This window comes from Opitutaceae bacterium TAV5, assembly GCA_000242935.3.
Lineage (GTDB): Bacteria > Verrucomicrobiota > Verrucomicrobiia > Opitutales > Opitutaceae > Geminisphaera.
Genome location: CP007053.1, coordinates 2,903,027 through 2,960,697, shown reverse-complemented (window position 1 = coordinate 2,960,697; position 57,671 = coordinate 2,903,027). Strand labels below are relative to the sequence as shown.

Below are 57,671 nucleotides of genomic sequence, written 5' to 3'. Positions count from 1 at the left end.
CAACCACAACCTCGGGCGACAAGCCTTTCAGGCCGTCATTATTTTGTATCCGCCAAAGAAGGTTTTGCGTCGTGTCGCCGCCAATACCGAAATTTGCCACATGCCCGGTATTGAAATACTTTTCCCATACCTTGGCCCCGGATGTTTCCCATTGTTCGGTAATCGAATCACCAAAGAAGATAACATCGAGTGAGCCTTGTCGGGAACGGGCGACATTGGCGGCATGTTTTTTGTGCCAGTCGGCGACAGACATCCATGGCCAGTCTTTCAGCCGGGAAACGGGTTGATCTGCCGGCTCCGCCTTGTGAAAAGGGATGTCGACATCCCGGAGGCCGTCATCGGTGACCTCGACCTTCAGGGTCTCCGGCAGCCGGCCTTCCTGAGTTACGGTCACCTGATAGCGTCCGGGAGGGAGGTTCGTGATGCGGAAGCGTCCGTCCGCACCGGTGCGGATCGCTTGCGATTCCGGCACGACCACCACGTCGGCATAACCCACGGCGCTGGTTCCCGCCCCGTCGCGGACCGTGCCGGAAATTTCGGAAGCAGAAACGGATACGCAGAAGAATACGCAGAACGCCAGGAGAAACAGTTTTCGTAATTTATTCATGGATACCGAAATCATCCAACTGTGAGTTCATAGTCTCCCGAACCGGTCTCGATTACGGTCTCTCCCTGCCCGGTGGCAGTCGCCGGGAGCACCCGGACCCCATCCACCGCGGCGAGAGGAATGCCCCGTTCCGTGATCGCGCACTCCTCTCCACACGGCACATGCACCCGCGCCGTCGCGTTGGGAGGAACGGACAGTTGCATCACCAGCCGACCGGAGTCCCGCCGCCACGCGCTGCGAATCGTACCCGGTAGGGCGCGATACTCCGCCTCCGCCCAGTCCAGACCCTCAACCGGGTGGGGCCGGATGACAAAGCGCCGGAAGCCCGGTCCCTCCGGATCGGGCCGGATGCCGGCCAGGTATTTGAACATCCAACTGCTGACCGAGCCGAGCATCGGATGGTTATGAGAATTCATCCTGGAGCCCGTGACATGCTCCCATCGTTCCCAAAGCGTAGTCGCCCCGTTCTCCAGCATGTAGCCCCAACTCGGGTAGGTGGTTTGGGTAGCGATACGGTAGGCGATGTCGGTCCGCCCGTGCTCGGAAAGCGCTTCCAGCAGGTATTTGGTGGCGAGGTTGCCCGTGCTGAGATGCCCGTCGTTCGCCTCGACGGCGCGCACGAGGCTGGCAAGCGTGCGCGGGATACGGCCGGCAGGCGCCAATCCGAGGTGAAGGGCGATCGCGTTGCACGCCTGATTGTTGGAGCCGTAGCCGCCGGCGGCTTCGTCCCAGAAACTTCGGTTGAAGGCAGACGCCACCGCAGCCGCCTGCGCCTCGCGCCTGGCCGCTTCTGCCGGATCGTCCAGCACGCGCGCCATGTCGGCCAGCAAGCGCAACTGCCAATGCAGGTGCGCGGTCGAGACAAGTGGGCCGGGGGTGCCCGAAGAGACGGCGTCGGAAACGCTGCCCGGGATGGCAAAGGCGACCGGCGGCGCCCAATCCCCCCAACTGCTGTACGCGAGAATTCCGTCCTCGCTGCGGGAGAGGAGATAATTCACCCAGCGCGCGAAACCGGCCCGGTGCTCACGAATGATCGTGTCATCGCCGTAGTGCAGCCAGACGTGCCACGCGACCAGCAGGTAGCTGGCCGACACGGGATCGGCGGGTCGCTTTCCCCACTTGAAGGGGGCGGTGTCGGTGATCCTCCCCGCCTCGTCTTGCGTGTCTGCGATGTCGGCAATCCATTTCCGATAAAAACGCGGCAGGCGGAAATGGTAGAGCGCCTGCTCGGAACGCACCGTCATGTCGTTGAGCCAGCCCAGGCGCTCGCCCCGCTGCGGGCAGTCAGTCGGCACGCCGTGGAGATTCCCGGTCTCGCTGCGGACGACCATTTGTTCGATGCGATTGAGGAGTTCGTTGCCACAGCGGAAGGCTCCGGCCGGCTCCACCGCCGAGCGAACGCGCTTGAGGGCAAGCGTGTCCGACGCGGGTTCTCCGGGCAAGCCCTCCACCTGAACGTATCTGAAACCATGATACGTGAATCGGGGTTCCCATGTTTCCCCGGCCTCTCCGCCTTTCAGGATGCAGGCATCCGTCTGCGCCGCCTTCTGGAGATTCTCCTGATTTATCGTGCCGTCCGGGCTCAAGTGCTCGGCAAAGCGCAGGGTGACGCACGTGCCCGGTTCGCCCTTCGCGCGCAGTTCCGCCCAGCCGGCCAGATTCTGCCCGGCGTCGAACACATGCACGCCGGGGGAGGGTGAAGTCAGGCGCTCCGGGTGCAGGATCTCGACGATCTTGATCGGCTCCAGCGCCTGGGCGACAAGTCGTCCGCCGGGGGGAGGAACCTCCACGGCCGTCTGCCACATGTCGTGCAGTCCGGCGCTGCCCATCGGACTGCGCACATCCTGCCAATCCCAGCCGTCCTTTTCCAGCCGGGCATCACAGGTCTCGCCATCGTAGATGCTGTTGCGCGTGATCGGGCCGCTGGAGACAAACCATTCGCCGTTTATCATGGAGTGGCCGCCTTCGGTGGCGACGAGCGTCCGGCTGCCGTCCGGGTGGGTGATCTCGATTTGCAGCAGGAGCTTGGGTTGGCCGTGCCAGCCATTGCCGACGATCACGCCGACCACGTTGACGCCCTGCCGCAGGCGGTCGCCGATGTCGTGGGTGACGTAAAGCACCCGCCTGGAATAATCGGTCCATGCGGGGTCGAGGACGTGGTCGCCGACTTTGCGGCCATTCAGCCGCAGTTCGTAGCAGCCCAGTCCGGCGATGTAGGCGCGGGCGCGAACGACGGGTTTGCCAAGGGCAAAACGGCTACGGAAATAGAGTGCCTGGCCATTCCACCCGCCGGTGTATCCGATCCAGCGGGCGGCCCAATCCGCCGGAGACAGGAGACCCATCTCCCAAGTCTGCGGCGGACACCAGGCGCCAGGCACGTCCCGCTCGTCCCATACCCGCGCCTGCCAGTGACAGCGTTGGCGGGAAGTGAGCGGCGGGCCTTCATAGGGGATGCCAAAGGAATGGTCCGAAGGGGTTTTCCCGGTGTCCCACAAATCGGGCGTCTCCAGCCGCTCCGGTGAGGAAGCCACGCGGATCTGGCAGGCGCTTTGCCGGCGGCCCCGTCGGGACGAGGCTGGCGCGTCCTCCAGAAAGCGCCAGCCGAGACGCGGGGAAAGCGTGTCGATCCCCAGAGGAGAGGCGACGTAGTCGCAATGCGGCTCGATCGCAGGCGGTGCGTGTCGGGTCATCGTGAACGGGGATTTTTGAGCTGATAGAAGAAGCCGTCTTCGGCGCCGATGAGCAGGTCGAAGATGCCGTCTCCGTTCCAGTCAACTGCGGTGGGCTTGGTCGCGTGGTGGGCGAGCCGATACTGGCTGAGTGGCCCCTCGTTTTTGAACGCCCACAAACCGTCGGCGTTTCGGCCGAGGCCGCGCAACAAGTTCGCGCTGGGGGCTCCGTTGACGATGAGATCGAGGATGCCGTCGCCGTCCCAATCGACGATGCAGAAGGTCCGGCGACCGCTGCCGCCCTTGTCCCGGAAATTCAGCCGAAGCAGGCCCGACACGCCTTCCTCGCCTTTTTTGACCCGGCCGCTCTCGTCAAACACGCTGTCGCCCTCCCCCCGGAACACCCGCTTGCCCGGAAGGAGAATCAGCGAGCCGTCCTCGGCCCGGGCACGCTCGTAAAAGGCCAGATAGCCTTCGTGGTCCATCATCACCAGATCCATGAGTCCGTCGCCGTTCCAGTCGATAGCCTGCGGCATGGTGCGCCACTGGGTGACGAGTTCGCGCCCCTGCGGATTCCACCAGTTCCAGGCGGGCTTGGGCGACGTGTGCCCCGGCGCCAGCTCAATCGGCTGGGCAGGAGCCAAGCGCGGTTCGGTGCGCGTCCCGATGTTGCGATACCAGAGAATCTTTCCCCAGATGCCGTTGGTGATGAGGTCGGGCAGCCCGTCCCCGTCCCAATCGGCGACGCAGACGATGGAGTAGCCCCAATTGGCTTCGGCCGGACCCTGGATCGAGCCGTTGTAACCGGCCTGCTCGCGGATGATCCTGCCCTGGAAAGCGGTATCCGGATGCGCGCTACGGTGGGGGCCGTTGACCGGCGCGCCGGGGACAGGTTCCTCCGCGGTCGTCAACAGGACCGGCGCCGCCCAGCGCGTCGGGTTGCCGCCGAGGTTTTTGATGAACCCGAGGTAGCCGCCGCTACAGCCGGTGATGATATCCACCAGCCCGTCGCCATCCCAGTCGTAGGCGTAGGGGGTGGAGAGTATGCCAAAGTTCACATACTCGGCGAACTGGCGGAAATAACGCGGCGGCAGGAATTGCGGCGCGCCATCCTTGTCCACCTTGCCCGTGTTTTCGAGCAGGGCCACGCGGCCGTCCTCGTCGCCGCACACGATGTCGAGGCGGCCGTCGCCGTTGAAATCGACCGCCACGGGCTTGGTCATGCACAGATCCATCCTGACGCCGAGCCGCCGCCCGGCGGCGTAGCGGGGCTCGGTGCGCGTGCCGATATTTTCATAAAAGGTGAACCCATCGAGAAATTCGCCGCAGATGATATCGAGTTTCCCGGTTCCGCGGAAGTCCCCGAGCATGGGCGAAGGCATGCCATACGTGTCGATGGGTTCCCCGCCCGCCTCGATCATCACCGGCGCGGCGTAGAGCGGAGCCTCCGTCGTGCCTGTGTTGCGCAAGAGGTAAACGTAACCGTGCAGGGGGCCGTTGGTCCACTTGCCCTTCTCGTCGAAGGCGGCGTGCCAGCCGTAAGTTTTCGTGGACCCGTGGGGGTATTTTTGGATACCCCAGTAATCGTTGCCCACGATCAGGTCCAAGGCGCCATCGCCATCGTAGTCGGCGAGCAGCCAGTGGTTTTGCCGAACCATGCCAGGCTCCAGATGAATCCGTTTGGGAGCGGGGAGCTTGACCGGCTCGGAAAAGAGGCTGCGCAGAAAATTGGGATGCATCGCGCCGACACTTGTGACCACGGGTTTCCCGGTCGCATAAGAGATCACCGGCCCGTCCACCGTTTTCCCGATTCTGACCGGCGGCTTGAAAATCGGCAGGTTCGTCCGGGGATCGATGATGCCGGTGTTCTCGGACAGCCAGGTGCCGTTGTGAGGCACGGCCGGGCACATCAGCACGAAGTCCAGGAGGCCGTCTCCATTATAGTCGACGGGCAGCGGCACGGACGGACCGACCCCAAGGTCCACAAGCAGGTCCGGATGGTTGAACGCCAGCAGCGGCAACGGTTCCGTGGATTTGGCCGCAGCGGAACCATAGAACACCTCCGGTTGCGCGGGCAGAAACGCCGGGAATGCGGCAACCAGCACAGACAAACACAAGGCGGACAGGGGGAGAAGGGGGGGACGATTCATGGATTTGAAGAGATAGCTTACCCGCAATCAGCAGAAATGGCCGGGCATGAGCAAACAAAAAATGATATCGGTATCATATTTTAAAATAACTATTCTTATTCGTTAAAAGAGAAGGATCTGATGCGCACCTCTTGTTTCTGTTGATATCAATCGCAGGCTTGCCCCATGACGGCAAGTGGTGTTTCCCGGAATGGTTTATGGCCACAATTTACGAAGTAGCGGAACTTGCCGGGGTTTCCCCCATGACGGCGGCGCGGATTCTTGCCGGCTCCAGCCGCCGCTCAAAAAACAGGGACCGGGTGCTGGATTGCGCCAAAAAACTGGGATACGTCCGCAACCAGAATGCGGCAAATCTACGCACCGGACGCTCCCGGATCATCGGGATCATGGTTCCTTTTATCGACAATCCCTTTTACACCAAATTCTTGCAGGAGATGCACAACGCCCTGGCAGCGCGCCAGTATCAGTGCCTGATCGGCTGTTCCTTCGGCGAAAGCGCCAGTATGCAGGCCACCATCAATCTGTTCGGAACCTACAATGTGGATGGACTGGTTCTGGACATAAGTGAAGGCGCGATGACCGGGGAGATCGAAAAACAGCTGAAGCAGGCCCGGCAACGGTCCCGCCCGGTCGTCATCACCGGAGCCCAGCAGCACGACATTCCCCACGACCACCTTTACCTCGATAACAAGCGGGCCATTGCCAAGGTGATCCGCCACCTTGTCAGCCGGGGACACCGCTCCATCGGCTTTCTCGGCGGGCTGGCCGACAACCTGAACATCAAGAATCGCCTTGAAGGCTTCAGCACCGCCCTGGAAAAGGCCGGACTGCCAGCGGAGCCGGCCTGGATCTCGCAAGGCAACCCTTCGCTCGACAGCGTCGCCCAGCGCGCCCACCAGCTGCTGCGCGCCAAATCGCGCCCCACGGCAATCGTCTGCACAAGCGACATGATAGCGATGGTCGCCATCAAGGCGGCGCTGGAAAACGGCCTGCGCATCCCGCAAGACATTGCCATCACAGGATTTGACGACATCGCCCAAGCCAGCCTCCTCAATCCCGGACTCACGACGGTCAGGCAACCCCTGAAGGCAATGGTATCTGATATCGTTACCCTGTTGCTCCGCCATCTGGAAGCGGAATCCGACATCCCCACCTTACAAAAACAGCAGTATGAGGCAGAACTGGTGATCCGCGAATCCACCTGATTCCTCCCCCGATTCCCGCCTCGCGCCGAAGGCGAAAGACCGGTGATCACAAAAAATCAGAAAAAACGATTTTTTGATTGATATCGGTATCATATCTTGCACGATAACTCGTGCCAATCGCTCCAGAAGTGCCCAGTTATCTTCCCGCCCAATAAACCTATGAAATCCCCTGCATCCATCCCACCCGCCCACGTAACCCTATCGTCATCAAATATATTCAGACGCGCGCGAGGTTTCACCCTGATCGAACTTCTCACCGTCATTGCGATCATCGGCATCCTTGCCTCTCTCAGTTTCTTCGGAATCCGGGCCGCGCGCATCAAAGCCAAGCATGTCACATGCGTCGGCAACCTGCGTGCCTGCGGCCAAGGCTTTGCGATGCTTCTCGCCGAGAACAAAGGCATCTACTGTGGATCAGGACCCGACGCCAACGGAAGAATCTACCGATGGATGCACCGTATTGGAGTTTACATGGACCTCCCCGGCCCCAAAACGGACCGCAATAGCCATGAAGCCGGAGTGGGATGGGTCACGACTTTCGATGATGCTTACCGGACTCCCATTTTCCACAGTCCGTTTACCGACCCCAAAGAGTACAACGTTAATGCGCTCCCCAACGAATCCATGGGCATTTATGGTGGCAATCCCAATATCCTCACCCGCAACCGCCACCGAGGTATCCCGGCCGATACAATCACTTGGCCTGGCGGCACGGTCCTGCTGGCCGAACGCTACTCCGGCGTATGGGGCAACGGATCGGCCATAGGTGCGATTCTTGACCTGACGGGAGCATACCCCGACAAGCCACTTGGCCCGGCGGCCAATGCGCAAGTCAACGGCTCAAAATCCATCTCCGGCCCCTGCAATTTCCTCTTCGCAGATTTCCATGTGAAGGCAATCAAACTGGAGACCATCGACTGGAGCGACATTAACTCCACCTCACCCACCGGCAAAATCAGATATCAACCCTAACCATTACAAACGCTTCACCAACTGTTTGAAAACGAATACAGACACAATGAAACTCACATCCCAAAACAATAAGAAAAACGGAGTGTATAATCGAACTTTCGTGAACTCAAATGCAGCCTGTTTGTTCATAGCTGCACTCGTATTGCCATTCACCGCTCAAGCGGACCCCTGGTTCAACGAAAACTTCGAGGGGTGGACCGTAAACACCGTGCTGACTCCCACGGCCCAGGCCGGGTGGACAGGTAACAATTCCGGAACCAGCGTGGTGATCAGCAATGGTGACAATCATACCCCAGGCGGTTCTCAGAGCCTATACATACATGATACTGCGGCAGCTTACACACCTTCGGCCACTTATTCCCTGGGGGAAACCGTGTCCGCCGGCAGTCTGGATTTCTGGTTTAAACACACTGCCGGAACCGTAAGCTACAGCATCGGTTTTGGTAATTTCGCCCTGGGTATCAGTGCCACCGCCCTACAGATCCGTAATGCCAGCGGGACAAACGTCCAAAGCGTTACATATACCAGTGCCAGCTTCACGCCAGGGAATTGGAACAACTTCAACATTTCATTCGATAAGGCTGCCAACAGTTTGGTTATGAGCCTTAATAGCACGGTGATCCTTTCGTTAACTGGACAGGCGCTGATTGACAGTGGAATCAACCTCGAAGCGTCGCAAATCACATTTGCCGCCGGTTGGCTGGGTGGCACCAACACTGCGGCGTATTACGATGATATTTCTTTCACCGCCATCCCGGAGCCTTCCACCTGGGGCGCCATGATCGGGCTTGGCGCGCTGGCACTGGTCGCTTGGCGCCGCCGCCGCTCCGCCTGACTTGGCAAGACGAAGGGAGACCGCGTTTCGCTGGCGCTCCTCATCTTGCACGAGTAGTGAACAAGTAGTGCGCATCCACAAAGAAGCCGCCTCCGGGAAGAGGCGGCTTTCTTGTGGACTTGGTCGTCCGGCTACCGAACAGCGCAGGCCGCCTCGGCAAAGGCTTGCTCCCCGGCAAAAGCAGGCTCGTGACGGCCAAACACAAACTCGCGCATCCAGCGGGTTGATTTCGTGGCGTCTCCCTTGGCCAGCAATGCCCCGATCTCCGCCAGCCGTTCAGTTGTCAGGCTTCGTTCGAGCGATTGCAGGAATGCGATGCTCTCGGATACCGCGCGCACGCCGTCTTCGCGATAAGGATACTGGTCCATGGAGTGCCAGCCCTCATATCCGATCTTGCGGAGCCAATAGTAGAGCTCGATGTAGTGCACGAGGTGCACACTGCCGACGATCATATCGTCGTCCCAATGACCGTAGTTGTCATTGTAGTGCATGTGAAACAGCTTGTTGCCGTAGTGGTTGAGCAGCCAGGCCGACTCGGCGACATTCTCCTCCGCCGCAAAAGCGTGCCCCACGTCGATGCACACCCCCACGTTTGGCAAGTCCGTCTCCCGGGCCATCAGCAGTGTGTCCGCCGCACGAGCATGAAACGAACGCACCCGCGGCTCCTTGACCTTGTATTCCAAGGCAAATTTCAACGCCGGCCACGCCCCGGCCAGGGAGCGGATTCCTTCCAGCATCCATTGCCGCTGGCTTCCGAAGTCGGACTGCAACGGATAATCATAACCATCCTGCCCCAGCCACAGGTTGAGTAACGGACATCCCATCAGGCTCGCAACCTCGGCCGCCCGGTGCCCCTCCTCCAGCGCGAGCTTGCGCACGTTCGCATCCCGGGAACAAAAGCTGCCCGACCCCCAGACACTCCGTGAAAAGAAGTCCGGTATGATCGAAACGCAGGCCAGACCGTGATCGCTCATCAGCGAATGCATTTCGCGGGCGTTTTCGGGGGTCACATCCCAGCCCCCGACCAGTTCCAGTCCTCCCAGCCCTTCGATCGAAGCGGCCTGCCGGATCATCTCCGCCTTCGTCGGTTGCGATTTGTAACCGGTAGGAAGGAAACGATCACAGGTGTTCCCCAGATTTCCCAGGATGACAGAATATTTATTACTTTTCATGGCTTATCGTTACAAAATCAATCACGTGTCCTGCCCGGCACCCTCCGCCACCACCCGCCCTCCGACCAGAGTCATGCCTGGGCGCCGGTCAGGCTTCACCCGCTGAATCCGCGCCAGCACCAAGGCCAGCACGATCATCACCCAAATGACCAGCGTGGACACCCAATACGCATGAATCTTGATATTCAGAACATTGGGAATGAAGCCCCACTCGACCATCGCCAGATAAACATTCAGGGCAAATGCCACCGAGAAAGCCTGCCACAGCACCTTCCGGCTTACCCTCGGCGCGAAGAACCCCAGCATGAAAAAGCAAACCGTCACTCCGCCAATCAGCCCCACGACCTTGAAGGAAAGATCCAGGAAGCTCTCCTTCTCCGCGAACAGAAATCCGTAGCCAACGGCAAACATCGCCACCATGCCCACCGCTGTCATCACCCGGGCCAGCCGCGCGTAGAACCGGTCCGACCGGTTCCTGAAAACATGGGGCTGGAGTATGTCCACCGTGGAGACGGTGGAAAATGCGTTGAGGCTGGAACTCAGGGAGCCAATCGCCGCGGAAAGCACACCGGCAATCACCAGACCGCTCAGTCCAGCCGGCAAACGTGACATGATGAAATGGGGAAACACATAGTCGGCCGGCAAACCCGCCACCTGTTCACTGGGCAGCACCGTGTAATAGGCGAACAGACAGGTCCCGATGAAAAAGAAAAACAGCCAGGTCGGCAGGCTCATCAGGGCGCATATCAAGGTCGCATGCCGGGCCTCGGCCGTGCTTTTGGCCGCGAGGTAGCGCTGCACCACATTTTGATCCGCCACATAGCCGCCCACCCAGTGGGTCAATCCGAGGATGGCCATGGTCCAAAACGTGCGCTCCGACAAGTCCCAGCGCATCGGTCCCATGCTGAATTTGTCATGTGCCTCCGCCACACGGATGATTTCGCCCAACCCTCCCGGTATGTCATAAATCATGATCGCCACCGCCACAAATCCGCCCAGATACAGGATGAACGCCTGCACCACGTCCGTCCACACCGAAGCGGACATGCCGCCCATAATGGTGTAGAGGGCGGCAATCCCTCCGGTGATCAAGATGATCCAGGCGGGGGGAATCCCCGTCATCATTTGCATGGGAATGACCAGCAAGTAGAGGATGGATCCGAGTCGAAGACACTGGGAGACCAGAAACATGATCGCCGCATACAACCGCGCGCCTTCCCCGAAGCGTTTCTGCAAATACTCGTAGGCGGTTGTCTTGGCGGTGTTGCGAAAAAAAGGAACGAAAAGCCAGATCGCCAGCACCGCAAACAGCGGATTCGCCAGGTTGGGCACCACCTGCCGCCAGTCTAAAACGAAGGCCGCCGCCGGGAAGGCCAGAAAGGTGACGGAACTGATCGAAGTCGCCAGCATGGACAGGCCGATCGCCCAGCCCGGAAGATTATTTCCCAAAAAATAGCTGTCCGTCGTTTTCGTCTTCCGGGCAAAATATGCCCCCATGAGCCCCATCACGACAAAGAACAGCAGAATAATCGATATATCAAGGGGATGCATTATTGGAAAGATATGGCTGGATGGGTAACGGAAATGAAATGAAAATCCCGAAATCATGAGGAAGCCTTGATCCGGGAAACGGAAGAAGGATCAAATTTGATACCGATATCAATAAAATTTTGACATTTTCTCTCCTCATCCAAGAACCACCGATCGTTAATCAGGAGATTCCATGCTTCTGCATGAGCACTTTTATATTGATATCGGTATCATTTATTGCCATCAGACACCATGTTCCATCTCCCCTTTTCATCGACCTGCCTGCGACCATGCCACGGAAAAATCCCATGAAACCCGACATCAACCTGCGTCTCCTCCTCCTGAACACCCTGACTGCCGTTGTGCTCCACGGCGGCTCCGCCACCTATACCTGGGCACCCGAAGGCACGGAAGCGAGTGCCACGCAAGGCGGCGCAGGCCAATGGAACGCCGCATATGCTCTCTGGTGGGACGGGACAAAAATCATTGCCGCCGGCGGCAACGGGCGAGATGGCAACCGCCTCCCCTTCGGCTCCGCCACGCAGGACGCCACGCTTAACTTCAACGGCAAAGGCGGCACCATCATCAAAACCGACATCGCCTTTTTCGGCAGCAATCCCAAACCCAACCGGACGCACACCCTGAACTTTGCCCCGGGCAGCCACTACACCCTCACCAGCCCCGATCTCGCTCCCTGGGGCGCCATCAGTTCGGGCGCCCTTGCCCATATCGTTTACAACGTCGGCAAGGGAGCGACGCTCACCCTTGGAGGCAACGGACAGCAGATCGCCCTCGTAACCGGTTCCGATGTATCCGCCGGCCCGGGACTGCTTTTCACCGGAGGAGGCGTCGTTGACCTCCGCTCCCGCACCCTTGTGCGCAACGGCTCCGCCAACAGCCGCCTGACCATCCGCGAAGGCACCACGGTCAATTTTAATGACGACACTCTTTATACCGCAATGACAGGCAACTTTGCCAAGCCCCTCCCCCCCGTGGCGACTCGCATCGCCCTCGAAGACGGCACTCTCACGGTCAATGGCGGGCGTCTCATCACAGGCTATCACGCCAAAGCCCTTGCGCTCGCCGGCCCCGACGGGCGGGGCTTTGGCATTGCGGTTGGCGCAACGCCAGACGGCGCTCCGGCGACACTCAATCTCGTTTCCGGTGAAATCACCGCGCTGGGCGACCCGCGGTCGGCCGGCGGCAACGATTCCTACGCGGGCATCGCGATCGGGTTGGGTGCGACCAACAAAGGCGGCATCGTCAATCTCAAGGGCGGCACGCTTGCCGTGACCAACATTCGCGCCAGGGTGGCGCCCGGCGGCACCGCCATCCTCAACCTTGACGGCGCGACGGTGAAAGTCAGCACCGCCGAGTCACTGGATTCCGGATACTCCTCCGCGAATGCGACACAGCTTCAGACGCGGCTTGACGGCTTTATCACTGGCTTTGAAGGAACGGAGAGCAGCCATATAGAAATTGGCGAAAACGGTGTGGTGTTCGACACCACGGGGATTGGCAACAACGCCAAAACCACGGTTGCGACCATCGCGTCCGCAATACGCGGGAAAGGTGGGTTGCTGAAAAAGGGAAACAACGGCCTGCGCCTCGTGCGTGCCAACACTTACACGGGGACTACCATCATCGAAGGAGGAGAGCTTTTCATCGACGGGAAAACGGCCTCCGTTGCCAGTAATATTACCGTTGGTTCCGGAGCCACACTGGGCGGGACAGGCCGTGTGAACGGCAAGGTGACATTGCGCGAAGGTGCAACTCTCCTGCCTGGCAATGATTTTCTGAGAGGCAATGACCTGGAATGGCATTCTGGAGCACGCATCGGGATCAACCTGACCACGGTGTTGGATAAGCCTTTTCTTCACGTCAAAAACCTGAAAAAGACCGGATCGGGCCCCTTTGAGATTTCTGTTACTGGCGCCATCTCTGGCCAGCATGTTATTTTTGATGTCACAGAGAAAAATGATTTTTCCGCCGACGACATTACGGTAACCGTAAACGACTCCCCGGCAGTTCTTCTAAAAGAGGGCAACAGGATTGTTTTTAAATTACCCTGACATCCCTTCCCGGTATTCCTTTCACAATCGAATGCTGCAATAGCATCAAGTATAACCCTGATATCCCCAAGAAAAAAACGTCCGGACAGACTCCGATTCACTCATCTTCCTCGCACGGGAGCAGGGCGGGCACGATATCATTGCCCTGTGCATTCAGTTCACGTGTCATCGGATCGATATCCTTAGGACGTATGCGAGTTCTCCCGTGCACCGTCCCCTGTCTCACCTCGCCTGCCCGGCGCGAAACAGCCGCGGTGTCAGCCCGGTGTGTTCGCGGAAGACGCGAATGAAATACGAGGGAGTGGCGAAGCCGCAGGCCCAGCCCACCTCCGCGATGTTGTAGCGCGAATCGGCCAGCAGCTCCTGCGCGGCCCGCACGCGTTCGCGGCGTATCCACGTGTTGAGCGTCACGCCCCGCTCGCGGTGAAAACGCCGCGACAGATGATCCGGCGTGCACCCGAGTCCCTTCGCCAGGGCTGCGACCGACAATGCCGGATCGGCAAGATGAGTGTGCGCGAGCTTTTCCGTCTCGACCACGAGCGCCGATCCGGCGGGCGCCGTCTGGGCGGGCCGCTGCAATTCGCCGAGCACCGTCAGCAGGAACGCCTCGACCAGCGCCTCCGTGTAGCGCTTCTGTCCGGAACGCGGCACGTTGTCGCGGGCGGCGATGTCGTCGAGGTAACGGAGCGCATCGCGCCCGCGGGTGCCGGGGACCAGAGTGGTGCCGTAACCCTGGATGCGGCGGGCCGGATCGGCACGGCCGCGATGCAGGTACAGGCCGTCGCTCCGGTGCATGCACACGAGGATGCCATAAGGCGTGCGCAGATCGCGCGGCGTCTCCGCGTGCGGCACCCCCCGCGGCATCACGCACACATCGCCCGTGCGCACGCGAAACGCTCCGCCCGGGCAGACGAAATCCGTGCCGCCGCCCGTCTGGATAAAAAATTCCGGAGTCGGATGAAAATGCGCCCCGGGCCGCGGCCGCCGCAGGTCGATCTCCGGCGCGACATGCACCCGCAAACGTCCCGCGTGCATCCGTTCCAGCGTGCGCGAGAGATCGCGCTCGAATTCGGCGCGGGGATCGGGACGGGTGGCGTGGACGGAGGCAGGCATTGATCGGAAAATTGATATAAAGTGCGGAGAAATACGATCCCTCATTCTTGGCGACGTGGGCCGGCGAGGCTTGATTGGTTCTCCGTTATCTCTCGCGGACTCATGCCGCCGGCGCAATGCCGGCGCGACCCGGGTTCGCCTTCATCCGTATCATAAAATTATCATGAGCCATTCCGCATCATCGATCCGCGTCACCGTCTGGGGCGAATATCGCCACGAAAAGAAGAACCCGAAGGTCTCCGCCATTTACCCGCAAGGCATGCACGAGGCCATCGCCGCGCCCCTGCGCAGCCAGCCCGGCATCGAGGCCCGCACCGCCACGCTCGACGAACCCGAGCACGGCCTCACGCAGGAGGTCCTCGCCTCCACCGACGTCCTCGTCTGGTGGGGCCACATGGCCCACGGCGACGTGCAGGACGAAATCGTGAAACGCGTGCAGAAGCGCGTCCTCGAAGGCATGGGGCTCATTGTCCTGCACTCCGGCCACTACTCGAAAATCTTCAAGACACTCCTCGGCACCACCTGCTCGCTCAAGTGGCGCGAGTCCACCGACAAGGAGCGCCTCTGGACCATCAACCCCGCCCACCCCATCGCCGCCGGCCTCCCCGAGCACTTCGAACTCCCCGCCGAGGAAATGTACGGAGAGCCCTTCGGGATTCCCACGCCCGACGAACTGGTGTTCATTTCCTGGTTCACCGGCGGCGAGGTTTTCCGCAGCGGCGCCACCTGGCAGCGCGGCAACGGGCGCGTCTTCTATTTCCGCCCCGGACACGAGACGTATCCGACTTACCACGACGCCAACATCCAGAAGGTCATCGCCAACGCCGTCCGCTGGGCCCGGCCCACGGTCAACATTCCCGACATCTGCCCGCGCGTCGATCCGCTGGAGCCGCTTCCCGACGATCCCGAAGCCGCCGCGCGTCCGACGGTCGGACACCGCTGAAGCATCCTCTGTGCGCGCATGCGCCCCACAGGGTCTGTGTGACCTGCGGGGCGCATGCGCATCGCCTGACCAACCACACATCCGATTTCCCAATGAGCACCACCACCAGGAAAAAAGCCGGCGCCCGAAAGCCCGCCGCCCGTACCGTCCGCCTCGCCATCATCGGCACCGGCGGCATGGCCAACCGCCACGCCGAACAGTTCGCCGCCATCCGGGGCTGCAAGCTCGTCGCCGCCGCCGATGTCGACCGCGCCCGTGTGGATGCCTTTTGTGCAAAGCACAAGATCCCCGCCGCCTTCACCGATGTCGCCGAAATGCTCGCGACGGTCGAAATCGACGCCGTCTCCATCGTCACGCCCGACGCCTTCCATGCGCCGCTCTCCATCCAGGCCCTGCAAGCCGGCAAGCATGTGCTCTGCGAAAAGCCCCTCGCGCTCAACCACGCCGACGCCAGGGCGATGGTCGCCGCCGCCCGCAAGGCCGGCGTCATCAACATGGTCAATCTCTCCTATCGCGACTGGCCCTGCATCCAGGCGGTGCATACGCTCGTCGCCACCGGGAAGCTCGGCGAGCTCCGCCACATCGAGGCCAGCTACCTGCAATCCTGGCTCGCCAGCAAGGTCTGGGGCGACTGGCGCACCACGCCCGCCTGGCTCTGGCGCCTCTCCTCGAAACACGGCAGCAAGGGCGTGCTCGGCGATGTTGGGGTGCACATTGTCGATTTCGCCACCTTCCCCGCCGGTCCCATCGCGAACGTTTACTGCAAGCTGAAAGCGTTCAGGAAGGCGCCGCGCAACCGCATCGGCGAATACACGCTCGACGCCAACGATTCCGCCGTGATGACCGTCGAGTTTGCCAACGGCGCGCTCGGCACGATCCACACCACGCGCTGGTCCGGAGGCCACGCCAACCGCCTCTACCTGAAAATCTCCGGCACGCTCGGCTCGATCGAGATCGATTCGGAGCGCACCACCGCCGGCTACCGCATCAGCACCGGCCCCGATTTCGACAAGGCGAAGTGGAAGGACGTGCAGGTCAAGCCCACGCCCAACAACTACCGCCGTTTCATCGAAAGCATCCGCAGCGGCGTGCAACAGCAACCCGACTTCGCGCGCGGCGCCGAAGTGCAAAAAGTCCTCGACGCCTGCTTCCGCTCCGACGAACTCGGCGCGCCGGTCAACGTGTAGGGGATTGAAAAGTGGCACGGGCATCCTTGCCCGTGAGGTCTGAGCAAGTGGCACGGGCTTCCAGCCCGTGAGCGTTGCCTCCCGGCAGAAGTGGCGCGGGAAGCGCGGGAGGCGCGGGCAGGGATGCTCACGCCTCACCGGAATCATGGGCTGGAAGCCCATGCCACTTTGCGGCGCTTCGCGCCGTCCACGGGCAGGGATGCCCGTGCCACTTTTTCCGCTAATCCGCCGCGCCCTACCCGACCTCGATCCGCACCGCCGCCGCCATCGCCCGCGCGCGATCCCGCGCCTCCTCCGGCGTGTCGCCGCTCGCCACCGCGACCGCCAGCCGGCGATGTCCGCGGCATTCCGGTTTTCCGAAAATCCGTATCTGGCTTTCCGGTACAGCCAGCGCCTCGGCCACGCCGGAGACCACCGGCACGCCATCGCCGTAACCGAGCAAAGCCACGCTGTGCGCCGGCCGCAGCAACCGGATCGGCGGCACCGGCAGCCCGAGGATCGCCCGCGCATGCAGCGCAAATTCCGTCAGCGCCTGGCTCCCGATCGTCACCAGCCCCGTATCATGCGGACGCGGGCTCACCTCGCTGAAAATCACCTCGTCGCCGCGCACAAAACACTCCACGCCAAACAATCCGTAACCGCCCAGATTGCCCACCACGGTTTTGGCGATGCGCTGCGCCTCCGCCCACGCCGCCTCCGACATCGGGCAAGGCTGCCAGCTCTCGCGGTAGTCGCCGTCGATCTGCACATGCCCGACCGGCAGGCAGCACTGGATGCCGTTGGCCGCTGACACCGTGAGCACGGTGATCTCGTAGTCGAACGTCACAAACCCCTCCACGATGCAGCGTCCCGCGCCGGCCCGGGCGCCTTCCTGCGCGTATTTCCACGCGGCCGGCAGATCGGCGGCGGTCTTGACGACGCTCTGTCCGTGTCCGCTCGAAGACATCAGCGGTTTCAGCACACAGGGAAACCCGAGCGTCTCTCCCGCCGCCAGCGCCTCGGCCTCGGTGCCGACAAACCGGTAGGGCGAGGTCGGCAGTTTCAGTTCCTCGGCGACGAGCCGCCGGATGCCCTCGCGGTTCATGGTCAGCCGCGCCGCGCGTGCCGTCGGCACGACGCGTTGCCCGGCGGCTTCCAGTTCCACGAGCACATCGGTGGCGATGGCTTCGATTTCGGGCACGACCAGATCGGGTTTCTCTTCGGCAACCACGCGCCGCAACGCTGCCCCGTCGGTCATGGAAAACACATGATGCCGGTGCGCGACCTGCATCGCGGGTGCCCCCGCATAGCGGTCGCACGCGATGACCTCGCAGCCGAGCCGCTGGAGTTCGATGACGACCTCCTTGCCGAGCTCGCCCGACCCGAGCAACAGGACGCGCGTGGCGCGTGGTGAGGACGGAGGAGCAAAAGTGCCGGGCGTGAACATGGCTTACGAAAAACAGGATTTTTTCATGCCTGCAATGCCACAACACCTTCCCGGAAAGGTGTGACTCGGGAACAGGAGTAACCCCTGTGCGTCAATCCGTCGCAAACGCAGCGGTTGTCGTCATATACGCCCGGGCCAGGTCGTCGATCGGGTTGTCGCCCGGGATAAACTCGTGGCCGACGAATCCCGCGTATCCCGTTTCCCGGATGGCCTGGAAAATGGCAGGATAGTTGAGCTCTTGCGGGGAGCCCGGGCCGCCGTCGATCGGACCGCGGCCCGGGTTGCCGGCGGTGTGGTAGTGGGCGAACCAGCGATGGTCGCGACGGATCGTGCGGATAATGTCTCCCTCCATGATCTGCATGTGGTAGATGTCGTAGAGCAGTTTCACCGCCGGCGAATCCACGCGTTCGCAGAGCGACACGCCCCAGGCGGTGCGGTCGCACTGGTAGCCAGCGTGATCGACGCGGCTGTTGAGCAACTCGACGGCGAGCGTCACACCGGCCTGCTCCGCTTCGGGCGCGATGCGGGCGAGGGTTTCGGCGGCAATGGCGAGGCCGTCGGCATCTCCAGGGTGATTCGTATCGAGATTTTCGTTACCGGCTCCGGCCCGGTTGCCGCTGAAACAGATCAGGACCGGAATGCGCCACTCGACCGCTTTCGCGATGCTGGCGCGGAGTTCATCGAGAATGCGCGGCGCGTTCTCGCAGCGGTTGAGGCCGTTCCCGATTGTGCCGTGTCCGCCGGCGGTGGCGATCACCAGGCCGTGGTCGCGGGCGCGCGGCCAGAGGGATTCGTCGATGAGTTCCACACCCGCGTAGCCGATCCGGGCCGCGCCTGCGAGCAGGGTCTCCGGTTCGACTCCACGGTTGGCGAACGACCACCAGGTGAAGGATTGTTTCAGGGGAGAGGTGTTCATGGAGAATCAGCAGGAGCGGCGGCATTTTCTGCCGCTGCGACGACGCGAAGCGTCGCCGGTCTGGATGGAGGATGGAGGTCGGTCGGATGGTCGGTCGGCGAGGCAACCGGCGAGGCGCTGACGCGCCTCGTCGCAGCGGCAGGAATGCCGCCGCTCCGTCAGGCCGACCAGTCGAAGAGGATGCCCATCGTGCGGGTCCGGTCGTTGATGGCGAGTTCGTAGGCGTCCTTGCATTGCGCCGGAGCGAAGTGATGCGTGTTGAGGCCGGCGAGCAGGAAACGGCCGCCGCGCACGAACTCGAAAAAGCAGGCCGCTGCCAGGGGGTTGTTCCAGGCGGGAGAATTGCGCGCGTCGTGCGCGCCGACGAGCGTGAGGCCGCGCGTGATGACGTCGCCGGTGAGCGTCTGGCTGCCAGGGCTGCCCGTGTCGCCGAGAAGGACAACCGTGCCTTCGGTTGCGACGAGTTCGAAGGCGGATTTGAGGACGGCGGCGTTGCCCGTCGATTCGATCACAATGCGCGGACGGACACCGCCGGTGATTTTTTCGATGGCGGCGAGCGCTTCGCTGGCAGGGGCGTGCACCAGGATGGCTCCGGCTGCCGCCGCCATCTGCAAACGGGTTTCGGCCATGTCCACGCAGATCACGCGGTCCGCGCCGCTGGCCAGCGCCCAGCGGCAAGTCATCTGGCCGATGGGGCCGGCGCCAATGACCGCCACCGTATCGCCGAGCGTGATGCGGGCGGCGCGCACACCGTGGCCGGTGATCTTGGCGAGAGCGAACCACACGGCTTCGTCGGGCGCCACGCCGTCGGGCACACGGAAACAGTCGTCGGCCTTGCGCACGCTATGGGACGCATGGCCGGTGCGCGAGGCGACGCGATCGCCGGGCTTCAGCGCGCTGACTCCGCTTCCTGCCCGGAGCACCGTTCCGACAGAAGCGTAGCCGGGATAGAACGGATAGCGCACCCAGTTATCCCAGTGAGTGCCGGGATCGAATTTTCGGGCATAGACGATGGTCTCGGTGCCGGTGCTGAGAAGCGAGCACGTGGTCCGGACGAGGACTTCATCCGCTGCGGGTTCGGCAGGAGAAAAGGGCTCGGCGATGACTTCCGATCCGCGAGGAAACACCAGCCTGAGGCCGGCTGGCGAGGTTGTTGGCGAGGTAGCTTTCATGCCGGGACAATGTGCCGCCGATGTCGAGCGGGGGCGAGTGGAGGTATCGGTGTTTGTTTGTGAATTTCGGCTTTTCAGGCTCAGCGTGGCCGGGCATGACAACGCGCATGAAAGGCAACATGCAGCCGGCCTCCGCATGGAAGGCGTTGCAGGAAAAGCTCGTGGCGGGCGCCGTGCTCCGGCACACGGCGGGGCTCCGCCATCCGGTGGCAGCCGGCTACTATTGCCCGCTGCATGAGCACGAGAGCATCGAGATCGTCTTTCACCCGACAGGGCGGGGCGTCACCCGGACCGGCAACGCGGCTGCCGGGAAAACCGGAGGCGATGATCTGCGCGCACTGGCATTCGACGCGGGCGACGTGATCGTGTACGCGCCCCGCACGCTCCACGACCAGCGGATGGAAGCCGGCGGCGAGGATCACTGCGTGCAACTCCGGGCGCCGGCCGGCCACCGCCTGACCGGCGCGCTGCACATCGGGCGCGTGGAGGATGCGGTATTGCGCAGCGAGATGGAGTTGCTCGCGCACGGGATGCATGCGCCGACACCGGGCCGCGCGGCGCTTCTCAACCTGCGGGCGACGGCGGTGCTGTTGCAGTTGCTCGAACTGGCGCACGGGCGCCACGCGCGGGAGGCGGCCGGAACGCGGCAGGGCGAGCGCCACGTGCGGGCCGCCGAGCGGTATGTGCAGGAACACTACGCGAGGATCGGCTCGGTCCTCGAAATCGCGGCGGGCGCGGGCCTCGGCGGCGATCATCTGCGGCACCTTTTCCGGCGGCTGCGCGGACGCACGCTGGTCAGCTACCTGAACGAGGTCCGCGTGGCGCGGGCGCGGACGCTTCTGGCGCATTCGCCGCTGACGTTGAAAGAAATCGCGGCGCTGTGTGGCTGGCGCGACGAGTATTATTTCTCGGCGGTGTTCCGCCGGTCCTGCGGCATGGCTCCCGGCCGTTACCGCGAGGAGCGCCATGCGGCGCGCCGGTAATGCCGGGCCAGCGCCTGGCCGTTCACCCCGCCGCCTGCCATACGCCAAAAAGAAAAGCCGCCACCATGCCCAGTGCGCAGGCGAGACGGACGACCGTCGAGACCAGAAACCCCACGGCCGCACCCGCTCCGGAAAGCATTGTGGTGCGCAGGTCTTTTTTCGCGACCAGTTTTTCCGCCACCATCGCGCCGAGCACCGTGCCGAGCAGCAGGACGGGCAGGGAAAAAAACATGCCGACCAGCGCGCCGCCGGTCGCTCCCGCCGCGCCCCACTTCGAGCCGCCAAACCATTTTGTGCCGATGATCACGCTCACAAAATCCCCGATCACCGACACCAGCCAGATCAACGCGATGACACCGATCCACCACCAGCCCGGAGCCGAGGCCGGCAGCAAAATCTGGTGCAGGCCCATCGCGATGAGGATCAGCGTGGTGCCCGGCAGCACCGGGATCACCACGCCCGCCACGCCGACCAGCGTAAGCACGCCCGTCAGCAGCCAGACGAGGACGGGATAAGTCGCGTGCCAGATTTCGGACATGATGAGGGAAACGGAGGGAGAAAAGGTTGACCACCCATGCACTCGAACAGGCACGGATGGATGCGGAGAAAGCGGTCAAAAGATCCGGAAACTGCACCCGTGACGGGAAGTCCGGCTTCGAAGCTGGTCCGCCCGGCCTTTTTCACGGGTGTCCATGGGCGTGCATGGGAGACAAAGGCCTTCGGGCCGGTTCAGTGCGCCGGTTTGTCGCCAGCGGCCATGTTGCGTTCGACGGCGTCGTAGATCTGCCGCGACACCGCGAGGTCGCCGGTCGCTCCGACGCGGATCTTGATCATTGTCTGGCGGCTGTTCACCTCGTTGATGGCAATGGTCACCTTCTGGTCCTTGCGCGTGCGGGCGACGAGTTCGGCATCGTAGGTGTTGAGTTTCTTGCTGACCGCGTACAGATCGAGCTCCTTGATGGCGGCCTCGGCGGCGGCGGCGGCGGCGGGCGCGGTGCCGTTGAGCAACATGCTGAATTCGCCGTACTGGTAGACGGCCTGCATGCTGCCGGATTCCCGGCTGCTCACATCGACGGTCTTGCAACCGGTCACGAGAGCGGAGACGGCAAGCGTGGCAGAAAGGACAAGAGGAATTTTCATGGTAATGCGGAAGAAGGGTGAACGTATTGTCAGCCCCGCAGGATGGGGGTTCCTGCCTGCCGATCAAATAAATGTTCCAAATGTTCCAGCCCCCTTCCCCCCTCCCCCCGGAACACGGGCAGGGATGCCCGTGCCACTTTGCCGCGCCTGCGTAACATCGCCGAAGACTTCCCGGAACCTCCCTGCCCTCCCGCTGTCGCGGATCGTCTGCAAAATCTCACCGCAGGCTTCACTTCCGCGGCTGTCCGTGTGAGTTTTCCGGGCCATGTCCGAAACTGCCTCTGCCATTGTTGTTGAAAATCTCGTGAAAACCTATGCCGGCGTCACGGCCGTCAACCGGGTTTCATTCAACGTGGCGCGCGGCGAGATCGTCGGGTTTCTCGGTCCCAACGGCGCGGGCAAGTCCACCACCATGCGCATCCTCACCGGCTACCTGCCGGCCACGGCAGGACGTGTCGAGGTGTGCGGCGTGCCCGTGGCCACCCGCCCCGGAGACGTGAAACGCCTCATCGGCTACATGCCGGAAAATAATCCGCTGCCCGAGGACATGCGCGTTTCCGAGTACCTGCACTACCGCGGCCGCCTCAAGGAAGTGTCGCGCCGCAAGCTGGGTCCCCGCATCGACGAGGTGCTCGAGCTGTGCGATCTCAAACGCGTGCGGCACCGCATCCTGGGAAAACTCTCGAAAGGTTTCCGCCAGCGCGTGGGCATCGCCGAAGCCGTCCTTGCCGAACCGCCCGTCATCATCATGGACGAGCCCACCATCGGTCTCGACCCGCACCAGATTCTCATCGTGCGCGACCTCATCGCCAGCCTCCGCGGACGCATGACGGTGATCATTTCCTCCCACATCCTGCCCGAGATCGAGATGACGTGCGATCGTGTGCTCATCATCAACGGCGGCCGCCTCGTCGCCACCGGCACGCCCGCCGAACTGCGGCGCGATCTGATCGGCGGGGCGCATTACGACGTCGAGTTTGCCGGCGAGCCGGCCGATGTCTCGCGCGTGCTCGCCGGGATCGACTCCGGCCTCGCGCTCGCCCTGCCCAGCGCGGCCGCGCCCGACGGATTTTACCGGGGGCGGATCAGTTTCACGCTACCCGCTGCTGCCACCGCCGCCGCCCCCGAGGCAACCCGCCCGGGCGAGGATGCCACGCCGGCTGCCGCCCCGTCCGGTGACGGAGCCCTCGCCGCGCCACTCTCCCCGCCACCCGCCGGCCCGCCGGCTTCATCAACGCACGCCGGCACCACGCCGCCATTCCCCGACCTCGGCGAGCGCATCCTCGCCGCTCTCGTCCACGAGCCCGCCCTGCGCGTGCGCTTGCTCGCGCCCGGCCGGGCGACACTCGAGGACGTATTCCTCGCCGCCACCCGCCGCACCTGGGAAATCAGCGACGACGCCCAGCAGGTATTGCGCCGCTGACTCGCCCCGTCGCCGGCTTCACACTCCGATCCTTTCACACTCCGCTTTCCGCATTTTCCGATGAAACACTTCTTTACCATTTTCGGCCACGAACTCCGGATGTTGCTTGTCAGCCCCGGCACCTACATCGCCGCCGTGCTGTTTCTCATGCTCATGGGCTTCATCTTCGCCGGCATCCTGGAAAACTACAGCGTCACCATGCAGGAGGTCTCGCCCGCCTCGGTGTTTTTCCAGCTTTTCTGGATTCCTGTGCTCTTCATGGTGCCGCTGCTGACCATGAAGTGCCTGGCCGAAGAGCGCCGGCTGGGAACGCTGGAAACCCTGCTCACCACGCCCGTCACCACGGGCGAAGTCGTGTTTGCCAAATATGCGGCGGCCTGGCTGCTCTACACCGGCCTGTGGGTTTCGACCGGAGGGTTTTTCTGGATACTGCACCGCTTCGCCCGCGCGTCGCATTTCATCGACTACGGTTCGCTGGCCGGCGGGTATATCTATGTGGCGATTTCGGGAATGCTGTTTGTGGCAATCGGCGTTCTGGCGAGTTCGCTCTTCCGCAGCCAGGCGGTGGCCGCCATCGTCGCTTTCGCGATCCTGTTCGCGGTCATCGTCGGCCTGCGTTACGCGGCCGGGCTCGAGCTGCTCAAACCCGAAGCGATGGCCCCGGTCCGCCAGATCATCGATTACGCGCAAATCTTCCAGCATCAGGAAGATTTCACCCGCGGCGTCGTCGAGACGCGGCAGATCCTCTTCTATCTCAGCGGCACCGCCCTCGCCCTCATCCTCAGCGTCCTCGGCGTCGAGGCCCGCCAGTTGCACTCATAAAACGCTACCCGGTCTTTCAGCTTTTTCCGCCATTCCGCCATGTCCCTTTCCTTCCGCACCGCCCGCTGGCTCCGCACCATCAACCTCCTGCTCCAGGCGGTTCTCGTGCTCACGCTGGTCGGCGGCCTCAACTACCTCGCGATCAACCACGGCTGGCGCTTCGATCTCACGCAAAACCGCCGCCACTCGCTCTCTCCCGAAACCCTCGCCTACATCCGGACGCTGCCCGCGCCGGTGACGGTCGTCGTCACCCTCGCGCCCGATGCCGACAACGATGAAGTCACCCAGGCTTACCGGGACGTCACCCACCTCCTCCGCGACTACACCGAAGCCACCAAGGCCAGCGAACACCACATCACCGTCGAGTTTCTCGACATCTACAAGCAGCGCCGCGACGCCGAGACCTGGGGGATCGAACAACCCAACATCATCCTGGTTTCCTCGGGCACCAAACGCCACACCATCGTCCTCAACGATCTCTACCGGATCGAAAACAGCGAAAAAAAAGGCTTCCTCGGCGAACAGACCCTCACCTCCGCGATCCTCGATGTCACCAACCCGGAAAAGAAAAAAATCTATTTCCTCGAAGGCCACGGCGAGATGCGGCTCGACGATGTGGATCCGATCCGCGGCATCTCGCTCCTCAAGGACGAACTCGTTGCCCGCAATCTCGTGCTCGAAACGCTCGATCTCAACAACAACCCCCGGATACCGCAGGATGCCGCTCTGGTCGTGATCGCCGCCCCCCAGGGCAGCTACGACAAGAACGAACAGGAAATCCTCCGCCAGTATCTCTCCAACCGCGCCGGCCGCCTCCTCGTCCTGCTCACCCCCGGCTACGCGCACGGGCTGGAAATGCTCTTTTACGACTGGGGCATGTTTGTGGACAACGTCCTCGTCATCGATCCCGCCGGTATCGGCCAGAGCGATACAGGCGATCTCATCCTCAGCCCCGCCAAATCCGAGCATCCGATCACCCGCTTCATTTCCGAGAACCGTATCGCCGTGCGTTTCGGCCCCTCCCGCCAGGTGCGCCCCCTCGGCGGCGACCTCGATCCGGCGCTCAACGTCGTGCCGCTCCTCGCCACCACCAGGCAGGCCTGGGGCGAACGTGACTATCGCAACCTCCAGACGCCGCCGCGTTACGATCCCGAGGCCGATCTCGCCGGCCCCCTCGCCGTCGGCACCGCCTCCGAGCGGACCACCGCCAGGGCCAACCTCGCCCTCAGCATCCGCGGCGGTCGCGTCGTCGCCTACGGCGGCGCCGACTGGGTGGCCAACGGACGCCTTGCCGCCGGCGGCAACCTCTCGCTCATCCTCTCGTCGATCAACTGGCTGATCGACCGCGACGCACAACTCAGCATCCCGGCGCGCCCCATCCAGCGCTACCAGCTCACGCTCAGCAAGGAGCGGATCACGCAGCTCCGCTACGCGCTCGTCTTTGGCCTGCCCGGATTCGCCGCCATCCTCGGTTTCATCGTTTACTGGACCCGCCGACGCTGACGCGCCGCCTTTTCCATTTCAGTTTTCAGCATTTCGGCATTTCAGCCTTTTTCTTCAATGCGCACCAAAGTCACTCTCATCCTCGTCCTCCTCAACGTCGCCCTCTTCGCCTTCATCTTCTTTTTCGAACGCGACTGGCGCGCCGAGCGCGTTGCCCTCCAGGTGCGCAAGCGCGTCCTCGGCCCCGAATCCGCCAGCATCGACAGCCTCACCCTGACCGGCAACAAGGGCTCCATCAAACTCGAGCGCATCGTCGAACGCAGCGGCGACCTCTGGATGCTCACCGAACCCATGCGCTGGCCGGCCAATACCTTCGCCGTCTCCCGCATCATCACCCAGCTGCAACTCCTCGAACACGAAACCAGCTTCTCCGTCTCCGACGCCGAGGAGAATGGCCAGAAGCTCTCCGATTACGGACTCGAAACCCCCGCCCTGACCATCCTCTGGTCCGCCCCCGCCGCCACGCCCGGCGCGCCCGCGCTCGGCGGCACCCTCGAGATCGGCTCCGATACCGCCGTCGGCAACCGCCTCTACATCCGCACCGGCGACCGCATCCACGTCGTCAGCCGCGCCCTTGCCGACAGCCTCGTGCTCACGCTCCAGGAAATCCGCTCCGACGCCGTCTTCAGCATTCCCGTTTTCGAAGTCCGTTCGCTCAATCTCCAGACCAGCGCCTCCGCCCCCCGCCTCCGGCTCCGTCGCGAACAGGCCCGCTGGATGTTCGAGGCCCCCATCGTGGCCCGTGCCTCCAAGCCCGCCACCGAACTCGCCATCAACGACCTCAACGCCCTCCGCGTCCACCGCTTCTTCGACGCCGGCGCTCCCTTGCCTCCCGACCGCACCGGCCTCGGCCCCGGCGCCATCCGCATCACCCTCGAAGGCAACAACCGCCGCGAAACGCTCCTCCTCGGCAACCCGGTCACGCCCCCCTCCTCCGCCGCTGCGGCCGCGCCCGCCGGCGCCGAAAATATCGTCGAACGTTACGCCCGGCTCGAAGACCGCGAAGGCATCCTCTTTTCCACCCTCGTTCCCGGCAAACTCGCCGATACCCTCAGGGAAGCGCAGACCGCGCTCCGCGACAAAAACATCCTCGATCTCGACACCAGCGCGATCGCCTCCGTCACCATTGCCTCTCCCCAGTCCGAGATCACCCTGCAACATCTCGAGGATGCCGCGCCCGATGCCGGCTGGCAGGTGCTCAGCCGCGAAGGCGACATGGCGCCCCGCACCGTGACGGCCGACGGAGCCCGCGTCGCCCGCCTCGTGCAGGAACTCTCGCTGCTCAAGGTCGAGAAACCCGAACAATTCGTGAACGACGCTCCCTCCCGCGCCGACATCGAGACCTACGGCTTCAATCTCCCCGAGCGCACCGTCACCCTCGCCTGCAAACCCTCCTCCGCGCAACCGGCCACCAGCATCAAGCTCGAACTCGGCCATGGAGTCGGGGACAAGCGCGCCCTCTATGCGCGCGTCGCCGGCCAGCCCTTCATCTACGAAATCACGCCCGAAATCCTCAACACCCTCTCCACCAACCCGCTCGATTACCGCGAACGCACCCTGCAAATCCTCCCCCCCGATACCCCCGTCGCCCGCCTCGCCCTCCGCACCGCCGATGGCGCCACCACGCTCTACGAACACACCCTCGCATCCGGCGAGACATGGGAAAAAGCCCTCGCCTCCGAACCCGGCCCCCGCCGCGACGCTCTCGCCGCCCTTCTCGCGCAAATTCCCCGCATCCAGGCCAAAACCATCACCCATGATTCGTTCCCCGATCGCGTCAACGTCAACGGACGCGAACGTCCCTGGGCCTGGAAAATCGAGCTCACGCCCGCCAGCCCTGCCGGCAACGCGCCTGCGCCGGGCATCGTCACGCTCTTCATCGCCGAACGTTCGGGTGGCACCACCTGGCTCCTCGGTTCGCCCAACCAGGATCTCAACCTGGTTTTCGAGGCCCCGCAGCCCCTGATCGACGCCCTCTGGGCGCTCCTCTACGCGGATCGCGATCCCGGTCCGCAAAAACCCGCCGGGCCCGACGCCAAACCCGACGCCAAAAACACCGGAGAACCCGGGCCGTCCCAACCCGCCGCCCCGGCCGATGCCCCCGCGTCGCCAAAACCCGCCGAACCTGCGGCCCCGGCCACCCCGCCGGCCCCGGCGACATCGGCCCAGCCTCCGGAACCGGCTGCCCCGGCCGCACCAGTTGCCCCGGCAAATCCCGCGCCCGCACCGGCTCCCGCATCCTGACCGACAAGGCTGCCTCCCTCGTCCGGCAGCAAGAACCTCGCCGCCTCCCGCGGTCACACCCCGCTCTTCCGGAAACTCCCCGGCGGCTGCCCGGTCTTTTCGTGGAACACGCGCCCGAAATACCCCGGCTCGCGAAACCCGCAGCGCATGGCGATTTCCTTGAGCGGCAATTCCGTCCCCCGCAGCAACCGCGCCGCCTCCCGGATCCGGCGCCCGAGCAGCCACTCGCCCGGCGGGGCGCCAAACTGCGCCGTGAACAACCGCGTGAAGTGAAACCGCGACATCCCCGCGGCCCGCGCCATCTCCTCCACCCCCGGCCCCGGCGCTTCCGCAAGATGCTCCTCCGCATACCGCCGCGCCCGCTCCAGCGCCGCCGCGTGGGGCGCGTGTGATTCCCGCGCCGGCGCCAGCGCCAGCATCGCCATCAGCCACCGGTAACTCCAGGCCGACGCCTCGAACGCCGACGTCACCTGCCCTTCCAGCGCCGCCGTCACAAACTCCGCCCCCAGCCGCACCGGCTCCGCATCCGGGGCGATCTCCGCCAGCGGCCCGTGCGCCTGCTCCACGCGCGGCCACAGCCGCATCACCTCCAGCCCATGCAGGCACAGATAAAAAAACTCCCATGATGCGCCCGCCGCTGCCGGCAGCCAGTAACGGTTGTCCGCCGGAAAATGCAGCAACATGGCCGTGCCCGGCGTCACCTCGCACTCGCGATCTCCCGCCCGCAAACGCCCGCGACCGGCAAGCGTGTACTGGAACAGTACGAACTCCGACCGCCCCCGCTTCAACCCGTGCCAGTCATACGCCGGCGACGTCTCCGTCATGTGACCCAGACCGCTCGCCATCGCATGCAGCGGCGCCGTCCGCGCCGGGAAAAAAAGCGGACAGGCCCCGACCGGAATCTTTCGGGAAAGTCGTCCCGACACGTTTTTCGACAAAAGCACAAAACTGCAAAAAATCGCACATTCATCCCGTAGCAACCGGGAAAAGACTTCGCTACTATCGAGCACGATCCCGCAAATCCTGTGATTCCCTGACAACCGGGGTTTCGGGAGAACCGGTATCCTGCCAACGCTTCAAAACCTTCTGATTTTTACACAAAGATCGCAAAGACCACAAAGAATTGTCTGTCAGGCTCTTCGCGCCCTTCGCGATCTTTGTGTAAAACCCGAAACATCCGGGGAACCGGCATCCTCCGTTCCGCCTGTCACGAACCGCGCTCCACGAACCGCATTCCACATCCCGCATTTCCCATGATCCGCATCGCCTTCATCGGAGCCGGCTCCATCGGCTTCACCCGCAAACTCGTCGCCGACCTGCTCGCCGTGCCGGAGTTTTCCGGCATCGAACTCGCCTTCACCGACATCAACCGGCGCAACCTCGACAGGGTGGCGCGCATCTGCCGCGCCGACATCGCCGCCAACGGTCTCGGCAAGACGGTGAAACTCGTCGCCACCACCGACCGCCGTGCCGCGCTCCGCGGCGCGAAGTACGTTTTCTGCGTCGTGCGCATCGGCGGGCTCGAAGCCTTCGCCACCGACATCGACATCCCGCTCCGCTACGGCATTGACCAGTGCGTGGGCGACACGCTCTGCGCCGGTGGCATCATGTACGGCCAGCGCGGCATCGCCGCCCTGCTCGATTTCTGCAAGGACATCCGCGAAGTCGCCGCGCCCGGCTGCATCCTCTTCAACTACGCCAACCCCATGGCCATGCTCACCTGGGCGGCCAACACGCACGGCGGCGTCCGCTGCATCGGCCTTTGCCACGGCGTGCAGCACGGCCACACGCAGATCGCCGACGTGCTCGGAGCGAAATCGCGCAGCGAGGTGGACATCGTCTGCGCCGGCATCAATCACCAGACCTGGTATGTGAAAATCCGTTACGCCGGACGCGAGATCGGCGGCGGGGAACTGCTCGCCGCCTTCGAGCGGCACCCGCGCTATTCCCGCACGGAAAAAGTACGCATCGACATGCTCCGCCGCTTCGGCGTTTACAGCACCGAATCCAACGGACACCTCAGCGAATACGTGCCGTGGTACCGCAAGCGCCCCGCCGAAATCCGGAAATGGATCGACCTCGGCGAATGGATACACGGCGAGACCGGCGGTTACCTCCGCGTGTGCACCGAGGGCCGTCACTGGTTCGAGGAAGAATTCGGCCGCGGCCGGAAAATCGCGCCGCTCGCCTACGCTCCGGAAAACCGTTCCGACGAACACGGCTCGCGCATCGTGGAGGCGCTCGAAACCGGCCGCATCTATCGCGGGCATTTCAACACGATCAACCGCGGCGTCATCCCAAACCTGCCCGACGACTGTGTGATCGAGGCCCCCGGCTATGTGGATCGCAACGGCATCAGCATGCCTGTCGTCGGCGACCTGCCGCCCGGCTGCGCGGCGGTGTGCCATGTCTCGGTCAACGTGCAGCGCCTCGCGGTCGCGGCGGCGGTTTCCGGCGACGACGCGCTGCTGCGCCAAGCGTTCATGCTCGATCCGCTGACCGGCGCGGTCTGCAATCCGCCGGAGATCTGGCAACTCGTGGATGACATGCTGGTGGCGGGCGAGAAGTGGCTGCCGCAATACGGCCCCACCATTGCCGCCGCGAAACACCGCCTCGCCACCGGACCCCGCCTGCGAGCCCGTCCCGGAAAGCCGGCCGCCGCGAAAAAAACCCGCACCCTCTCCGAACTCCGAAAGGCCCGCGCCAACCCGCGCGCCGGACATTGATGTCCATTTTACCGGATCACCGTTTCCCTCGACCGGATCGAGCCAAACAGGCCGGTCGACGGTTTCGCCAGGCTCAAACGCTCCCCGGCCCTCTCGGCATGAAGCTGTCGCCATCCTGCCAGTCGCCATCGACGACGATCATCTGCGGCCGTCGGGGAACACCAAAATCGGCCCGCTCGACATGGCTCGTCACGAGGTCGACCGCCGCGCGGCCCGCTGCTTCCAGATCCTGCACCACCCCGCTCTGCCGGGAGCCGGGCAGGCTGTCCAGGCAGACCAGCGACAGGTCACGCGGCACCGATACGGACAAGTCGCGCAGCAACGTTCCGAAAAGCCCGTGGTCTCCGGCCAGCGGCACCATGATGGCATCGGGTCTCTTCGCCTGCAGCCATGGTCCGAGACTCTCCCTGTCCCAGTGCGACCGCGTCAACGGCGCGACAAAATGTTTCGGATCGTTGTGCCGCTCGGCCAGAAACGCGGCCAAGGAGAGGTGATTGACGCGATTGTCCACCTGCGATGTCGTGGCCAGGCCGATACGTCGGTGTCCGGTCGCGCGCAACCGCTCCATGGCCAGGCGGATGACTGCGTAGTAGTTGATGGAGACACGGTGCAGGTTGGGCGAACTCACGGTGTGGCCGATCTCGACGGCGGCGAAACCCGAAAAGTCGAAATCCAGTCCACGCGGCGGCCCGAACAACGGACATACGACAATGCCCCGGATGCCCCGGCTGATCAGGATTTGCCGGAGCCGGGCAGGCGACATCCCCGGCTCTTCCAGCCAGAACCGTTCCAGCCTGTAGCCGCGGAGGTCGGCGTGGACCTGCATCGCATCGTGCAGGACCACGTAATTGGGCGACAGTTTCCACTCGTCCGGCGCCCTCCCCGCCGTAAGGAAAGCCAGCGTGGAGCCGTAACCGGAAGGCCGCCTGCGCTTGCGTTCGGCGACGAGTGCGGAAACCAGGGGATTGGGGCGGTAGCCAAGCCTGTCGGCCAGCGCGCGGATACGCTCGCACGTCACGCGCGGGATGCTCGGATGATTGCGTAGCGCCAGCGAAACCGTGGACGGGTGCACACCGGCTTTCTTCGCTACGTCGCTCATGGTGGCGGGTCGGGGTGTCGGCATCACTCAATGATGTGAGCGACGAAGCCGTTTCCAGCCAGAAAAATTCCCGCCAGACGTTTTTCATGCGCCCGAAACTCACCCTCGTCAGCCGGCCCGCTCATCTGTTCGCCGGCCTCTTCACACTCGCTGCAGCCGTCGGCTTCCAGCAGGCTTCCGGAGCTGCGACTCTGGTCAGCTATACGTTCAGCGACGGCACCGGCGCCGCCACCATAGCGCCGGGCGAAGCCGTGCATGCGGAAGCCGCCGTCTGGAGTGCCAGCGGCGGTTTCAGCTCCGGCAGCGGCACCGCGTATGTCACTTCCAACAATACGCCGGATGCGTTTGACGCCGGCTTTTACCTCAGTGTGACCATCAGCGCGGAATCCGGCCACGTGCTGAATCTCGACTCCGTCTCGTTCGATCTCGGCGGGAACGCCACCTCTACCGGAATCAGCAATCTCCTCTCCGCCGAGGTGCGCAGTGATCGGGAAACATCTCCCTTCTCCACCAGCCTCGTTCTGGAAGGCGGCGGCACGGTGGCCTCCCATACCGTTGCCAACACCGACTCGGTATCCAGGTTCACCTCATTTACGGTGGATCTGTCCGGAATAGCCTTCCAGGGGCAATCGGGCGTCACGCTGAATTTCTATCTCTACGACACGGCCAACATCGGTGCGCATTACGTGCGTCTGGATAACATCGTTATCAACGGAAGCTCCGTTGCCGTCCCCGAAGCAGGCGCCACCGCGCTGCTGCTTGCCGGTGCGGCAACGCTTGCGCTGCTCGTGCGTGCAAGCAGAAAGTGAACGTGGTGTTATTGCGCCACTGCCCGTCTCACTTCCGGCTTTCCCTTCCCGCATCGCCCCGGCGTTTCGCCTCCCGCTCAATTTCTTTCCTTCCCCCATGAAAACAGAAGCATCCGCTCCGCCAAGGCGGGCCTTTACCCTGGTAGAGTTGCTGGCGGTCATCGCGATCATCGGCGTACTCGCCGCGATCATTCTTCCTGTTCTCGGATCGGTGCGGAGCAAGGCGACAGCCGTGCGCTGCTCCGGTCAGGTCCGCCAACTCGGTGTCGCCCTCCAGATGTACCTCCAGGAGCACAAGGGCATCATGCCGCCGACCGACAATGCGGCCTGGAAATTTGAAAACCACACGGCGCAGGGCATACGCATGCTGCGTCAATACTACCGCCCGGGCCCTGCTTTCGTCTGGAAGCCGGACGGCACCTTCATCAGGGACGAAACGGACATCTGCCCCTCGGTTGCGCAAAACGGCCTCACCACAAATCCCGTGAACGGCGGACCCGATTACGGCATGGCCAGCCAGGCAACCGGCAAGAACGCCCACACCCACTACGAGCAACCCTCGCGCACACCTGTCATCTGGGATTCCTGGAACGCGGCCTGGACCAATGATTCCGGCGCCAAAAAGACCTTGCCGCTGCGCCATTCCGGGGCGCTGAACTGCGTGTTTCTCGATGGTCACGTGGAACGGATAAAAGGCTCCGACAAGCGTCTCTGGTCGGGCTGGTGGTACTCTGCCGCCGTCAACAGCCGCCCCAACGACGCCTGGCTCGGCTCCGGGTGGGCTCTCGGATCGACGATCATTCCATGACAGCAATCCTCCTCTCTGCGTCCCTGCGGAAAATGCGCCCCGCTTTTTCCGTACTCCTTGGTGGTCTTGCCCTGAAGTTCGCAGCATTCACACCCGCGTTTTCCCAAACCGGTGTCGAGGCTGGCCCCGAAGCCCTCGTCTCCACTCCGGCCGATGACGTTGCACTGATCCCTGCCGACAAGGCCGGCGGGCTCCCGCTTGTCCAGCGCATGCGCATCCAGGTCCTCAGTGGCGGGGTTCGCGGAGTCGGCATGCTGGCCGAGTATGCCAAAGGCGGGCCAGACCGGATCATCGTTGCCCGCAAAACCGTCATCCCGGACGCGCAGCCCTGGGAACCCGCCGCCCACATGCGCATCTTCAATCCCGACGGCAATCTCGTCGCCATCGAAAGTTTCTCCGGCCAGCAAACCGGCGTGGCGATTCATGAAATCCGTCTGCCAACAGACGCACCCGCCAGCGCCGGCATCTGGCGTGTATCCTTCACCGGAGGACGCCAGGGAGACATGGTGGAATTCCGCCTGCCGGCAACCGACACCTGGGGCGTACGCGGCGAGATGGCTCTCGGCGTCACAAAAACCACACCGCGCAGCGCCTTCCTCTGGTTGCCCGACAGCGCTGTCACGCTGCTGGTTGGCATCGAAGCCGGCGATCCCGCAGGGCTCGAACTCCGGGACGGCGCCGGGCGACTCGTCGCCACTCCCGCTCCGGACCCCGTAAAACGCCCCGCCCGCCTTCTTTGGGAAAAACCGTCCCCTGACACGATCTGCCAAGTAAAAATTCCGGAAACCTTTACCGCCGCCGGAGCACTCGTCATCGAAGGCGCCCCCGGCCTCCTCTGTCCGGATCCGGAAGCCGCCCGGCGACTCCGCGGCGGCGCCATCAAAAGCCACGGACTCTGGACCGCCGGCCCCCTGCAAGCCCGCGCCCGCGACTGGATGGTGCGCAACGTCCACAAAATCCATCCCGACATCGTTACTGCCTGGCACATGCCCGACCGCATTCCGGCTACGCTCGCCGCCAGCGACCGTGAACTGGCCCGACAAGCCCTCGCCTTCGGCAAATACTACGCTCCCCTCAACAACCTGGAGCACATGCTCCGCCTGCAAAACGAAAACCTCGATCCTGCCAGCCCTTTCTTCGGGTGGACATGGACCTCTCCGGCCGCCCGCCTCACACCCAACTGGACCCACTTCCTTCCCACCGACAAGGCCTCCGTCCGCATCCCCTCCGCCCTAGCTGCCGCCTGGGCCTTCCGTTCCCCGCTCAATCCCGCGGGTGGCACGGACGAGTTGCTCACCCGAGCCACCTTTTCCGCCCTCTCCAACATCGTCAGCCTGCAAGGCGACGACCTCGTCCGCGAACGCACCCTCATCGAGACCCGCTACCCGATGACGCACGTGTTCTTCGTCTACATGGAGCTCGCCGAAACCCTGCAGCTCCTCAAAACGAATCCCGGATTGCCCTCCGACGCGGAGGCCCTGTGGCGTGAAGCTGTCATGGCCGTGGGCGACAAACTTGCCGACTTCCGCGCCTACATGTCCAACCAGTGGCTTCACATCATTCTTGCCCACCTCCAGGTTTACCACGTTACCCGCGAACCCCGCTTTCTCGGCTACTTCGAGCACCAGATGCGCGCCTTCCTTGCCGCCGGTCGCGATGCGCCGGATTCAAAATTCGGACAACATCCCGCCGGATTTTATCTGGAAAATTACGGGCCGGACGGAAACTACGACGCCGTCAATGCCGCCTACATGGCCGCCTGCTATCATATCTACCGCGAACTCCCCGCGGCCTCGCCCGAGATCGTTTCGACCATGCGGGAGGCGATCGGTAAAAATCTTCGCCTGCGAAGTTTTTTCTGGTTGCCCCAGCCCGGTGGCGGCGTCGTCTCGCCAGGTTCGGTCAACACACGCAAAACCATCCCTTTCGCCCATGCCATCTGGGGCACCGATCACATCACCAGGGCCGAATTCCCTCTCGCCGCCGCCCGCGCCGCTCTCTCGCGCCAGCCCCGGCAGGGTGTCGGCAACGATGCCACCAACGCCAGCTATATCGCCAACAACCCCGACTGGATTCGCAAGGTCGTGGAGCAGGGGCTCGCTCGCGGCTATGGTGCGTGGAAATTCAACTACGGAAATCTCTTTCCCCATCTCTTCAAGGCGTATGACCTTCCGCAAACTGCCGCTCCCGCCCGCCTGCCCTTCGAGGAGAGCGACCGGATCTGGCAATTGCCCGGCTTGCGTGCCTGGAAAGGAAGCGATCTTTATGGCGTCGTCTTTTACGATGTCGAAGGCGCAACCCGTCGCCTCGACAACTTTATGGGCGGCGGCCCCACCGTTCTCTGGACACGGGAACTCGGCTCCTTCATCAATGGCGGCGCTCCCTTCGCTCCCTCGGCCACCGCCCGGATCACTCGCCCCGAGGATCTCCTCTTCAGTTGCATCTACGGCCGCGATGCATCCGGGCGGTTCTTCCACACCGGCAAGGAACGTTCCACCTCCACTGATCCCGGCACCGGCGCGGCAGCAGCCGGCGCCACTGTTACCTTCGCCATCAATGCAAAACTCGACAATCCTTTCGGCAATCTCGTCTGGCAGTATTCGCAAACCGGCGACATCCTGACGATCATCATCCGCCTTCGCGCAGTCGAACCCATCCGCGAAGTATTCCTCAACCTCCCGCTCGTCGCCCGTGACGGAGCCACCCTCGAAACGTCCGCCTCCAACCGCATCCTTTTCCGCCCCAAGGACCCCGCAGGCAAAAGTGTGATCATCGAATGGCCAGCGAACCACTCCGGCCAGCTCGCTTCCTCCAGGCATCAATCAATCCAGCGCCTCGTCATTGCCCTCCCCGGAGACGGCGGCGAACTCCCCGTAAAAATCACCACGGCACGATGAACCCTCGTCTGCCCCTGTTTTTCATCCCGCTTCTCCTCTTCGCTCTCTCCGCCGCCAAGGGCGACGATGCCCACCCGTTCCCGGTCGCCCGGCTCCGTCACGGCGATATCGACCTCACGGTCACGCTTCCCGAAGCCGCTCATGGCTACTACCGCTCCACCCGCTTCGACTGGTCCGGCATGATGCTCTCCGCGAGATGGCGCGGCCTCGAACTCCTCGGCGCCCACCTCGATTCGCACGACCCGCATTCCCCCGACAGCGCTGCCGGCACCGCCGAAGAATTTGTGTCTGACGAAACCGGCGACACCACCTCCCTCAAAATCGGCGTCGGCCTCATCCGCCAGAACGAACACGCCTCCGTTCTCGCCGATGCCGGCCACTGGACCTGGCGACAATTCACCACAGCCCTCACGTTCCATTGGCAAAGCCCGGCCTCATCCGACGGCACATCCTGCACCCTCGAAAAACACATCACCATTCCGGTTACAGGGGATGCTTTCATCATCCGCCGCCATCTCACCAACACCGGCGCCCGCCTGTTGTCCGGCCACCACTACGGCCATAACTTCATCTCCATCGGCCGCGTCCCCGTCGGCACCGACTACCTCCTCCTGCTCCCGCCCCGCCTGCCTCTCACCCGCATCATGGGCGCCGATCCGCTCCTGCTTGCGCGTGGACGCCTCCGCCTGGCCCGGGAACTTGCCGAAGACGACAAGCTCACCTTCAGCGTCGATTGCCTGCAACCCGCCGACGCCTTTGTCCGGGTTATCCACCGACGCTTCGGTACCGGGATAACGATCGCGAACGACACTCCCGCCGTTCGCTTCGCATTCTATGCCACCCGCCGGGTCTTCTGCCCCGAACTCTTCACCCGCTACGACATCGCTCCCGGCGACACTTTTACCTGGACCACGACATGGACTCTCCATCCCGAACCCGATCTCCCATGAAAACAAACACAGCTCGCCTGCCGCTCCTGTCTCCCGTCCGTTATGGCATTGCCGTCTGCGCCTTCCTCGCTTCCGCGATCCTCGCAATCGCCGTCACCGCCGCCGATACTGCCCCTCAGGAACTCCTCCTCAGTGACTTCGAAATCCCTCACGCACAACGCCAGTGGTTGCGTCCCTCCAATCCCCGAAAGAGCCCTCTCGAATACGTTTCCATTCCCGAACGGGTGAAACAGGGGAAAACCTCCGGAAGATGGAGCGACCTGCCCGTGAACAAACACCTGCAACTGGCCGATGTCCCCGTCGACTGGTCCGCTTACGAGGCGCTTGTTTTCTGGCTGTATTCGGAGACGAACAACGGACAACAGCTCAGCATCGTACTCACCTCCCCCCGGAGCACCGACATCCCGGACGACCGGAGCAGTTACTACCGCCATACGTTCACGGTTGACTGGACCGGCTGGCGGCAGGTTGTCGTCCCCTTCACCCGGTTCGCCCCGAACAAATCCCCCGGAGGCTGGAGCCGCATCACGCGTTTCGTAATCTACGCCGATGGCTGGAAAGGCTCCGCCTTGCCGGACACGGTTCTGTACTTCGACGACATGAAACTCGTCGCGCGCTGAGCGTAGGAATCACGATATCCTCGCCCTCGCGTTCTCCGTTCCTGATTTGATTTGTCGCTCGCCGCAATATGCCTCCCGGCCTGCACCAGGCATGAATACCAACGAGCTGGCCGGTTCATAACGAAGCCAGCCGTCGTCCGATCATGACGCGGCTATCTTCCCGCAATCGGGAAAGACGGGGAACATGCCGGTTTTACCCTGCTGTCACCGCGCATGCCGCACACTCCCGCACGTCATGGAGCGCGCGGAAAAAGCGGGAGAATTCCACCTGGAAGGGCGTGGTGTCATCGCACAGTGACACGGCGGCGAGTACGCCCGCCGCCTCACCCGTAATGGTGGCGTTGCCCGTTACCCGATAGCTCGCATGCGCGTGAAAATCGCCACTGATACAGCGTCCCGCCATGAGCAGGTTGTCACGATCGCGGGCAATCAGCGCGCGCAGCGGGATATCGTAGGGCTGCGGGTGCTTCCCGAGTCCGTCGCAACCATAACCGCCACCGTCGCTCCGGCGCACGCTGTGAACATCGAAACCGAAGGTCGCGCGGGCAACGGCGTCGGGATGCGTCTTCCCTTCCGCAATGTCATCGGCGACAATCCGGTAACGGCCGTGCAGACGACGCCCCTCGCGCACCCCGATATGGGCGGCACTCTCGACGAGCACGAGGTTTTCCCACCCGGGACCGAAGCGGCGCATGGCAGCGACTGCCTGATGGAGCTCGCGGCGGCCCTGGAGCGTGGCGGCGGTGAGGTCGGTCGATCTCAGTCCCGACATTTCATAGGCATGGTGCACCATGAGCGCTCCCAGTCCGTTGGGCAGAGGAAAGATCGTGGGTTTCGCGTAGGAAGGCTGAAAGCCCGCGCTCGTCAGCATTTCGCGCAACCGGTCCTTGGTTTCGGCAAGAAACGGTCCCCACGGGTGATCCCCGTGCAGGCAGGCGAAAGGAACATTGGCGATGATCGCCATCAGGGTCATGGGCTGGGTAAGTCCGTCGGAATCACGCCCGAAATCGAACCCGCAACCCGCAAACGCCCCCAGATCGCCGTCGCCGGTGCAATCGACAAAACGCGCGGCCTCCAGGGCAAAGCGTCCCTCTTTCGACTCGAAGACCGCATGGGTGACACGCCTCTCTTCAACCCTCGCGGCGACCAGCCGGGTATAGAGCCGCACGTGGACGCCATCCAGTTCGCAAAGCTCTTCCAGAAGAAGCTTCATCGCCTCGACGTCATATAGATCATGCAATTGTGCGAGCGCGCCGCGTTCGCGCAAACGCTCTCGGATTTCGCGGGTGATACCGGGCTTGTTCCCGGCATCGAGAATATAGGTCAGGAGCCCGGCGGTCCATACACCACCGAGACAGCCGCCGTTTTCGACAATGCAGGTGCGCGCTCCGGCTCGCGCCGCCGAAAGCGCCGCGGCGATACCGGCGGGACCGCTTCCGCAGACCAGCACATCGAAGGAATCCTGGACCGGAATACTTCTTTCCGGCTCGGTTATCTCAGGCAGCAAGGGCGAACAGGCAAGCGATGGCCGGCCGGTGACGGAATTATCGGAACAGCGGTTCATTTATTCCCCCGGACGCTATCCTGCGCCTGCGCGAACGACAGCGGAATGCCACTCACATCAATGAGTACCCCGACGTATTCATTTTCGGTGAACCGGCATGTGGGTACGATGCAAAGCATCGCCGGTTTGAGGCGAGTCCCCTCGCCCGACAGGCAGGGATGCCTGCCGCTACTTTTTCACAGCACCGGAGTTTCCTCTTCGTAAAGATTCCGTTCACCGGGAAGTATTGCGACCAACCCGTCCGGGTCAGTGCCTCACAACGTGCCGATATCGATGGATGCAGACATCCGGGAAACGACTTCCGTTGGCACAGCCAAGGCTGTCCCGTGGCGTACTCCGCGCGGCATGGCGACACCTTCCACATCCTCCCATGTAACAAAATCACGCGTCCGGACAGCTCCATAACGGCCTTCACGATAGACGTCGTAGTAAACCCACAAGTACCCGTCTTTCTCCAGCGGAGCCGGTCCTTCGACCCATGAGGGTGAAATCGGACCGGAAGGCGCGGACCACGGGCCGAAGGGAGACGGTCCGGACACCCATTGCAGGTATTTGCGGGGTTCGGGATGACGCGTTTCGTCTTTGTAAATCAGATACCAGAAATCGCCCCGCCGCACCAGCGATCCATCGATCACCGGATAACCAGGATCGAACATCAGTTGCGCGGGTGACAGCGTGACAAAGTCACGGGTGCGGCAAGCGTAGAGGCGATGGTTGTAGCCGTCTTCGCAACTGCCTGCCGTGGTTTCAAATCGTCCCTCCACCGTGGATGACCAGAGAATCACGAACTCGCCGCAGGACTCGTCGAAAGCCAGTTCGGGAGCCCAGCAGTTCCGGCACCCCGGCTCGTTGGCCATGACATGGAGCGCACGTTGTGCGGACCAGTGGATGAGATCGCGCGAGGACGCATAACCGATGGTTTGCCCGTCCCACGATGTCGTCCAGACCAGATGGAATACTCCATCCGGTCCGGCAAACAGATGCGGATCGCGCATCAACTTTGATTCGCCGACCTGTGGCCTCAGGAAAACATGATCGTTCCCCAGCGGAGCCCAGGAACGGCCGTCCCGGCTTGCAGCAAGCCGGAGACCCTCCTGCCCCTTGCCGGTAAAATATGAAAAAAGAAAACAGGACGAGCTACCCATATGTTTAGCTGATGCAAGAGGAAGGGGAGACTATACCCCTGTCATTGGTCAAATACGACGACGGGCCAATCCTCCGTTGCCTTGCCGCGACCAAGACCGGGGGCGATGGAGATGTAACTTTCACGTGTCGTGCCATCGTTGTCGTTGACCAGAAGGTTGAAATTGAAGCCGTGTCGGGCGGTTTCCCTGTCCAGTCCAATGATGTCGAGCGGGATTTCTGCTTCGTAGATCGTTTGTTTTACCGGTTCATCACGTCGCGTTTTGAGTGAGATTTTTTCGGATACAGAATGGACGGAGCGACCGCGGGGTGCCTGCCAGATGTGGACTTCGGAGCGACCGGAGGCAAGATGAGTGAGCCCTATTTCCCAGTTGGGTTCCTGGCCGGGAATTTTGAATCCAAACTGAATGTTGTCTCCGTTCCAGACTTCCGGACCCGAATAAGGCTGAACATGGATATCGTCCGTCACGACCGCCTTCAGCAACAAGCGCCCGTCTTTTTCGCTCAACCAGATTTTCGCGCCAAGATCCTCCGGACCTTTCCAGAAAAGATGAGCGGATGAAGGTTCGTTGACGACGAGCGACGTTACCTGGCTTACGTTGTTGAGAACAAAGTTGGGTTCTTTGGAAAAATTCCCGTTCGGGATGCGCGTGGCTGTTCTGACTTTGTAGTCAAATGTTCCCTGCCAGAGTTGCCCTGCGCGGAGGTTGAGTTGCACGATGTCCCTCTCATCAGACCTGGAGGAAACAGGAGAGGAGGCATCCGCCGACACATCAAAAACGATATCCCGGCTTTGGCCCGGACGAAGGGTGACTGTCTTCTGTGCAGGAGTGATCCTGATTCCGGACGGGGCGGAGAAATTCAGGTCAAAGGTGAGTTCGCGTTGACCAGGATTGTTGAGCGTGAGAGCAAAATCACGCTTCGTTCCGGGTAGAATTGTGAATTCTCCCCTGGTTCCAAACAGTTCGCCGATGATGGACGGTTCGCCGGTCTGGTTCGTAATGCGAAGTGTCGATGGACGCCGTGTAACGGGCAAAATCAATGTGCCGTTTGCAATTTCGACAGGGGTTTCGTTGCCCCAAAGATCAATGATGAAGGCTTTGCCCGTAACACCGTTGATGATGACAGGACGGATATCGCCCGCAGCCGGGTCGCCGTTCCAGTTGGCCAGCAGATAGTCTCCTGATTTTCCCCGGAACAGGTACCCGTGCTGACCCGTGCCCGGATCAACACTACGGATGAATTCGCCCTCCCGGTAGTAGCGCGCCAGCATGTTGTAGGTCACGTAAGCGGGTTTGGGATAAAAGTCTTTGGTGATGAGCCCGAAGTTGTGCTCGTTGTTCTTCGGGTCGAAGCCCTTGTTGCGGAGGTTATACCAGTTGTAGCCGATGGCTCCGTGCGCCCAACTGTAGAGGAATTTCCGGAACAGGGTTTCGGCCTGACCGATTTCTCCGGCATGGACGGTCGAGATGGCGGTTTCGTTGGCCCACCATGGTTTGGTGTCGCCCAGCGAAGTGCGCATTTCGGCCAGGTTTCCGAGATTGATCACATAGCGGTGGAAAGGGCCGTGTCCGTGAAATGCAAAAATGTCGTAAAAATCTTTCCCGTTGCGGACGGATTTTTCCATGAATCTCGGATCGGAAGTTGCGGATGGATCCAGCCTGAAGGTCGTGAAGCCGCCGGATTGTACCTGAATGCCCGGATCAACTTTTTTCGTTTCCTTGTAGGCGATTTCCATCAACCGGACATATTCCTCCGGAGTGAAATTGGCGAAGGAGAGCAAATCGGGCTCGTTCCATGTCTCAACAAAACGAATACGACCTTTATATCGTTCGACGAACGTCCGGACAAACTCCGCCCAGTATCCATAATCAGGGCGCGGACGTCCGCGATTGACAGGCTTGGCCGGCTTCCAGTCGGCAGCGGTCGCCCATTGGGGAAGTGGGCCAGGATAGGTAGGAGCGAGCTCGATGCCATATTTCGCGAAGACCTCCAGAAAGAAATCGAAACTGTCGAATCTCCACTGGTCTTTGGCCGGTTGCATTTTCCGCCAGTCGATACCATCCCGGATAACCTTGATGCCGGCCCAGGCAGCTGCCATGGCCATCAAGTCCTGCTCCTCGCGCGGATACCATTGCGGGTGTTCGCTTATCCCGAACAGGAATCCTCTGGCCTGTCCGGGAACCGGACCGGCAGGCGGCATGTAGCAATAACTCAGCGTGTTCTCCGCGAGCATTCCCTGATCGTCCGTCAACTTGAAACGGAGTTTGTAAACACCATACCTGGAAGGGTGCGGAAGGGGGACGACGGTTTCCTCCCGTGGGCGAAGTGACAGCTCCTGGATGTGAGGTTCGTCGGCATCGTCGCTTCCGGCAAAGGCGATGGCGTAGTGGAAACTGACACGGGTGCTTTCCGTACCGGGATTGGAGATGCGGATACCGAGCAGATCTTCCTCGCCGGGTTTGACCACGTGGAGTGGATTTCCCGTCTCAAGGCCGGCGCTCACCGGACCACTGACAACCTCCATCGCCACTTTGCCGATGCCCAATGTGCCGGTCGATTTCCGGTCCTTGTAGCCGATCGAAATGCCCGAGACTTTTACCGGCAGATCGATTCTTTTGTTGGCCGGTTTTCCCCCCCAGCTCCCGGAGGGAGGTTGGTTGATATCCATTTCGAACACGATTTTCCCCCAACCCGTGGTTCCGTCCGGGATGTCCTGCCTGAACTGAAAGATTTCCCCGTCGCGGTCTTCCAGGCGTATCGTAAGCAGGGTGGCCCGGTTATCGTCCGGTACGTGAACATCAATGATCATGCGAGCCCGGATGAAGTCAGGAACCTCCGGCTTTTGCCTGAACCCAAATTCGCACCAGGCCTTTTGCGTACCATCCCATTCCACCTTTAACGCGGGCCGCTCCCCGAGTCGGGTGATCTGGCCGCTCTGGCCGTGATCCTTGAATCGAAAACCGATGACCGTGCTTTCATCAGCAAGATCGACGATTGGTTGCACCGCCCCGATACAGCAAGCGGTCGTAATTCCCAGCAGCAGGGAGCCTGCCCGGGCAGCATGGCGAGCAAGGTGGACGGGAAACAGGCGTGCCAAAGACAAATGCCTGTTGTATCCGGAAGACAGATTCAAAAAAAATTTCATAAAAGGACCGGGGAGAAAATCCCGTTTTGAGATGGCAGAAAAAAAACTACATCTTCCTCCGGGAAGGCAGCCAGGGGAGCAGGAGCGAGTACTGGCCGGATGTCAGCGTTCGTATCCGAGCCAGAAGGTTATACGCGGAGGATCTGCACGTATTTCCTCGGTAATGGTTAAGGCGGCAGCATGGCCATCGAGATAGACGACGTTGGCCTTTTCGTTGTGACGACCATTCAGGGAGCCGGGATGGAGATTGCTTGTCGCGCTTGTGCCTCTGCCGAGATCGCCAAAAAGCAGGGTTCGTGACTGCATTTCGAAACGGGACAGAAGAACGATCTTTCCGCTCTGCGCACTTGTCTCGACCACGTAGTCGGGACCAAAACAATAATTCACACCGTAACTCCGGCGAGGAGTCAGCTTGTCGGAATACACTTTGGGACATTCAAAGATAGTCCCTTTAAGATCCGGCGGAGGATCGCCACTAATTTGAGGAAGGCGGCTGTCTGACCGGCCTGTGTATTTCCAGAGTCCTCTTGGGAAATTATAGTCGGCGGGCATGAGTTTCCCCTTGTTGTCCTCCGCATAAAGGCGCGCCGCGAGTCCCATCTGACGCAGGTTGCTGAGGCATTGTGCGGAACGAGCAGAATCCCGGACTTTGCCAACCGTGGGAATAATAATAGCGGCCAGGATACCGATGATGGCGATGACGGTCAGAAGCTCGATGAGCGTGAAGGCATGGCCCGACAGGCGATGCGGTACGATGTTGGTTTGGGGACGGGGATTCATGGCGACGGATTATTGGTTGATGGTAACGGGCTGTTGACCAGATGGAACGTCGATCTGGCGCAGCCCTGAACGGGTATGCCAGACGAGAACGGAACCTGCTTCGGCTCCGGCAAGAGTGATGGCGGTGCCGTCAGATGAAATTTCGAATCGTGAGACAAAAGAGGGGGGCAGGTATTTTTCGGGATTGCCAATGAGTGCCCATCCTCGAACGACGGGCGACATGATAACAAAGGCGTCGGTGAGCGGCGCGAGCGTGAAGGCAACTTCCGCGTCGTTGGACGTGAGAAGGCGGACGGTGCGGGTGAGCGTGTCGTAGAGGAGGACTTGCCGACCCGGTGTGGCGCGGGCGTCCCGCCCGCTTCCGAAATGGGGCACGGGTGTCCCGCCCGTGATTTCCAAACCAGCGGGCGGGACTCCCGCGCCACTTGAAGCGAGCATGGCGTCACGGTGCTGGAGGTCATCCATATGCCATGCGCCACGCACCGTTTTTTCGGGATGAGTGAGATTCCAGGCGGCCAGCGCGGCGCAGTCGTGCGGGAGGGGCGCGATGACACGGTATGCCTCATCATCTTCGTACGGATCAATGAATACGCTCTCCGGCAGGGGAACCGCGGGCGCCAGCGGACGCAGGATGCGGCCGTCGGCAAGATGGAGCGGAGCGATGAGCTCCTTGGCAAAATGATCGGGATGATCCGAGAGATAAACGGGACCGCCGGAAATCGCCTTGCTGCGGGCCATGAGTGCGCCGGCCACCCGGTCGCTGCTGTGAAACATGTCGTGGTCGCCCCAAACGGTCTGGCCCATCCAGAGCATGTTGCCGAAGGAATTGTGCAGGTGGTGCTTCGCGCGCCAGGCATCTTCTTTCTTGTAGTCCTCGCTGCATCGCATCACCTGCGACACGGGCTGGTGAAGAATGTACAGGTTGTTGTGTGCCATGCAGCCGATGATCGCCTTGAAGTGGCCGGCGACAGTTTTTTCGAGCGCATGGCGGCAGCTGGCGGCAGCGGCGACGGCGTTTTGCACGCCTGGAGAATCGGCGTAAAAACGGAGGTTGGCGGCCTGGTTGTCCACCTTGATGAAGTCGAAGCCGGCTTCGTGAACCGGTTTCGTGAACGCTTCATAAAATGCTTCGGCATCACCGGGCTTTTCGCCAGGAAGCCGGGCCGAGCCGGGATCATCCGGATCGAGAGCGATGAGATGGCGGTCGATGTCCGCACCGAGTTGGTGATCGGGTGCGATGCCACCCCAGTAGCCATTGTAGTTGAGCCAGAGTCCAAGCCAGCGCAGACGTGGATCGGCGTCGGCTACGGCGCGGACGGGAGCCCAGCCATGCGGGAATTTTTCAGGGTGAGGCCGGGCGCTGTGCAACTGGCGGGCCTGCATGGTGGCAGAAACCTGACCGGGACCGCCATCCGCGCCTTCCTGGGTCTGCATGAGCGGATCGGTGGCGCGGCTGCCATCGTCGATATGGCCATCGTCGATCAGCGCCCAGCGAACCGGAACCGGCGAGGCGGCCAGGGAACGCAAGGCGCCGGTGATGATGCCTTCGTTGATGTCGAGCTTGTATTCCTCAAACGAACACCATCCGAGGTATTCGAAAACTTCCGGGTATTCCTTTTCGTGGCGCAGGCGTCCGGCGGCACGCATCAGGGGATGCGACAAGGCCAGCTTCCACGCGCGGGCGGTGGCGGCATAAGGCGTGGCAGCACACGCGGAGACCAGCAGGGGAATGTCTCCGGTGAAGGCTGTGTGGTGGGAGCCGAAATGCGCGACATCGATTTGCAATTCCGCATCCGGATCGCCACGGAGCCACGCAGCGGTCCTCATTCCGACCAGAGGAAGCAGGGCGAGAAACGATCCATCGGTGAGCCCGAAAATGGCAAACATGCCTCCACGTTTTGCCTGGCGGAGCTCTGTACGGTTGCGGAGGGGCAACGGATGGCATTGGTTGTAGCCTTCGGGCCAAAGGTCGAGCGCAGGATTGATCGCGTGACGCTGGAATGGCGCGTAGTAACAACAACGCTTCCAGTCTGGCAGGCGCACCGGGCGCGAATACAGAAGCCCGGGCGCGTCCGGACGAGTATGTTGCAATGAAATTGTGGATACACCTTCGTTTGCCGCATCGAGCGGATCACCAGACGCGTTCGCCTTCCGGCCGGGAGTCCGGTGCGTGGTCTGTGACTCAACCGGGGCGAGGGGCGTGAGAGTGATCATCGAGAGAAGGTGAACCGTTCGCTGGTGACGGGAGACGGGGGATCGGATTTCTTCGCCAATTAACGACGACGGCAAGAGTGACGCCAGAACGCGCCAGCCACGAGGACGGCCACTCCGGCAATGATGGCAATCGTAGCCGGCTCGGGAATCTCGCTGGTGCTGAGCGTGAGCGTCGGTTTGAGGGCGTCCGCCACGCCGGCTTCCGAGGAATGGAAGTTGAATCCCGGATAGTCCGTGCCGCCATAGGCGGCATCCACAGCAAGCATGAGAGTAATCTTCTTGCTGTTCGCCTGCGTGGCTCCCGTGCCGTAAAGATCGCCGGAGTTGCCAATTGCCCAGTTCAGATAATTGGACAATCCGAGGCCGCTCAGGGTGACAGTGGTGTTTCCGCTCACACTGGTCGAGTCGATGGTGATCGATCCCAAAAGTGTTACACCGGTTGTCCAGAAACCGGTACTGTTGCTCGTATTGTTCTTCGGAGCATTATTCCAGGTGACCGATGCTTCGCTAAAAGGTGCGGTGTTATCGGTTGTTCCATACACGTTGATTGTAACCGAACCGTTGGCGTTTCCGATCAGGAATGAGGAATTCGTCAGCGTGAGTGAAAACGTGGAAGACGCATCGAATGCCACAGAGGAATCGATCCCGGACAGATCGAAGCCGAGATAGATTTTCCGGGCGTTGGACACGCCGCGACCGGCAAGCGCAAGACTCGTGGAATTGCCGTAATTCGTAGTCTGATTTCCGCCGTGGATAAAAGTGTCCTGACTGGCGACAAGGGTTTGCGGATCCGCCGCCAGCAAAGGGGCCGAGGTGAATGCCGCGACGAGGAGTGCCAGTGCGCCGACGCTGGCGACACGCAGAACAGGGAGTCCGGGTGAGAACTTGATATTCATGGTTGGGTGTGGATCGGGTTTTTGGATGTACCAGACCCCTTCCGGTCAAGAGATCGGGGATCTGGATGTGGAAACGTTTCCCCATAATGCATCTTTGGTCAATTGTAAAAACGTTTCCTCTTTTTAACTTTATCTATAAAAATATGTTAAGTAACCATAAAATTACATTGAAAGCATGCTCCCTTTCAGAATCACACTTGTCATCCTGTGCCGCGGTTGGCGTCATGCAGACCGTGGCTCCCGATAACGACACGACTCCAGCACTCACTTCGTCAGGCAGCATCGTCGGCTCCGGACAGGGCCGGAGACGCAGGGACTCTTCTTCCCGGAAATCACAGCAGGCGATCGGCGGCACAGCCACCGCCGACGCCCGCCCGCCGGGCATCCGGGAACTGGCCGCGCGCCTGGGGCTGGGCATCAGCACCGTGTCGCGCGCGATGAACAATCGCGACCGCGTCGACGCCAGGACACGCCAACGCGTGATGGCGATGGCGCGCAAGATCGGCTATGTGCCCGATGCCACGGCGCGCCGCCTCAAATCGCATCCGCGCCTGCGCGTCGAGATCTTCTTCTCTCCGTATCCGGACCCCCATCACAATATCAACCCGGCCGCGCTGGCCACCATCGGGGCGCTGCACCGGCGGGCGGAGGCGCGAGGGATTTTTTTGACCATGCGCGAGTTTTCCGAGCCGGGATCGGCCGCAGGAGCGACGATGGCGGCGGACCTGGCCGCGCACGTGGCGGAACAGGTCTCCGATGTGATCATAACGTATGGACATTTTCATGACGATACGCTCGCCGTGCTGCGCGACGGATCGGTCCCCGCCGTCTGCCTGCAAAGCCTGCCCGGCGGTCCGCGCCAGATCGGCGTGACAGTGGACACGAAGACGGCTGCGTATCGGGCCGTAAAATACCTGGCGGCGCTCGGACATGTGCGTTTCGCGCTGATCGCGGGAGGATGGGAATCCCTGCACCATCGCGGATACATCGAGGGCTTCGCCGAAGCAGTGAACGAGTTCAGACTGATCTCTCCGGATGCGTGGCGAGTGGCTTTGTCTGCGGCGAATATTAACGAAGAGGGCGCGATCCGCGCGCTTGCTCCGCTATTGGCGCTTCCGGCGGAGGAACGTCCGACGGCCCTGGTGTTCGGCTCCGACTGGCTGGCGATGGGCGGGTTGCGCGCGGCGCAAGCGGCGGGACTTGCGGTGCCCGGCGGGGTGAGTCTGATCGGTTTTGACAACGTACCCGCGGCAGCGGAGCTCATGCCCGCATTGACGACATTCGACGTCCATCACGACACCATGGCGGACGCTGTACTCGATGCCGCCACCGAGTTGATGGAGAACCCCCATGCGCCGGAAACCCCCGCTCAAGCTGTCCGCATGGTCCACGCCGATCTCGTCAAGCGATTCTCGTGCGCGGTGTGGGGACGGTGATACCCAAAGCGGACCGCTTTTCGCCACATGAAGCACCGGAACCGGTTCATCCGGCGGATCGGCCTGTCCGTAACCGGTTCTCCGCCAGACGGGGTTCAGCCATCATACCATGTTTCGTATGCCCGCATGATATCCTCTTCATTCATATCCTCGTTTGCGAAAAGACATTCTGCGGACGAGTCGCGGAATCCCGCTTATGACCCGGCGAGCAAGGTTGACCTGACGGCTTGCGTTGGCTCCACTTCCGGTCTGCTCGCAGACCGGAAGGGTGGCAGAGTGGTCTATCGCGACTGTCTTGAAAACAGTTGAACCGCAAGGTTCCGGGGGTTCGAATCCCTCCCCTTCCGCCATTATTTCCGCGCGAGTTTCGCGGCGACTTCGGCGGTGTGCTTGCCCTGGTAGCGGGCGATGGCGCGTTCGTTTTCGGTCGGTTGCCGGCTGCCATCCGCCCCCGCCAGCGTCGTGGAACCGTAAGGGGTACCGCCGGTGATCTCCTTCATGTTGGTCAACTCCTGCGCCGCATACGGCACACCGACCACCACCATGCCCTGGTGAAAGAGAAACGTCTGCATGCTGATCAGCGTCGTCTCCTGTCCGCCGTGCTGGGTGCCGGTCGAGGCAAAAACGCCGCCCGCCTTGCCGACGAGCGCCCCCTTGACCCAGTGGCCGCCGGTCGCGTCGAAGAACGCCTGCAATTGTGCCGTTGCGCTGCCGAAGCGCGTGCCCGTGCCGAAGATCAGTCCGTCAGCTTCGGCGATCGTTTTCGGATCGGCAACCGGGATGTGGGCGAACGCCTTTTTGGCTTCGAGCGCTCCCATCTTTTCGAGAACGGAATCGGGCAGGGTTTCGGCGACCTGCAACACCTCGGCCTCGACGCCGGGCACAGAACGCGCGCCCTCGGCGATGGCTTCAGCGAGTTGATAAACGTGGCCATAGAGGCTGTGGAAGATAACCTTGATTTTAACGCTCATGATGACGGGTCCTCGATTCGGATTCGGTTGATAACGGTATCAATATGGCCGCAGCGGTTGCGACGACAAGCCCCACGATACCACGTCTGTGGACCGCACGCATAATGCAAAGTCGCGGCTGCCGTCATGCGTTTATCGCATAAGGCCCGCTGCCGGTCGTCCCGCGCCGCGCTCCTTCCGTGCCGGTCAGAACCGGATTTGCAACGCCGCCGGATCGGCGTCCTCCGGCAGTTCCCGATAACGGACAACGTCGCCGGAAACCGTTACGGTGATGCCGGCTCCCGTCACCTCGAAACGTCCGTCCGCCTCTGTCGTCCATGCCGCCAGCACGAGGCGATTGTCCCCGGGGCGCCGGAAAACAAGCGCCCAGGCGGATGTATCCGCGGATGAAAGACGTTTCACGAATTTCGGAGCCGCCCCGAGTGCTTTCGTCATTTCCGCATAGGCGTGGAAAGCCGGCTTGGGTGACCAGTCCCAGCGGACGAGACCGAAGTTGTGTTCGCGTTCGCCGCGTTTCTGTCCGTCGTCGTGGAGATCATAGGTAAAGATTCTTTCGACGCCGGATTCAGGCGTGCCAAGGTAGCTCAGGTACATGCGGGGGATAAGCGTGGCCTGCTCTTCCTCGGTCAGGCCGCCGCCAAGGGAAACAGCGCTGGCAAGGACCGCGCCTTTCCAGTCGTGGTAGGTGTGAAGGGCAATGGCCGCGACGTCGGGAACGGGTTCGCCCCTGGAGTTGCGGATGCCAAGCAGCGGGATGAAGGTGTCGCCAGGCTGCAGGCGGTCGGCGCTGAAAAAGCGGTTGACGTAGATTCCGGATACAGGAGGGACGCCTGCGGCAAGGGCGGCGTCGGGGACATAAACGTTCTCCGTCTGGGCCGGGATGCCTTTTCGGTTCCAGTGCGCGGCAAAGGCCATGCGAAACAAAGGATAAGTTTCGCCGACGGCGTCGCGGCGTTGCCAGATGCCGTTGGCGTCCTGCGTGTGGAGGACATACATCGGCGGGTGGCCGATGAGCACCAGGAGGCCGCCGCGCTTGACCCAGTCCTGAAGGCGGGGAAGCAGCGGCGCGTCGATGTGAAGGCCGTTTTCAATGACGAGAACGGGGCAGTCGTCGGCCGAGAGCGTGGAGAGTTGCCCGAACGGAACGAGGCGCAGGGTAACGCCGGGAAGCCAGCGGCGGGTAGTGTCGATTTCGTCGTGTTGGGCGGGGGTGATGCGGGGCGAGAGTGCGAGTCCGGCGGTAAGCGGCGCTCCGGGCGCGGGGGCGCGCCCGATACGGGCAAGGGCGTCACGGATGGATTTTTCGAGGAAACGAGGCTGTTGCGCGAGGAGAGGAGACTGGAAGGTGCTGCCGCCGCTTTCGAGGAGCCACACCGGGATGTGCGATTCGTTGTGTTCGGCCATGAGGGCACGGAATTCGCGCAGGGTGCGACGCACAAGGGGGCTGGCATCGGGGCCGGGCCCGTAGCGATGGACTCCGATGACATCGTAGTTTCCCGCAGCGCCGGCGAGATACATGTCGCGCAGATATCCGGTATTCCAATACTCAAGTCCGCCGGTGATGATTTTGGCATCAGGATCGATGCGACGGATTTCGTCGTGGGCGATTTTGAGGATTTTTGTGTACTGGACAGCGTCGGGTTTGGGGAACCAGAATCCGCCGTCCTGTTCGTTCCAGATGACCCAATGACGCACGCGGTCGTGGTAGCGGCCGACCATGGCGCGCACGTAGATGCGCCAGGCTTCGGGATGTTCGTGGATGGGCACGATATCTCCATGACCTTTATTGCGGAGATCGCTGTCGTAAGCGGTCAGGATGCCAACCGTGCCGACGCCGGCCCGCCCGAGACGGTCCACGAGCACGTCGAATCTGGAGAAGTCGCGCTCCCCTCCCCGCGTCAGAATCCGGGGAAAGGAAAAATCCTCGCGCAGCCAGGTCATCCCGGCCTCGCCCACCCGTTCGACCAGCGTGTCGAGGTGATCCCATTCGGTGTTGCGCAAGGGGTGCGAGGAAATCCCCCACGGGCTTTCTCCGTCCGGCGGCGCGGTTTGGACCTCCGCCGGTGTATTCGCAGCGCCCGTCCCCGCCTTCGCCAGGGTGAAATCGATCCGGAAGGCGGAGTCGGCGGCGGCGTCTTTCTTAAGATAGTTCCAACGGGCGCGTCCCCATTTGTGGGCGACCGGCTTTTCCGAGGCGAACTCCACGCGATACCGGATCACCGCCGCCGGAGCAGGCAGGATCACCTCGCTGGTGCGCGCCGGCGGGGCGACAAAACGCGTGCTGTTGAGCGAACGCAATTCGATCCACGGTCCCTTGTCGTCGGCCTGCCAATACACCGTGATCGCGGCCCAGTTGCCCGGCTCCGGTTCGAGGCGGAGGATGTCCCGCACGCTCATGCGCATCACGCGCGAGGAGGTCCGGCCGAAGTCGAATTTGTATTCGAGCACGGCTGTTTTTACTCCGGGCCGGACGTTGACCGTACGGATGCCGTTGGCGGTGTCGTTGCCCACGCTGAAACCGGAGACGTGTTCGGCGTCACCGAAGAAGGTGCCGGCGGCTCTGGCGCGTTCTCCCGCAGATTCGGGGATCAGGGAATCCCAGCCTGCGGTGTAGGTGTGGCGTCCTGCGTTGATATCCTGTTCTTCCACGGGCGGCAGGCCGGCGCGGGTTGTCAGCGGAACGAAGGCGAGCAGGAAAAAGAGTAGCGTGTGCGGTTTCATGCGCTTGAAGGTTCAGGGAGAGGTACGTTGCTGGATCAGTCGTTTATCCAGGGATTGGAAATGGAGAGCACGCGGTGGCCGGTGGCGTCGGGGGAAGATTCATTGTAGAAAATCGCGGAGCCGTCGGGGCTGAAAACGGGATGCGGATGGAGATGGCAGTCGTGGCGGAGGCGGCTGCGGGCGAGAAAATGGCGGCGGCCTGTGGCGGTGTCGATGAGGAGGATGTCGCTGATGCTGGCGGCGTTTTCCCAGCCGCGTCCGGGGGCATCGTGCGGGCCGGTGGTGTCGATGACGAGCCAGCGTCCGCAGTGGCTGGGGGAGACGTGCCAGTCGCGGTTGCCTTCGCTGATGAGGCGGGCCGGGCGGGCATCGTTAAAAATCTGATACACACCTCTGGGTTCCCGCGGGCTTTCGCCGTAGGCGACGGCGTAGGTGCAGGGGGAATGGAAGGCCCAGCGTTCGTGTCCGATGGCGAGGCCGGCGGCGGCATTGTCGAAAAGAGGACGTCCGCGCGGAGCGTGTTGCGCATGCCAGGCCCAGACGCGGGCGGCAACCTGGAGAGCGGGACCCTCGTGGCACAAGCCGATCCAGGTTTCGTCGGCGGGGCAGAGATGAAAATGATTGGCGGGCCAGTCGAAGCGTGCGAGAGGACGGGGGGGAGGGTGGAGGATGGAGCAGGTGAGGCGTGCGGGCGGAGGGAGGGAGATTTCAATGAGGTCGATGGAGGCGTGGCCGTTGATGCCGGTACGCTGGCCGAGGATAACGCGGGTGCCGTCGGCGGTGATAGAGGGAAGCGGGATGAGGGTCGCGGCGGTGGAGGGGCGGTAGACGGGAACGGGGGCGGAACCGGGATATCCGAGATCGATGATGTGTAGCGTATTTTTTGTGACAACAGCGAGGCGATTGACGTGGCGAGCGATGTCGAACCAAAGCATGTCGCCAGGGCAGAGCGCGCGTGGCCAAGTGGAGATGTGACGTTCGGCGCCCGTGACGAGATCGTGTTTCCAGAGGCTGTACTCGTTCGTATCGCGTTGTCCGAACACGAGGCTGCGTCCGCCGTCCGCAAAGCCATTGGCATGCGGATAGGTCAAATAACGGCGTTGTGCGAAAGCGCACAGAGTCCGTGGCTGCGGTTGTCGTTTCACCGCAGGGTGGAGTTCGGCGATCATCGGAAAAGGGTGAGGCGGCACGAGCCGGGAGCGGAAGGGCGGTTCGTCAGGGGATGAGCATGTCTTCGGTCAGGGCCTCCGGTTTCGCGAGAGTCACATGACCGTCAGCCCAGAGAACGTGGCCTTTGCCTCCAAAGGGAGCGTCCATGCGATCCGCCATCGTGCCGAGGGCTCCGCTGCCCATGCTCCATTTGCCATCATCGGCGAAGGAATCGAACATCATGATAATGCGCGACGGCGCACTGAGACTTGAGATCGGAACGGGTTTTTTAGGGGCTCCGCCGGGTCCCCCCTCGTGCACCATCACCCAATAATTCACGCGGTAGGGATACCCGTAGGCGCTGCTCGTGGGGATGCTGGTATCGCGCTGATTGAGCGGACTGACGGTGATCTTGTTGATCGCCTTCCAGTCTTTCACCGCGATGTTCATGTAGCTGCCCAGGGGAGTTTCGTACACTTCGGGCTGGGTGCTGTATTTGCGGCCATACCAGTACCAGTCAAGGGAAGCGCTCACGGCTTTCCCTTTGGCAGGCATGTAGCGGTCCTTGTTGTCGCCGGCCCAGAGCATGACGCCGGCGTGGATCTGCCGGAGGTTGCTGACGACAGTGGCGGCCCGCGCGCTCTGGCGAACGCGCCCGACCGTCGGGATGAGGATGGCCGCGAGGATGCCGATGATTGCAATGACGGTGAGCAGCTCGATCAGGGTGAAACCCTGCCGGGCCAACGGGAGGCGGGTGAGAGGGGATGTTTTCATGGGAGATAATCGGGGGGGACGGGAGGCGTTCCCGAAAAGAACATTCCGGGTACAACGATGACGGGGAGCAGGTCAATGGCGCAGGCGGCGCCACATCACGACGCACAGACCGATAACGCCGGCCAAGGCCGCCACAGAGGCGGAAGGCTCGGGAATCGCAACGGCCGTGAATTCGAGATTGTCGATGCGCAGGCTGGCGCTGCTGGAAATGTTGGGGATATACCAGATCAGCTTCACGAACGACTGGTTGTTGATGGCCGTCACCGATGAAAAATCCGCTGTCCATGTGTAGAAGCGATTGTCGCCCGTCGGGAAAGTCAGCGGCACGTTGATCGCTGTCGGATTCGCGTCGTCCACACGATGGATAATGGAGGTGAACGCAGTCGGGATGCTCGATCCGGCCGAACGAATATCAAATTTCACCTTCAGGTCTTTCAGTCCGGTCATGTTCAGGATGACGTAAAAGAAATTACCGGTGCCATTGCCCCAGCCGATCGAATGGCCGGGAGTCGCGGCGCCGCCGCTGCCCGACCATGTGTTTTCCTCCGGATCGGTATAGGCGGCGCTGCCGCCCGTCTCGGACAGCTTGCCGCCGGAATAGACCACCTCGGGAGCGGAGGCAAAACCATCGTTGCCGGAGGCGGCCAATGTAAACGCGCCGTTACCATCCTGCGCAGTGTCGAAAGTGTAGAACAGGTAGGCTGCGCGCGCGGCGGGGACGGTTGCAAAGACGCTGCCAAGGGCGAGCGTTGCGGCGAAGGCAAGAGGCTTGAGGATTCGGGTTTTCATGGCGGTGACGTGATGACGCTGACGGGTTTGGCTATCGGGTGCAGACAAGCTGCAGGAGGGATCGGGAAGGCTCAACGGCGGCGGACTGCGACACGTCGCATTCTTGTCGCATTGCATGGCGGGAGCGGTATCGTTGTTCGTGTTGCACACCGCCATGAAAACGCCCCCGTCAACCGTATCCACCTTGTCGTCACATACGAATCCGCCGACGGTGCGAGAACTGGCCGCGGAACTGGGCCTGCACCATGCGACGGTGGCGCGGGCTCTCGGCAACCAGCCCAACGTATCGGCGACGACACGGGAACGCGTGCTCGCCGCGGCCGGCCGGAGCGGTTATCGCGCCAACGCGCTTGTCAACGCCCTCATGGCGCAGGTCCGCCAGCGCCACCGGCTCAAACCGACCGGCGAAGTGGTGGCGTTCCTGACCGGTTTCGACGACGAGCATGCGTGGCGGCGCTTCCCCTCGGTCTGCAACCAGTTCGAGGGCGCGAGCGAACGCGCGGCGGAGCTCGGCTTTAACCTGCAACCCGTGTGGCTCGGCCACCACGGCGAACAGGCGCGGCAGATGGCGCGCGTGCTCCATGCCCGCGGCGTGCGCGGCTCGCTGCTCGCCTCCGGCGTGTCGGGCGACGACGGCCCGCTCGCGCTCGACTGGCAAAACCACGCGTCCGTGGCGATCGGATACGGCTTCCGGCAGGTGCCGCTCCACCGCGCCGTTCACGACAGCGTCAACCTCATCGCCACCTGCTACGCCCGGCTGCGTGCCGCCGGTTGCCGCCGCATCGGCCTGGCGATCGCGGAGCGTTATGGCGCGCGCGGGCGCTACCTCTGGGTCACCGGCTACCTTGGCGCGCAGTGGCGGCACGGCGACGCCGTCCTGCCACCGTTTCTCTTCGATGACGATGCCGACACCACGGCCAGCGCGGCGGCTTTTTCCCGGTGGCTCGCGGAGCATGATCCCGACGCCGTCATCGGCCTCTGGCCCGACCGGCCGCTTGCCTGGCTGCGCGCGCAGCGCATCCGCGTGCCGGACCGGGTGAGCTACGCGACGCTCGATCTCGGCGAACACGCCGGGCAACTCGCCGGCATGGAGCAGGACAACCACACCATCGGCGTGGCCGCCATGGACCTGCTCGCCAGCCAGCTTTTCCGCAATGACATCGGTATCCCGAAAATCCCTACCGTGACGCTCGTCGAGGGCATCTGGCGCGACGGACCGACGGCGCGGATGCCGGCAATCACCCGCGCAGCGACACCACCGCGCCGGGCGGCACGTCCACGAGGCGGCCGTCGACGCTGAGCGTCACGGGAATCGCGCCCGGGTTCTGAGCCAGCGTGCGGTCGGCCGAGAGCACCAGCCGCTGGCGCGCGGCCTCGTAGTCTAAAAGCTCGATGTTGGTGCAGTACCACACGTCAGGCTTGCCCGAGAGCGGCTTGTAGAGGCGCTCCAGTCCGGCCCAGTCGTCGCGGTCGTCGAATTCGTAGGCGTGGCCCCACACATAAAACACGCCGGTCGCGCGCGGATTGGCGTGCCATTTGGCGAAACGTTCCGGCACGGTGCCGTCCTGGTTCACCGCATACTGGTGGGCGGTCGCCGGCCATGCCAGCGGCTCGGCAGGCGGAAAACATTTTTCGGCATTCTCAGTCGTGCGGCTGTACACCATGCCGAGCGAACGCAGCACGTCGATCACGCGCCGGTTGTAGTTTCCGAAAGGGTACGCCATGCCGCGCACCGGATAGCCGACGAGCGCTTCCAGCGCGCGCCGGTCCTCGATCACTTCCTGTGCGATCTGCAACGGGTCGAGCCGGTCGAGCCACGGATGCGTCACCGTATGCACGGCGACCTCGTGGCCCCGGTACAGCTCCGCGACTTCCGAAGCGTCAAGGTACGTGCGCACGCCCTTGGCCGGGTTTTCGACCGCGGGCTTGCCGGTGTGTTGAAGTTTGCCCGAGTTGAGATTGAACGTGCCCTTCAATCCCCACTCGTTGAAGGCGGCCACCACACGGCGATCGAACGTGTGCCCGTCGTCGAAGCTGGTCGTGACGGCGATGCGTTTTCCCTTCGGGAACGCGCAGATTTCAACACGTGCCGG

44 protein-coding genes and 1 tRNA gene (2 of these 45 running past the window's edge) are annotated in these 57,671 nt (G+C 62.5%); 20 read left to right on the top strand and 25 right to left on the bottom strand.

Features of this window, described 5'->3' with window-relative positions:
* The 3 genes in view from OPIT5_12895 to OPIT5_12885 are tightly spaced (at most 11 nt apart) and all read right to left on the bottom strand, a layout consistent with a single transcriptional unit that may run on beyond the window.
* Positions 1–607, bottom strand: the 5' portion of a protein-coding gene (locus tag OPIT5_12895; GenBank protein AHF90971.1) for a GDSL family lipase. Its footprint begins 398 nt before the window's first position; the window shows 607 of its 1,005 coding nt (coding positions 1–607); its start codon is at positions 605–607; its stop codon lies beyond the left edge, outside the window.
* Between the two features lie 11 nt (positions 608–618).
* Positions 619–3,297 (bottom strand): alpha-L-rhamnosidase, encoded by a 2,679-nt coding sequence (locus OPIT5_12890; GenBank protein ID AHF90970.1) that lies wholly within the window; start codon positions 3,295–3,297, stop codon positions 619–621.
* Positions 3,294–5,426 carry a hypothetical protein gene (locus OPIT5_12885; protein ID AHF90969.1) on the bottom strand — a complete coding sequence of 711 codons (2,133 nt, stop codon included), beginning with the start codon at positions 5,424–5,426 and terminating at the stop codon, positions 3,294–3,296. The genes OPIT5_12890 and OPIT5_12885 overlap by 4 nt, the downstream gene beginning before the upstream one ends.
* Positions 5,427–5,668: 242 nt before the next feature.
* Here OPIT5_12885 and OPIT5_12880 point away from each other — a divergent pair, with 242 nt between their 5' ends.
* The 3 genes from OPIT5_12880 to OPIT5_12870 all read left to right on the top strand — a co-directional run bounded on the left by OPIT5_12880 (position 5,669) and on the right by OPIT5_12870 (position 8,438).
* Complete coding sequence (locus OPIT5_12880; protein AHF94348.1) at positions 5,669–6,631, top strand: hypothetical protein; 963 nt, start codon at positions 5,669–5,671, stop codon at positions 6,629–6,631.
* Between the two features lie 159 nt (positions 6,632–6,790).
* Positions 6,791–7,603, top strand: coding sequence for a hypothetical protein (locus tag OPIT5_12875; GenBank protein AHF94347.1), 813 nt, complete (start codon positions 6,791–6,793; stop codon positions 7,601–7,603).
* A gap of 121 nt (positions 7,604–7,724) precedes the next feature.
* Positions 7,725–8,438 carry a hypothetical protein gene (locus tag OPIT5_12870; GenBank protein AHF94346.1) on the top strand — a complete coding sequence of 238 codons (714 nt, stop codon included), beginning with the start codon at positions 7,725–7,727 and terminating at the stop codon, positions 8,436–8,438.
* A gap of 131 nt (positions 8,439–8,569) precedes the next feature.
* On the opposite strand, the gene OPIT5_12865 is transcribed toward OPIT5_12870, so the two are convergent.
* Positions 8,570–9,610, bottom strand: coding sequence for a xylose isomerase (locus OPIT5_12865; protein ID AHF90968.1), 1,041 nt, complete (start codon positions 9,608–9,610; stop codon positions 8,570–8,572).
* Positions 9,611–9,631: 21 nt separating this feature from the next.
* The gene (locus OPIT5_12860; protein AHF90967.1) at positions 9,632–11,161 is read right to left on the bottom strand and encodes a sodium:solute symporter; all 1,530 of its coding nucleotides are present in this window, start codon (positions 11,159–11,161) and stop codon (positions 9,632–9,634) included.
* Positions 11,162–11,448: 287 nt separating this feature from the next.
* Here OPIT5_12860 and OPIT5_12855 point away from each other — a divergent pair, with 287 nt between their 5' ends.
* Entirely contained in the window at positions 11,449–13,212 is a 1,764-nt protein-coding gene (locus OPIT5_12855; protein AHF94345.1) for a hypothetical protein, read from the top strand.
* 222 nt (positions 13,213–13,434) lie between these two features.
* On the opposite strand, the gene OPIT5_12850 is transcribed toward OPIT5_12855, so the two are convergent.
* A complete protein-coding gene (locus OPIT5_12850) occupies positions 13,435–14,325 on the bottom strand; it encodes an AraC family transcriptional regulator (protein AHF90966.1) in 891 nt (296 codons plus the stop codon).
* A 160-nt stretch (positions 14,326–14,485) separates the two neighbouring features.
* Between OPIT5_12850 and OPIT5_12845 the strand changes: the two genes are divergently transcribed.
* Positions 14,486–15,268: a trehalose utilization protein gene (locus OPIT5_12845; GenBank protein ID AHF90965.1), complete on the top strand. Its 783-nt coding sequence runs from the start codon at positions 14,486–14,488 to the stop codon at positions 15,266–15,268.
* A 92-nt stretch (positions 15,269–15,360) separates the two neighbouring features.
* Positions 15,361–16,455: an oxidoreductase gene (locus OPIT5_12840; protein ID AHF90964.1), complete on the top strand. Its 1,095-nt coding sequence runs from the start codon at positions 15,361–15,363 to the stop codon at positions 16,453–16,455.
* A gap of 235 nt (positions 16,456–16,690) precedes the next feature.
* Here the strand turns inward: OPIT5_12840 and purT are convergent, their stop codons facing one another.
* From purT to OPIT5_12825, 3 genes are all read right to left on the bottom strand, one after another.
* The gene (gene purT / locus OPIT5_12835; GenBank protein AHF90963.1) at positions 16,691–17,881 is read right to left on the bottom strand and encodes a phosphoribosylglycinamide formyltransferase; all 1,191 of its coding nucleotides are present in this window, start codon (positions 17,879–17,881) and stop codon (positions 16,691–16,693) included.
* Positions 17,882–17,972: 91 nt separating this feature from the next.
* Positions 17,973–18,797: a xylose isomerase gene (locus OPIT5_12830; GenBank protein AHF90962.1), complete on the bottom strand. Its 825-nt coding sequence runs from the start codon at positions 18,795–18,797 to the stop codon at positions 17,973–17,975.
* Positions 18,798–18,955: 158 nt separating this feature from the next.
* Entirely contained in the window at positions 18,956–19,969 is a 1,014-nt protein-coding gene (locus OPIT5_12825; GenBank protein ID AHF90961.1) for a threonine dehydrogenase, read from the bottom strand.
* Between the two features lie 95 nt (positions 19,970–20,064).
* Here OPIT5_12825 and OPIT5_12820 point away from each other — a divergent pair, with 95 nt between their 5' ends.
* Positions 20,065–20,952, top strand: coding sequence for an AraC family transcriptional regulator (locus OPIT5_12820; protein AHF90960.1), 888 nt, complete (start codon positions 20,065–20,067; stop codon positions 20,950–20,952).
* A 22-nt stretch (positions 20,953–20,974) separates the two neighbouring features.
* On the opposite strand, the gene OPIT5_12815 is transcribed toward OPIT5_12820, so the two are convergent.
* Positions 20,975–21,493, bottom strand: coding sequence for a hypothetical protein (locus tag OPIT5_12815; GenBank protein ID AHF90959.1), 519 nt, complete (start codon positions 21,491–21,493; stop codon positions 20,975–20,977).
* Between the two features lie 188 nt (positions 21,494–21,681).
* Complete coding sequence (locus OPIT5_12810) at positions 21,682–22,098, bottom strand: hypothetical protein (protein ID AHF90958.1); 417 nt, start codon at positions 22,096–22,098, stop codon at positions 21,682–21,684.
* Between the two features lie 259 nt (positions 22,099–22,357).
* Here OPIT5_12810 and OPIT5_12805 point away from each other — a divergent pair, with 259 nt between their 5' ends.
* From OPIT5_12805 to OPIT5_12790, 4 genes are read left to right on the top strand one after another with little or no spacing between them, the layout of a single operon-like run.
* On the top strand, positions 22,358–23,515 hold the full coding sequence (locus tag OPIT5_12805) for an ABC transporter (GenBank protein ID AHF90957.1): 1,158 nt from the start codon (positions 22,358–22,360) through the stop codon (positions 23,513–23,515).
* 60 nt (positions 23,516–23,575) lie between these two features.
* On the top strand, positions 23,576–24,337 hold the full coding sequence (locus OPIT5_12800; protein AHF90956.1) for a hypothetical protein: 762 nt from the start codon (positions 23,576–23,578) through the stop codon (positions 24,335–24,337).
* A gap of 39 nt (positions 24,338–24,376) precedes the next feature.
* Positions 24,377–25,840, top strand: coding sequence for an ABC transporter (locus OPIT5_12795; protein ID AHF90955.1), 1,464 nt, complete (start codon positions 24,377–24,379; stop codon positions 25,838–25,840).
* 57 nt (positions 25,841–25,897) lie between these two features.
* On the top strand, positions 25,898–28,084 hold the full coding sequence (locus tag OPIT5_12790; protein AHF90954.1) for a hypothetical protein: 2,187 nt from the start codon (positions 25,898–25,900) through the stop codon (positions 28,082–28,084).
* A 53-nt stretch (positions 28,085–28,137) separates the two neighbouring features.
* On the opposite strand, the gene OPIT5_12785 is transcribed toward OPIT5_12790, so the two are convergent.
* The gene (locus OPIT5_12785) at positions 28,138–28,929 is read right to left on the bottom strand and encodes an AraC family transcriptional regulator (protein AHF90953.1); all 792 of its coding nucleotides are present in this window, start codon (positions 28,927–28,929) and stop codon (positions 28,138–28,140) included.
* Between the two features lie 408 nt (positions 28,930–29,337).
* On the opposite strand from OPIT5_12785, the gene OPIT5_12780 reads away from it, so the two are divergent.
* A complete protein-coding gene (locus OPIT5_12780) occupies positions 29,338–30,810 on the top strand; it encodes an alpha-galactosidase (protein ID AHF90952.1) in 1,473 nt (490 codons plus the stop codon).
* Positions 30,811–30,883: 73 nt separating this feature from the next.
* Here the strand turns inward: OPIT5_12780 and OPIT5_12775 are convergent, their stop codons facing one another.
* Positions 30,884–31,909, bottom strand: coding sequence for a LacI family transcriptional regulator (locus OPIT5_12775; GenBank protein AHF90951.1), 1,026 nt, complete (start codon positions 31,907–31,909; stop codon positions 30,884–30,886).
* Between the two features lie 14 nt (positions 31,910–31,923).
* Here OPIT5_12775 and OPIT5_12770 point away from each other — a divergent pair, with 14 nt between their 5' ends.
* The 5 genes from OPIT5_12770 (at position 31,924) to OPIT5_12750 (ending at position 37,993) form a co-directional block, all read left to right on the top strand.
* Positions 31,924–32,718 carry a hypothetical protein gene (locus OPIT5_12770; GenBank protein AHF94344.1) on the top strand — a complete coding sequence of 265 codons (795 nt, stop codon included), beginning with the start codon at positions 31,924–31,926 and terminating at the stop codon, positions 32,716–32,718.
* Between the two features lie 97 nt (positions 32,719–32,815).
* Positions 32,816–33,526: an N-terminal cleavage protein gene (locus tag OPIT5_12765; protein ID AHF90950.1), complete on the top strand. Its 711-nt coding sequence runs from the start codon at positions 32,816–32,818 to the stop codon at positions 33,524–33,526.
* Between the two features lie 164 nt (positions 33,527–33,690).
* Complete coding sequence (locus tag OPIT5_12760; protein ID AHF90949.1) at positions 33,691–36,423, top strand: hypothetical protein; 2,733 nt, start codon at positions 33,691–33,693, stop codon at positions 36,421–36,423.
* Entirely contained in the window at positions 36,420–37,373 is a 954-nt protein-coding gene (locus tag OPIT5_12755) for a hypothetical protein (GenBank protein ID AHF94343.1), read from the top strand. Before OPIT5_12760 ends, OPIT5_12755 begins: the two co-directional genes overlap by 4 nt.
* A gap of 47 nt (positions 37,374–37,420) precedes the next feature.
* Entirely contained in the window at positions 37,421–37,993 is a 573-nt protein-coding gene (locus OPIT5_12750) for a sugar-binding protein (protein ID AHF90948.1), read from the top strand.
* A 193-nt stretch (positions 37,994–38,186) separates the two neighbouring features.
* Here the strand turns inward: OPIT5_12750 and OPIT5_12745 are convergent, their stop codons facing one another.
* The 6 genes from OPIT5_12745 to OPIT5_12720 form a co-directional block, all read right to left on the bottom strand.
* Positions 38,187–39,557: a glucose-inhibited division protein A gene (locus OPIT5_12745; protein ID AHF90947.1), complete on the bottom strand. Its 1,371-nt coding sequence runs from the start codon at positions 39,555–39,557 to the stop codon at positions 38,187–38,189.
* Positions 39,558–39,811: 254 nt separating this feature from the next.
* Positions 39,812–40,702 (bottom strand): beta-galactosidase, encoded by an 891-nt coding sequence (locus OPIT5_12740; GenBank protein ID AHF90946.1) that lies wholly within the window; start codon positions 40,700–40,702, stop codon positions 39,812–39,814.
* 41 nt (positions 40,703–40,743) lie between these two features.
* Complete coding sequence (locus tag OPIT5_12735) at positions 40,744–43,848, bottom strand: hypothetical protein (protein ID AHF94342.1); 3,105 nt, start codon at positions 43,846–43,848, stop codon at positions 40,744–40,746.
* Positions 43,849–43,950: 102 nt separating this feature from the next.
* Positions 43,951–44,628 carry an N-terminal cleavage protein gene (locus OPIT5_12730; GenBank protein AHF90945.1) on the bottom strand — a complete coding sequence of 226 codons (678 nt, stop codon included), beginning with the start codon at positions 44,626–44,628 and terminating at the stop codon, positions 43,951–43,953.
* Between the two features lie 9 nt (positions 44,629–44,637).
* Positions 44,638–46,842, bottom strand: a complete 2,205-nt coding sequence (locus OPIT5_12725) for a raffinose synthase (GenBank protein AHF90944.1) — start codon at positions 46,840–46,842, stop codon at positions 44,638–44,640.
* Positions 46,843–46,901: 59 nt separating this feature from the next.
* Complete coding sequence (locus OPIT5_12720) at positions 46,902–47,738, bottom strand: hypothetical protein (GenBank protein ID AHF94341.1); 837 nt, start codon at positions 47,736–47,738, stop codon at positions 46,902–46,904.
* Between the two features lie 224 nt (positions 47,739–47,962).
* Between OPIT5_12720 and OPIT5_12715 the strand changes: the two genes are divergently transcribed.
* The gene (locus OPIT5_12715) at positions 47,963–49,174 is read left to right on the top strand and encodes a LacI family transcriptional regulator (protein AHF90943.1); all 1,212 of its coding nucleotides are present in this window, start codon (positions 47,963–47,965) and stop codon (positions 49,172–49,174) included.
* 262 nt (positions 49,175–49,436) lie between these two features.
* Positions 49,437–49,524: transfer RNA gene (locus OPIT5_12710), tRNA-Ser, on the top strand.
* On the opposite strand, the gene OPIT5_12705 is transcribed toward OPIT5_12710, so the two are convergent.
* The 5 genes from OPIT5_12705 to OPIT5_12685 all read right to left on the bottom strand — a co-directional run bounded on the left by OPIT5_12705 (position 49,525) and on the right by OPIT5_12685 (position 55,578).
* Positions 49,525–50,145 carry an NAD(P)H quinone oxidoreductase gene (locus OPIT5_12705; protein AHF90942.1) on the bottom strand — a complete coding sequence of 207 codons (621 nt, stop codon included), beginning with the start codon at positions 50,143–50,145 and terminating at the stop codon, positions 49,525–49,527. It lies immediately after the preceding tRNA gene.
* A 186-nt stretch (positions 50,146–50,331) separates the two neighbouring features.
* Positions 50,332–52,866: a hypothetical protein gene (locus OPIT5_12700; protein ID AHF90941.1), complete on the bottom strand. Its 2,535-nt coding sequence runs from the start codon at positions 52,864–52,866 to the stop codon at positions 50,332–50,334.
* Positions 52,867–52,901: 35 nt separating this feature from the next.
* Positions 52,902–54,035 carry a hypothetical protein gene (locus tag OPIT5_12695; protein ID AHF90940.1) on the bottom strand — a complete coding sequence of 378 codons (1,134 nt, stop codon included), beginning with the start codon at positions 54,033–54,035 and terminating at the stop codon, positions 52,902–52,904.
* Between the two features lie 46 nt (positions 54,036–54,081).
* Positions 54,082–54,789: an N-terminal cleavage protein gene (locus tag OPIT5_12690; GenBank protein AHF90939.1), complete on the bottom strand. Its 708-nt coding sequence runs from the start codon at positions 54,787–54,789 to the stop codon at positions 54,082–54,084.
* Between the two features lie 72 nt (positions 54,790–54,861).
* On the bottom strand, positions 54,862–55,578 hold the full coding sequence (locus OPIT5_12685) for a hypothetical protein (GenBank protein ID AHF90938.1): 717 nt from the start codon (positions 55,576–55,578) through the stop codon (positions 54,862–54,864).
* A gap of 154 nt (positions 55,579–55,732) precedes the next feature.
* On the opposite strand from OPIT5_12685, the gene OPIT5_12680 reads away from it, so the two are divergent.
* Entirely contained in the window at positions 55,733–56,878 is a 1,146-nt protein-coding gene (locus OPIT5_12680; GenBank protein ID AHF90937.1) for a transcriptional regulator, read from the top strand.
* On the opposite strand, the gene OPIT5_12675 is transcribed toward OPIT5_12680, so the two are convergent.
* Positions 56,817–57,671 carry the 3' portion of a polysaccharide deacetylase gene (locus OPIT5_12675; GenBank protein AHF90936.1) on the bottom strand. 33 nt of this gene lie beyond the right edge of the window, so only the last 855 of its 888 coding nucleotides appear in the window; its start codon lies beyond the right edge, outside the window — the gene reads right to left on this strand; its stop codon occupies positions 56,817–56,819. The genes OPIT5_12680 and OPIT5_12675 overlap by 62 nt on opposite strands.

Coding starts and splice junctions, on each gene's coding strand:
- OPIT5_12795 (AHF90955.1), top strand. CDS start 24,377: ATGTCCCTTTCCTTCCGCACCGCCCGCTGGCTCCGCACCATCAACCTC.
- OPIT5_12850 (AHF90966.1), bottom strand. CDS start 14,325: ATGCCTGCCTCCGTCCACGCCACCCGTCCCGATCCCCGCGCCGAATTC.
- OPIT5_12875 (AHF94347.1), top strand. CDS start 6,791: ATGAAATCCCCTGCATCCATCCCACCCGCCCACGTAACCCTATCGTCA.
- OPIT5_12765 (AHF90950.1), top strand. CDS start 32,816: ATGAAAACAGAAGCATCCGCTCCGCCAAGGCGGGCCTTTACCCTGGTA.
- OPIT5_12800 (AHF90956.1), top strand. CDS start 23,576: ATGAAACACTTCTTTACCATTTTCGGCCACGAACTCCGGATGTTGCTT.
- OPIT5_12805 (AHF90957.1), top strand. CDS start 22,358: ATGTCCGAAACTGCCTCTGCCATTGTTGTTGAAAATCTCGTGAAAACC.
- OPIT5_12715 (AHF90943.1), top strand. CDS start 47,963: ATGCAGACCGTGGCTCCCGATAACGACACGACTCCAGCACTCACTTCG.
- OPIT5_12755 (AHF94343.1), top strand. CDS start 36,420: ATGAACCCTCGTCTGCCCCTGTTTTTCATCCCGCTTCTCCTCTTCGCT.
- OPIT5_12840 (AHF90964.1), top strand. CDS start 15,361: ATGAGCACCACCACCAGGAAAAAAGCCGGCGCCCGAAAGCCCGCCGCC.
- OPIT5_12830 (AHF90962.1), bottom strand. CDS start 18,797: ATGAACACCTCTCCCCTGAAACAATCCTTCACCTGGTGGTCGTTCGCC.
- OPIT5_12720 (AHF94341.1), bottom strand. CDS start 47,738: ATGAATATCAAGTTCTCACCCGGACTCCCTGTTCTGCGTGTCGCCAGC.
- OPIT5_12690 (AHF90939.1), bottom strand. CDS start 54,789: ATGAAAACATCCCCTCTCACCCGCCTCCCGTTGGCCCGGCAGGGTTTC.
- OPIT5_12820 (AHF90960.1), top strand. CDS start 20,065: ATGACAACGCGCATGAAAGGCAACATGCAGCCGGCCTCCGCATGGAAG.
- OPIT5_12745 (AHF90947.1), bottom strand. CDS start 39,557: ATGAACCGCTGTTCCGATAATTCCGTCACCGGCCGGCCATCGCTTGCC.
- OPIT5_12695 (AHF90940.1), bottom strand. CDS start 54,035: ATGATCGCCGAACTCCACCCTGCGGTGAAACGACAACCGCAGCCACGG.
- OPIT5_12680 (AHF90937.1), top strand. CDS start 55,733: ATGAAAACGCCCCCGTCAACCGTATCCACCTTGTCGTCACATACGAAT.
- OPIT5_12685 (AHF90938.1), bottom strand. CDS start 55,578: ATGAAAACCCGAATCCTCAAGCCTCTTGCCTTCGCCGCAACGCTCGCC.
- OPIT5_12855 (AHF94345.1), top strand. CDS start 11,449: ATGAAACCCGACATCAACCTGCGTCTCCTCCTCCTGAACACCCTGACT.
- OPIT5_12890 (AHF90970.1), bottom strand. CDS start 3,297: ATGACCCGACACGCACCGCCTGCGATCGAGCCGCATTGCGACTACGTC.
- purT (AHF90963.1), bottom strand. CDS start 17,881: ATGTTCACGCCCGGCACTTTTGCTCCTCCGTCCTCACCACGCGCCACG.
- OPIT5_12860 (AHF90967.1), bottom strand. CDS start 11,161: ATGCATCCCCTTGATATATCGATTATTCTGCTGTTCTTTGTCGTGATG.
- OPIT5_12780 (AHF90952.1), top strand. CDS start 29,338: ATGATCCGCATCGCCTTCATCGGAGCCGGCTCCATCGGCTTCACCCGC.
- OPIT5_12885 (AHF90969.1), bottom strand. CDS start 5,426: ATGAATCGTCCCCCCCTTCTCCCCCTGTCCGCCTTGTGTTTGTCTGTG.
- OPIT5_12785 (AHF90953.1), bottom strand. CDS start 28,929: ATGGCGAGCGGTCTGGGTCACATGACGGAGACGTCGCCGGCGTATGAC.
- OPIT5_12730 (AHF90945.1), bottom strand. CDS start 44,628: ATGAATCCCCGTCCCCAAACCAACATCGTACCGCATCGCCTGTCGGGC.
- OPIT5_12735 (AHF94342.1), bottom strand. CDS start 43,848: ATGAAATTTTTTTTGAATCTGTCTTCCGGATACAACAGGCATTTGTCT.
- OPIT5_12790 (AHF90954.1), top strand. CDS start 25,898: ATGCGCACCAAAGTCACTCTCATCCTCGTCCTCCTCAACGTCGCCCTC.
- OPIT5_12880 (AHF94348.1), top strand. CDS start 5,669: ATGACGGCGGCGCGGATTCTTGCCGGCTCCAGCCGCCGCTCAAAAAAC.
- OPIT5_12865 (AHF90968.1), bottom strand. CDS start 9,610: ATGAAAAGTAATAAATATTCTGTCATCCTGGGAAATCTGGGGAACACC.
- OPIT5_12825 (AHF90961.1), bottom strand. CDS start 19,969: ATGAAAGCTACCTCGCCAACAACCTCGCCAGCCGGCCTCAGGCTGGTG.
- OPIT5_12725 (AHF90944.1), bottom strand. CDS start 46,842: ATGATCACTCTCACGCCCCTCGCCCCGGTTGAGTCACAGACCACGCAC.
- OPIT5_12700 (AHF90941.1), bottom strand. CDS start 52,866: ATGAAACCGCACACGCTACTCTTTTTCCTGCTCGCCTTCGTTCCGCTG.
- OPIT5_12740 (AHF90946.1), bottom strand. CDS start 40,702: ATGGGTAGCTCGTCCTGTTTTCTTTTTTCATATTTTACCGGCAAGGGG.
- OPIT5_12705 (AHF90942.1), bottom strand. CDS start 50,145: ATGAGCGTTAAAATCAAGGTTATCTTCCACAGCCTCTATGGCCACGTT.
- OPIT5_12775 (AHF90951.1), bottom strand. CDS start 31,909: ATGAGCGACGTAGCGAAGAAAGCCGGTGTGCACCCGTCCACGGTTTCG.